The sequence below is a fragment of the Aeromonas tecta genome (genome assembly GCF_000820185.1).
GTDB lineage: Bacteria > Pseudomonadota > Gammaproteobacteria > Enterobacterales > Aeromonadaceae > Aeromonas > Aeromonas tecta.
This window is the reverse complement of sequence record NZ_CDCA01000029.1, coordinates 1-57,407: the sequence shown is the minus strand read 5'-3', so window position 1 is coordinate 57,407 and position 57,407 is coordinate 1. Positions and strand designations below refer to the sequence as shown.

Sequence of the window (57,407 nt, the reverse complement as noted above, 5' to 3'; positions counted from 1 at the left end):
TCATTGGTGCCGGTGATGGAGACGGTGACGCTGTGCTCGGCGGAGCCATCGGCGCTCTTGACCACGAAGGTTTCACTCGGCAGGGTCTCACCCTCTTTGAGGGCCTGCACCAGCGGGTCGTTGTTGTCGAGTTGATAGGTCCAGTTGCCATCGGCATCGATGGTGAAGGTGCCGTGGGCGCCCTTGATGTCGGTCTGGGGCTGGAACACCGCTTCGCCATTGTCGACATCGGTGGCAACCAGCTTGCCGCCGGTGGTGAGGGTCACGTCTTCTTTGACCGCACCCTGGTCAGCGCCCGGAGTGGCAACACCGATGGTGGCGTTGTCATTGGTGCCGGTGATGGTGATGGTGACCGTAGCCGGGGCACTCTGGTTGCCTTTAGGGTCAGTGGCAATATAGGTAAAGGATACTTGTCGAGTTTCTCCCTCTTTCAGAGATTGAAACTCTGCAGGGGAGGTAAATATATAGCTGCCATCGGCATTTAATGTCAGTTGGCCTTGCTCTACATCCGTAATAAGGACATAGCCTTGGGGATTAATACCATCATGATCGGGATCTTGTGCCATGGGCACTTGAGCATAAAGGGTCGGAGTATCTTCTGAAATAATATGCTGCTGGTCAAAAGCGACTGGGTCGTGTTCTCTCTCTCCAGAGATGTACTCGCCCAAGATATCGTCATATCTGATAAATTCTGGCGTCTCATGTTCAGTATCAAACCCGGCATTGGATATAGTCGCGTTATTGGTGCGTTCGGTCACGATAGCGCCCGCATTGCCAGAGGCTATACCCGATACACCGCCACTGGCGGTAGCCTGTGCAATCTCGGTGGGATCCTTGCCGTCCTGGATCGCTTTCTGAATCTCGGCAAGCTCCTGCTGTTCATCGGGCGACAGCGGCTCAATCTCGAGAGCTATGGCGGGTTGGGCCGATGACTCGGATGCATCAGAAATGGGGGCGGGAGGAGTGAGCTCCACGTCTGATTTGGAAACAAGCAATGACCCCTTGGGTATCAAATCCCTTATTTGGACATTCTTTATCGAGCCATCGCTTAACACCAGCCAAGATTTATCTTGAGCCTGGGTAATTTGCATAGGTTGATCGAGCAGGGTTCTGAACATGTGATGTTTTTCCTAATAGACTGAACTATTTATATTTTTGTTATTGATGATTTGATGCTATTAAAGGCGCTCATTATATGAGCTGTCATGTTCGTTCAGATGTAAAATAAAGATTTTTTAAAGATTTAAATGAAAAACGTTTTTCAGGTGACTTGCACTGGATGCCGTGGCTAATACTTTTCTAGTACCAATACTCGATATTGATATTCATTTTCACAAACAGTGGGCCACCTTGCTTTGAATATTGGCTGCCTTGTGGCGGTTATTTTGGAATGGGTTTTGTCAGCGACAAAAAAATTGCTGGGGCGAATCGTTTTACCGCTTTTTATGTGACGTGGATCACTGTACCATCGCCGCCCGACCTGCCAGTCGCCGACTATCCCGCGCGGCTGGCGTCACCGATACTCGCCGTCACCCGGAACGTGAATGACCCCAGGATGGGACCCGCCACTGAACCGTAGGTTTGTGGTTTGTGTGTCGCGTGGTCGGCACGCCCCGCCTGACGTCCTCGCGCCCCCCGTCTGCAGACTTGCCATATGAAACTCCTCTCTTCATAGGTGCAAGATGACACTGTTATTGAGTCTGGTCGGCATGCTGGCCCTGATGTTTATCGCTTGGCTGGCCAGTGAGAACCGCCGCGCCATCCGCTGGCGCACCGTGCTCGGGGCCCTGGCCCTGCAGACCGGTTTCGCCGCCCTGGTGCTCTACTTCCCCCCCGGTCAGCTGCTGCTCGGCGCCATGAGCAACGGCGTCTCCGCCCTGCTCGGTTTTGCCGACAGCGGTATCCGCTTCGTGTTTGGCGATCTGGCAAGCAACGGCTTCATCTTCGCGGTGCGGGTGCTGCCGCTGGTTATCTTCATCAGCGCGTTGATCGCCGTGCTCTACCACTTCGGCATCATGCAGTGGGTGATCCGGGTGCTGGGGGGCGGCATTCACCGCCTGCTCGGCACCAGCCGCGCCGAGTCCCTGGTGGCCACCGGCAACATCTTCCTCTCCCAGGGGGAATCGCCCCTGCTGATCCGCCCCTTCCTGGCGGGCATGACCCGCTCCGAACTCTTTGCGGTGATGACTTGCGGCATGGCCTCGGTGGCGGGCTCGGTGCTCGGCGGTTATGCCGCTCTCGGCGTGGATCTCAAATACCTCATCGCCGCCTCCTTTATGGCGGCGCCCGGTGGCCTCTTGATGGCGAAACTGCTGGTGCCCGAGCAAGAGCGGGTGCGGGAGCAAGACGAGATCACCCTGGACAAGAGCGACTACAGCAACGCCATCGATGCCCTGGCGGGCGGCGCCATGGGGGGCATGAAGATAGCGGTGGCCATCGGCACCATCTTGCTGGCCTTTGTCAGCGTCATCACCATGCTCAACGCTGGTTTTGCCACTGTTGGGGAGTGGTTCGGCTGGCCAGAGCTCTCCTTGCAACTACTGCTGGGCTATTTGTTCGCTCCCGTCGCCTGGCTTATCGGGGTGCCGAGCAGCGAGATGATGGCGGCAGGATCCTTGATTGGCCAGAAGGTCATCATGAACGAGTTCGTCGCCTATCTGGACTTTGCCAGCATCAAGGAGAGCTTGAGCGCCCACACCCAGATCATCATCACCTTCGCCCTGTGCGGCTTCGCGAACCTGGGGTCCATCGCCATCCAGCTCGGCTCCATCGGCACCATGGCGCCGGAGCGCCGCCACGACGTGGCGAACATGGGCCTCAAGGCCGTGCTGGCCGCGACTTTGGCCAACCTGATGAGTGCGACCCTGGCCGGGATCTTCGCCTCGCTGGGCTAGGGCAGAGGACTCTGGTCTAGAGAAGATGTCAGTTCATTAGGCTTGCTAATGTCATTGGAAATTTAATTATAAAAAATGATAAAGCCCCGTCTCGCCGCAAGGCCTGACGGGGCTTTTTATATGGCTGGAGATGGATCCTCGGCCTGATGGCGCAAAGGTCGGATACGGATTGAAGTATCGAATAGGAGCCAAGGCGGCTATCCGTGCACTTTGATGCTGAAAAACAAAACACCGGCGCTGGGCCGGTGTTTGGGATATCGAGCCCTGATCAGGGCGTGGCAACGTATTTAGGCGTAGAAGGCTTCAACGGTGCCCTTGACGGTGATCAGCATGGCATTGCCATAGCGATCCTTGGCCTTGGGGGAGGGGATCTTTACCCAACCTTCGCTGATGCAATACTCCTCGACATTGGTGCGCACCTTGCCGTTGAGGCGAATGCCGATCTCGTGCTCGAAGCACTCCGCCACATGGTGCGGGCTGCGCGGGTTGGCCGCCAGACGGTCGGGCAGTGCAGGTTTGTTGTCGCTCATTTTATAGACCTGAGTTTGATAAAAAGTGGGCCATTGTAGGCAATGCCCGCCGTGGGCTCAAGGTTGGTGGTGAGCCATGCCGCGCGCTTGTTTACTAAATGGCTGGTGATCCAGGTCGTCCCCTTCAAGCTGGAGGCCTACCTGACCGCCCGAGGTGAAGTGGTAATCCTCTCCGAGCGCTATTGGGTCTGGTTACCGGGTGTTGTATTGATGCTGGTTTTGATGGGCTGGCGGGTATGGGGGCGGTAGTGTTGGGATGGGAAAGGGTTGCAGGATATATTGTGGCTGGGCAAAAAATAAAAACTTGGACACCCATCTCTTGTGTTCTGGCTATGCAATGTCTTGCTCAGAAAGATGGGTATCCTGATTTTTTAGTAGCCGCCTGCTCATTCTTTTCTCTAACGTTTGGTTAAGGTGCGGGCTTTAGCCCGTCCCAGTGAGTGAAGCAAACGGTTTGAACCAGTGGTTAGACATTTGTGCTCGTTGCGCGCTATTTTCTGCTAAAGAGGAATCCAGCAACTGCACCAATAACTGCGCCTATGGCGCCGATAGTAAGTTTTTCATACAGACTATTATTCGATTGATTAAGTCTTTCTTGGGTTTCGTTGTTGCTTTTATTCATATTTGAAATATTGTCTGAAACCTTGGAAAGTGTTTCTTCGGAATTTGTTTTTTCAATTATTTTTTCCTGTGCGCTTAATGCATTCTTTGCTGTAGCTTTGTGCGCTTCAAGAACTGAATTCTGGCTTTTGGCGGCGGTTTCTGCTACCGATTTTGTTAGGTCAACGAGATGGGGAGCTAGCGTTGTTATTGCTGCTAATTGGGCCTGCGTGATGGCTCCATCTTGATGAAGATTTATAATTTTTTCTTTATGTTCTAAATATCGCGGATGCTGATCATCTTTTAGTTCTATCTCTGGTATTTCATTATTTTTCAATATCTCGGTAGTGGCATTTTTTTTATTTTCTGTGGTCATGTCGATCTCCTAAGGTATTTGATGAGACAGATGTATAACGCCTCATTCAGCGGCTTGTCCGCTGCAAAGCTTTGCTAGATTCAACCTCTGCCATACAGCACAACATTCATAAGCTCTTTTAATAGAATGGGTATTTCATGTTGAACCCAATGAAGAAAAAGGCCTGACACCATAGCTCCGCCGAACAAGATGAATAGAGTAATGAATATAATGTTGCTCCATGGGGTACAGTATTTTGCGGTTTTTTTAATAATCCATGAGTCAGGGTTTCCAGAAGAAATGCTATTGCCTGCAACTATGATATGCAGCAGTGACATTGTTATTTGCCAAAATGTAAAAATAAGCGCGCACACGCCAAGCAAATGAACAGCAAACCAAAGAAGGTCATCTGTTATAAAATATCGTTTCAGGCCAGACCAACCAGCTTGGTTGATAATTTGCTCAACGTATTGAAAATTGTCTGGAGCATAGAGAGGATTAAAAGCGAGACCTATAGCAATAAAGTACATGATCATGAAGGCTACGACATATAGTAGATAAATAGACCAAGCAATCCCTTTAAATCTACCGATTACCATTGACCGTAGAACAGCCCCGACCCAGATGGAGAGTAAAAAAACCTCTCCATACAATAGCGAAGTTAAAATGGCTGTCCGGAAGAAACCATATAAAGTAAGCCCAACAAAAACAAAAAAGCCACCAAGAAACATAAACACCTCTGTTTCCTGCGGCGTATTCTTTCTTATTTCATAAGAGTAGTGATTTATCGTATTAATACTGACGGTTTTGGTAATACTCGTCCCAACTCCTACATTTTGGGACTCGCTACTAAATACTTTTGATAGCACCAATCCTAAAGCAGCTCCAAAAATTGATGTGGCTATCGCAATATAAATATCTACTTGCTTGCTCATTACGACTTCTAGCAATTTAATCTCCAATCCTTAGGTTACTTGGGAATCTAACGCCGCCAACACGGGCTGAGCGAAGCGAGGTCCAGCCCGCGTTTTTTACGGGCGCTATGCTTGGCTTTTTTAGCACTATTATTACCAGTTAAATTCAGTTGTATTACCACTGGACTTATCTGTGATTTTGAATGACCTATCGGTCAATTCATCAACCTCAAAATATTTTGAGTTCGTGCGACCATAAAGTCCCATATCCCTAAAACCTTTGTAACCGCACTCTTCCCAATACATGCTTATATCAACAGAATCGTACTTTATTGTTAGCTGACATTTAATTATGTCGTCTGATACCTTTGTATTTCCGCCAACTACAGCCGAAATGGTAAAGTCACCTAGGTAGCTACCAGCATTGCGATTATCACTTAGGGTCTTAACTAGCTCGCACAAATAGTGCGTCCCATCTTGAGTATTCATAATACCCCCTGATCAAATTTCCGTGATTTATAAGTGCTAACACCTAAATAAGGTGCGCGGTAGGCGTCACCTGCATTTATTTATTAGTCTCTTGATTGGGTTGCTCTTGAGGAATGAGATACTTCATTTCCTCATCGGACAGGGTTAATGTTATATTTCTATCAGTATCTGCTTTAAATTGACCACGAACCCGCACAAGGCCTAAATCTATACCTTCTAGTATTCCTGAATCACTATTCCCCCAGACTTCTTGAGGAAGTCCTTCAATAGAAATTCGTAGAGCATCCCAGATCAGAGTGACATAAGATGGCCCTCCATCAAAGGATGAAGATACAATACCAACTAAATGACCTGCTTCATTGAAAACAGGGCCTCCACTCATCCCACCTAATGTTTCCATGTCTACTTCAACACATGGAGAAGGCATTCTTTCTCCTCTGCCATGTGGAAAGCAATCTGTCACTAGACCAGATGAGATCAACGGAGATACCAAGGTACTATCTGATTCAAAATCACCATTACGAAACCCCACAGCCCATAATCTGGTTCCAGGCAATGGCAGGCAAAGTTCCATCGGGACAAGAGAAAGAGGGTGCTCTAAATGTGCTTCAGAATTCAAGTCACATGAAACGATCGAAAGATCTGAGACAATCTTTGCCTTCGCATCCCATGGATTGTACCTACTGGGCCCGGAACAAGTTACTGTAGCGGTAGGCAACCATGCACGAGCTTTTTTTTCAGGTAGAAAAGAGAGCAATACTGGTCCTGAACCTGTTCTAGGAAATTCTTCAAAAACATGGGTTGCAGTTAGAACTAGACCGGGTCCTACAATTATTCCACTGCCAATACTTCTCAGTTTTCCATCAATATATCCCGATATAGAGACTATGGCGTCACTTGCTTGATGTAGATTATCAAGTGAACCCAAACCGTCATCAGGAGTAAACTCGGGGCGACCAAATTTTAACTCAATATATTGAAGCTCAATATTTTTTTCTGTGATTAATACGCTATGCACTAGTACCTCATGATATTTACTTCGATGCTAAGTGGGGTGAGACTAACAGTAATTAGATAGAAGGCGGCACTAATCCGATAGCAGAGCCTTCCATATAACTCCGCTCTGCCATGATAGTTGCCATGAAAAAAATCAAACTAAATAAAAATATTACCAGTCTACCTCTGATACTTGAATGTATTCGCTTGACCTCCTTTTTTATGCCTCCATTGCCCCTTTATAAAGAAACAGTTCAGGAGCCGGCTACGGCAAATCCCAGCAAAGCTACCGCCCCTGAGTTTCAGCCCCCAGCATGCTGCTTTTCACCCGCGAGATTGCAATAATCGCTTCCATGACGCTCTCCCCAGAGGTTGATTGTCGTTTGGATATCATAAGGGGCTGGATTGAGACATGGGAAGAGGGTTTTGATAGAAACCGGAGCTGGTTCAACCAATTAGTGATTACCGCCGTTTAAGTGAGCTGCTGGGTGAGAAGAAGATCGGGAATTCCCCTCATCCCAACCTCTCCCAAGGGGAGAGGGGTTTGTTCACTGTTGCACGGTAGCCTCAGGCTGGCACGGTGTTGATCTCCCTCTTATTCGCTGAGGCGAGTCCTCTTGTCCAGGCCGCGAGGCAGGATGCCGAGCGAGCGGCGCTGGGCCATGGACGGCCCATCGGCGCGTGCCGTTGGACAAGAGGGTGAGCCGAAGGAACCCGACGTCAGTCGGGCGAATAAGCGGGGGTGGCCTTTCTTTTGGTGACTTTTCTTTGGCCACGCAAAGAAAAGTCACTCGCCCAGGCCCGAAGGGCGGGCGAAACCCCATCGAGGACGGAGTCCTCGTGTCCCATGCGGCGCAGCCGCATCACAGATCCTGATGTCCCTCACCCCAACCCTCTTCCAGGGGGCGAGGGGGCAAAGAGACAGGGGCAGACAAGGAAAACAAAAAGGAGCCCATTCGGGCTCCCTTGTTGCTTAGGGTCAGGGCTGTGGGGCCAAGCCAGGCCTGGGGATCAGGGGTGACGAGTCGCCGCCTTCATCCCTTCCACAAACTCCTTGAGGCGGGTGAGCATATGTTCCGGGTTCTGGTGGTGGGTTTCGATGATCTTCACCACGGCCGAACCCGAGATGGCACCGGCGGCGCCGGCTTTGATGGCATCGCGTACCTGGGCCGGTTCGCTGATGCCAAAGCCGAGCAGGGCGGGGGGCGCCTTGAACTCGCGCAGGGTATTGATCAGCCCATCCACCGGCATGCCGGCCTTGGTCTCGGCGCCGGTGACGCCGGCGCGGCTCACCAGGTAGGTGTAACCGCTGCCCAGTTCCGCCACGGCTTTGAGGGTCTCGGCATCGCCGTTCGGCGGGGCGATAAAGATGCTGTCGATGCCGTATTTGTCCGCGGCGGCCTTGTAGGGCTCGCACATCTGCACCGGCACGTCCGCCACCAGCACGGAGTCGACGCCCGCCAGCTGGCATTTCTCGTAGAAGCCGTCAATCTTGCGCACATAGACCAGGTTCGCGTAGACCAGCAGACCAATGGGCAGCTCTGGGTACTTGGCGCGGATCTTGGTGAGCAGACCGAAGCAGTCATCCGGGGTGGTGTGGCTCGCAAAAGCGCGCAGGGCTGCGCCCTGGATGGTGGGGCCGTCCGCCACCGGATCCGAGAAGGGAATGCCGAGCTCCAGGGCATCGGCGCCCCCTTCGACCAGGGCATCGACGATGGCAAGTGACAGCTCAGGGGTCGGATCCCCCAGCATCACGAAGGGGACGAAGGCGCCCTGCTTGGCTTGTGCTAACCGGGAGAAGAGTTGTGCGTAGCGATTCATGACAGGGTTCCTTCTTTTTCGAAGATGTCGGCGACGGTGAAGATGTCCTTGTCGCCACGGCCGGAGAGGTTGACGATCAGCACCTGCTCTTTCTCAGGCTCGCTGCGGGCGAGTTTCAGGGCATGGGCCAGGGCGTGGGAGGATTCCAGTGCTGGAATAATCCCCTCCGATTGGGCCAGTTCCTGGAACGCATCCAGCGCTTCTTTATCGGTGATGGAGACATATTCTGCCCGGCCGATAGCGGCCAGATGGGCGTGCTGGGGGCCGACGGAGGGGAAATCCAGCCCCGCCGAGACGGAGTAGGACTCCTGAATTTGACCCTGGCTGTCTTGCATCAGGTAGGAGTGCATGCCAAAGAAGACCCCCTTGCTGCCGTGACCGAGCGGCGCGCCGTGCTCGCCGCTCTCGATGCCGTGACCACCCGGCTCGACGCCGATCAGGCGCACCGACTCATTCTCGATGAAGTCGGCAAAGATGCCGATGGCGTTGGAGCCGCCGCCGACGCAGGCGATCACCGCATCGGGCAGGCGCTCCTCCTTCTCGAAGCATTGGGCCTTGGCCTCTTCCCCGATCATCTTCTGGAATTCCCGCACGATCGTGGGGAAGGGGTGGGGACCGGCGGCGGTGCCGAGCAGGTAGTGGGCGCTGTCATAGTTTGCGGCCCAGTCCCGCAGCGCCTCGTTGCAGGCATCCTTCAGAGTGGATGAGCCGGAGTGCACCGGAATGACAGTGGCGCCCATCAACTTCATGCGAAACACGTTCGGCTTCTGGCGCTCGCAATCCTTGGCACCCATGTAGACCCGGCATTTCAGACCGAGCAGGGCGCAGGCCAGGGCCGTGGCGACCCCGTGCTGACCGGCGCCAGTCTCGGCGATGATCTCGGTCTTGCCCATGCGCTTGGCGAGCAGGGCCTGGCCCAGCACCTGGTTGGTCTTGTGGGCGCCGCCGTGCAGCAAGTCTTCCCGTTTCAGATAGAGCCGGGTCTTGGTGCCCTTGGTCAAATTGCGAGTCAGGGTGAGCGGGGTCGGGCGACCAGCGTACTCGGTCAGCAGTTCCTCAAACTCGGCGATGAAGGCCGGATCTTCCTTGGCATCGACGAAGGCCTTCTCCAGCTGGAGCAGGGCGGGGACGAGGATCTGGGGGACATACATGCCGCCAAATTCCCCGAAGAACGGATTGAGCAGTGTCATGAGACTATTCCTTGTATTTATAGGCGAAAGCGATTCATCAATTTGGTGCATGTTCATAGGGCCGCAGAGCACTCCTACAGTTGGCGCTGGGCACTCTCACAGTTGGCGCAAGGCGCCAAAGGCCGCGGCGAGCTTCTGGGGATCCTTCTGGCCCGGCGCACTCTCTACCCCGGAGTTGAAATCAAGGCCCAAACAGCCGACCTGGGCGGCTTGCAATGCGTTGTCGGCGTTCAGCCCTCCCGCCAGCATCAGGCGGGATTTGTCCAGGCTCGCCAGCAGGGCCCAGTCGAAGGCCTGGCCGGTGCCACCGCTCTGGCTGCCCACTTTTGTGTCCAGCAGCAGGCGATCCGCCGGGAAGTCGAGGCTCGGCAGCGGCTCACCATTTGTCTCACCGAGAGTGATGCCGACCGCTTTCCAGATCTCGCAGCCCGCAGGCAGCAAGGGGCGCAGGCCCTCGATATAGGCGGCGTCTTCATCCCCGTGCAGTTGCACGGCGGCGAGGTTCAGCGCCTCCACCGTCTTGGCGATGGTCGCTGGCTGGGCATTGCGAAACACCCCTATATAGGAAAGCGGCGCGCCCGCCATCACGGCGCGGGCGGCGGGGATGTCCACGTAGCGTGGGCTCTTGGACACGAAGATGAGGCCACCGAACACGGCGCCCGCCTGATGGGCTGCGGCGGCGTCCTCGGCGCGGGTCAGGCCGCACACCTTGTTCTGACCGAGGGTGAGCTTGCGCACCGCGGCGTCCAGATCGTCCTCTTCCATCAGGGATGATCCCACCAGGAAGCCCTTGGCGTGCTGGCGCAGCTCGGCCACCTGGGCGCGGTTGCGGATACCGGACTCGCTGATGACAATGCGATCCGCCGGGATGCGGGAGGCCAGCTGACCGGTGCGAGCGATATCCACGCTGAGATCCCGCAGGTCACGGTTATTGATGCCAATGACCGGTGCCCCAAGGGCGATGGCGCGCTCCAGCTCTTCCTCATTGCTCACCTCGGTCAGCACCCCGAGACCCAACTCCTTGGCCACCGCGAACAGGGCGTTATAGCCCTCGTCGGTGAGCACCGAGAGCATCAGCAGGATAGCGTCCGCCTGATAGTGGCGTGCTAGATAGACCTGATAGGGGTCAATCATGAAGTCCTTGCACAGCACTGGCTGTTGGACGCGGCTTCGCACCCTCGGCAGAAACGCGAAATCCCCCTGGAAGAACTTCTCGTCGGTCAGCACAGAGATGGCGGTGGCGTATTTGCCATAGACATCGGCGATGGCCTCCGGGCTGAAGTCATTGCGGATCAAGCCCTTGGAAGGAGAGGCCTTCTTGCACTCGAGAATGAAGCGGGTGGAGCCTGCCCGCAGCTGCCCCTCGAAGTCCCGATCGCTTGGCACCAGGGCGCCCTGGAAGCTCGCCAGCGGCTGGGCTTTCTTGCGGGCCTCAATCCAGCCCTGCTTGGCGGCAACGATTTTGCCGAGGATGGTCTGGTTGATGGAGTCCATGTTCAAGAACCCATGGGGGGCAATGACGTCTGACATCTCGTTATCCTTGCGAAGCTGGGTACTGCCTTGTGGGCGACTGTGTTGAGCTGTGGCTGACATCATGCCTCCTGATGGCTCAGGGTGGCCAGCGCCGCTGCGAGGGCGCTGCACTCGCCGCTGGCGAGCTTGGCCAGCACCAAGGCGGCGGCCTGCTTGAAGTCCGGCGCCTTGCCCGCCATCACCAGCAGCGGAGCCACGTTGGCGGCGATGGCGGCGTTGTGGGCCGGGCTGCCTTCGCCCGCCAAGATGGCGGCGGTGATGGCGCGGTTCTCTTCCGGCTCGCCGCCCTGAATGGCGCTGACCGGGTAGGTGGCGAGGCCAAAGTCTGCCGGAGTGATCAGGTACTCGCGAATTTCACCGTCCCGGATCTCCGCGACCTGGGTCGGGCCGTGGATGGCTATCTCGTCGAGCCCCGCGCCGTGTACCACCATACCGGTTTTCAGACCCAGCGCCAGCAGGGTTTCGGCGATGGGGCGCACCAGTTCCGGCGCATAGACCCCCATCAGCTGGTAAGTGGGGCGGGCCGGGTTGATAAGAGGCCCGAGCACGTTGAACAGGGTACGGGTCTTAAGGGCCTGGCGCACCGGCATGGCGTGGCGCACCCCTGCATGGTACTGGGGGGCGAACAGGAAGCAGATGCCGAGCTCATCGAGACAACGACGGGCCTGCTCAGGGCTCATGTCGAGCTTGATCCCCATCTTGTCCAGCAAGTCGCTTGAGCCCGATTTGCTCGAAACCGAGCGGTTGCCGTGCTTGGCGACCTTGAGGCCGCAGGCGGCAGCCACCAGGGCCGAGGTGGTGGAGACGTTGATGGTGTTGAGGCCATCGCCGCCGGTGCCAACGATATCGCAAAACGCGTAATCCGGACGCGGGAAGTCGCGGGCCTCGGCCAGGAGTGCATCGGCGGCGCCGGCGATCTCCTCCGGGGTTTCCCCCTTGAGTTTGAGGGCGGTGAGCAGGCTCGAGAGCACGATGGGATCCACTTCGCCGCGCACGACCTGACCGAAGGCATCGCGCGCTTCATCGCGCGACAGTGACAGTCCCTGATAGAGGGTATTGAGATGTTGATGCATGGGGGTCTCCTTACCGCACCGTACTTTCGGGACGCGTCACGTGGGCGAGGGCCTGGGTGAGCAGGCGGGCCCCTTCGCTGGTCATGATGGATTCTGGGTGGAACTGGAAGCCGAGCACCCGCTCGCCGCTCTGCTCTATGGCCATGGGCATGCCCTGATAGTGGGCAATCACCGTCAGCTCTTCCGGCACATAGGTAGCGACCAGGGAGTGATAACGGGCCACCGGCAGCGGGCTTGGCAGACCGGCGAAGGCGCCGTGGCCGTTGTGCTCGATCAAGGATCGCTTGCCGTGGACGATCTCACCCGCCGCCCCGACGGTGCCACCGTAGGCTTCACACAGGGCCTGATGACCGAGGCAGATACCGAGGATGGGCACCCGGCCGCGGGCCAGCTTGATGAGATCAATCAGGCAACCCGCCTCGTGGGGGGCGCCAGGGCCAGGGGAGAGCACCAGCACGGCGTCGCCGCCTGCGGCTTCAATTTCGGCCATGATGCGGCTCGCCGGCAGGCTGTTGCGGTAGATGCGCACCGGGTAGCCGAGAGTGCGGAACTGATCCACCAGGTTGTAAGTGAACGAATCGAAGTTATCGAGCAGGAAGATATTAGTCATGATACTGCTCCTTCGAAGGGCGGAACTGATCGGCAACCTGGCAGTAAGTGAACGAGTCGAAGTTATCGAGCAGGAAGATGTTAGTCATGGCGCGCTTCCTTGTGCTTCTCTGACTGATGTTCCTGCAGGCTCAGGGCCTGCAAGGAGGTGCCATGGCTGGCGGCGATGGCGGCCAGCACGGCGGCGGCCTTGGCGCGGGTCTCGTCGGCTTCGGCTTGGGGCTTGGAGTCATAGACCACGCCGGCACCGGCCTGGACATGAGCGACCCCGTCTTTCACGAAGGCGGAGCGGATGACGATGCAGGTGTCCATCTCGCCCACGCCGTTGAGATAGCCCACGGCGCCGCCGTAGCTGCCGCGGCGCTTGCCTTCCACCATGCGGATGAGCTCGCTGGCGCGCAGCTTGGGGGCGCCGGTGAGGGTGCCCATGTTCATGCAGGCCTGATAGGCGTGCAGGGCATCGAGATCGGCACGAAGGGTACCGACCACTCGGGAGACCAGGTGCATCACGTGGCTGTAGCGATCCACTTTCAGCAGATCCTTTACGTAACGGGTGCCGGGCTCGGAGATGCGGGCGATGTCGTTGCGGCCCAGATCCACCAGCATCAGGTGCTCGGCGACCTCTTTCTCGTCCTGACGCAGCTCCAGCTCGATGCGGCCGTCCAGGTCCAGATTGATGCTGCCATCGGGGTTGAGGCCACGGCGGCGGGTGCCGGCGATGGGGTACATCTCTACCTGGCGGCTGCTTGCCTCGAACTTGACCGCGCTCTCCGGCGAGGCACCAAATAGGGTGAAGCCCTCGTCCTGCACGTAGAACATGTAGGGGCTGGGGTTGGTCTGCTTGAGGCGGCGGTAGGCGGCGACGGGCTCGGGGCAGGGCAGGGAGAAGCTGCGTGACGGCACCACCTGGAAGATGTCGCCGCGACGGATAAAGCCTTTGAGTTTTTCGACTTCGGCGCAGAACTGCTTGTCGTTCTTGTCAACGGCCAGCGCGCCGGTCAGCGGTTGGGTCGCCTGTTGCTTGGGCTGTGGCTGCTGGCAGGCCAGCTTGAAGGTCTCGAGACGAGAGGTCAGGCGGGCATAGCGCTCATCGAGCTGGCTGTCATCCTGCTCGCCGCCGAAGAGACAAGCGACCAGCTGGGTGCTCTGCTTGATGTGATCGATGGTGATCAGGGTCTCGGCTACATAGAAACAGTAGTCGGGGCAGTCGTTGCTGCCTTCCGGTACCTCTGGCAGATCCTCGAAGGAGGCGATGAGGTCGTAGGCGAAGCTGCCCGCCATAAACAGCGCTTCTTTACCGAGTTGGCATTGGAGCTCCCGTTGCAGGGTGCGCAGTACGTCCAGCACGCTGATGCCCTTGAGGCGGCTGTCTTCGTCCAGCTCCCGATCGGAGGCCGGGAAGGCGAGGCAGAGCTCGCCACTCTCTTGAGTGCGGGTGATGAGGGCGGGCAGGCGTTCATCGAGCAGGCGCTGCAAGCGCTCACCGTTGTCGTTGAGGGCGCGCACCCGCACGGTGCGGCCACGGCACTCGATGCGCAGGCAGGCGTCTACCAGCAGCAGGCTCTGGGTGCCGGCCTTGGAGTCTATTTCTACCGATTCCAGCAGCAGGTTGTTGGGGCGGCCCTGGCAGAGCTGGCTATAGAGTGCCAGCGGGTCTGTCACATAGGGGGCGTTGAGCCGGATGGTATCGAATTCACCCAGGGGTAACCGGGTCTTGCTGGCTGTCATAATGCGTTCCCTTGCAGCTGTTCTGTGTAACCGATGTTCATGATGTTGAGTCTCTTGAAAATGGATGGAGTGGGTTGCCTCAGTGGGTCCGCCATCGCCTCGTCGTTGCGCTTATCAGAATTCTCGGTTTCATCAGATGTCCATTTGCCGGATAATAAAAAAGCCCGCTGGGGTCAGCGGGCTTTTTCTCTGGGTTCTTAATTTGCTGTCAGATTACAGGTACAGCAACGACCACACGCCCGCATGTTAGGGAATGTGCCACCACCAGCTATGGTTCAGGGTGATTGTCGTTTGCATGATAGAATCCTGTAACGTTCTGTTTGCAGTTGAAGTGCCTACAGAAAACGATAAAGCCGCGGCCAAGTCAAGTCGCTTTTTTGCTTGTCTTTTGCCAGACAGGCCTGTTGATGAGAGCGAAATAAGCCGATGAGATTCGATCTTCACTGTCATACCACCGCCTCCGATGGTGTGTTGGCCCCCCGGGACCTGGTGCGCCGCGCGGTCGAGAAAGGGGTCGAGGTGTTAGCGGTCACTGACCACGACACCCTCGCCGGCCTTGATGAGATCCGCGCAACGATCGACGCCGAGCAGTTGCCGCTGCGACTGGTGAGCGGGGTCGAGATCTCCACCGGTTGGGAGCACCACGAGATCCATGTCGTGGCGCTGGGGGTGGATGAAAAAAATCCGCAGCTTTGTGCCTTTTTGGCCGCCCAACTGGCCCGCCGTGAGGCGAGGGCCGAGGAGATAGGGCGCCGTCTGGATAAGTGCCAGATCCCGGGTACCTATGAAGAGGCCAAGGCGCTGGCCGGTGACGCTGCCGTGACTCGCGCCCACTTTGCCCGTGTGCTGGTGGCCCGCGGCGTGGCGGACAACATGCAGAAGGTGTTCAAGAAATACCTGAGCCGGGGCAACAAGGGCTATGTGCCCGCCGAGTGGCCCGAGATGGCGCTCGCCATCGAGGCCATTCATGGCGCCGGTGGGCTGGCGGTGCTGGCCCACCCCAGCCGTTATGGCCTCACCGCCAAGTGGATCAAGCGGTTGCTGGTCGCCTTCAAGGCCGCCGGTGGTGATGCCATGGAGGTGTCATTGCCCCAGCAGAGCCCGCAGGAGCGCGCGAATCTCGGTCAGTGGGCCAAGGAGCATGATTTTTACATTTCGGTGGGATCGGATTTTCATTTTCCCTCCAACTGGACCGAGCTTGGCCGTCATCTCTGGCTGCCCAAAGAGGGTATGCCGCTCTGGCTGGGCTATCCCGGCCACTTTGGCCTGACGGGCGAGCAGCATGCCAGCCTGCTGGCGAGCCGCTAACGACGGTCGTGGGTGGTGGCACTGCGCCCGCCGGTTCGACCCTTTGGCGCGCGCGAGTCGGCGTCAAACAGGTTAAGGTAGTGTCATGGGCCAAGGGGCCTGTGGCCATGCTCTTGTTTGGGAACTACAGGCAGGTATCTCCTGCCGCTATTGCGAGAACAGTTTATGAGTCAGCATTTTTACGTACATCCGGATAACCCCCAGGCGCGTCTGATTGGCCAGGCGGTTCAGATCCTGCAAAACGGCGGCGTCATCGTCTATCCCACCGATTCCGGTTATGCACTGGGCTGCCAGATGGGCAACAAGGACGCGCTGGAGCGCATCTACCGCATCCGCCGCATCGATCCCAACCATGACTTCACCCTGGTGTGCCGGGATCTCTCCGAAATCGCCACCTATGCCAAGGTGGACAACACGGCGTTTCGGCTGATCAAGAACAACACCCCTGGTCCCTACACCTTCATCTTCAAGGCGACCAAGGAAGTGCCGCGCCGGTTGATGAACGAGAAGAAGAAGACCATCGGCATTCGGGTGCCGGCCAACAACATCGCCCTCGCATTGTTGGAGGAGCTCGGTGAGCCCCTGCTCTCCACCACCCTGATCCTGCCGGGCTCCGAGATGGCGGAGTTCGATCCGGAAGAGATCGCCGACAAGCTCGGCAGGCAGCTGGATCTGGTGGTCAACGGTGGCTATCTGGGCGAGCAGCCGACCACTGTGGTCGATTTCTCTGACGACGAGCCGGTGCTGCGTCGCCGCGGCGCCGGGGATCCCACGCCGTTTGAATAAGGCGGTAGACACGGCTCCCGCCGAGGCGACAGTGGCGGGTATTGCGGGGGAGGCGAGCCTCCCTCTGCCCATCGCCAAGGTCCTGGGGCAGCCCTATCATGAGCTGCCCCAGGATTTGTTTATTCCGCCCGATGCGCTGGAAGTCTTCCTCGACACCTTCGAGGGGCCGCTCGATCTGCTGCTCTACCTCATCCGGCGCCAGCAGCTGGACATTCTGAACCTGCCGATCCTGCAGATCACCGCCCAGTACATGGAGTACGTGGAGTTGATGCAGGGGCTCAATCTGGAACTGGCGGCCGAATACCTGCTGATGGCGGCCTGGCTGGCGGAGATAAAATCCCGGCTGTTGCTGCCCAAGGCACCTGAGCTGGAAGACGAGGAGGAGGGGGAAGACCCCCGCGTCACCCTCATTCGCCGCTTGCAGGAGTATGAGCGCTTCAAGGTCGGCGCCGAGCGGCTGGATGAGCTGCCAAGGCTGGAGCGGGAGATCTTTATCGCCACGGCCCTGCCACCGGATTTCGGCGATCTCAAGCCGCTCACGCCCGATGTTTCACTGGTTGAGCTCGCCCTTTACATGCAAAGTGTGGTAAAACGCGCGACTCATTTCGAACATCATCAGATCCGCCGTGAGCAGATCCCGACCCGGGTGCGCATGGCGGAAATTCTCGCCCGGCTCTCATTGGGCCAGACTCTGCGCCTGGAACAGGTGCTCAGAGCCGAAGAGGGGCGCATGGGCGTGTTGGTGACGTTTCTGGCCCTGCTGGAGCTGTGCAAGGAGTCCCTTATCTGGATCTTGCAGGCCGAGCCCCTTGGGCCAATTCATTTCGCCCTGGCCAGCCAGAGTGAGGAGGGCAACCTTGGCGTTGCCCACTGAACGATTCAAGATCCTGACGCTGAGGGAGGCGCATCATGGCCTTGCCTGCTGAACGGCTAAAGAGCCTGATCGAGGCTGCCCTCTTTGTGGCAGGTCGCCCCTTGAGCACGAGCGAACTCAAAGCCGGGGTGCTGGCGGATTATCCGGTGACTGGCCGCTACGTTCAGCTGCTGTTGGCCGAGCTCAGGAAAGACTATGAGGCGCGGGGGGTGGAGCTCAAGGAGGTTGCCTCCGGCTGGCGCTTCCAGGCTCGCCAGGAGTATGCGGAGGAGCTCTCTCGCCTCTGGAGCGAGCGGGCGCCGCGTTACTCGCGCGCCGTGATGGAGACGCTGACCCTGATCGCCTATCGCCAGCCCATTACCCGGGCCGAGATCGAAGCCATCCGTGGGGTGGCGGTATCGAGCCAGATAGTGAATACCCTGAAGGAGCGAGGCTGGGTTCGCAGCGTCGGTCACAAGGAGGTGGTGGGTCGGCCCGAGCTGCTGGCCACCACCCGGGAATTTCTGGACTATTTCAACCTGCAGAGTCTGGAGCAGCTCCCCGAGCTGGATCCTGAACTGCAACAACCCTTGTCCGGCTTGCTGGGTGAGGGCCGCGAGGCCTAGTCTGCGGCGCAACTTTCTCAATGAATGTTGGCAAAGCGCACGACTGGGTGAAATGATAAATGCGATGGCGGATTGCCCAGACGGGATCCGGCATGGTGATAACCGTTGCCCGTTATGTTAGCGGGCAGCGATCAACAATCAGGTAACCCCGATGAGTGAAAAACTGCAAAAAGTGTTGGCCCGCGCGGGTCACGGCTCCCGTCGTGAGATGGAGGCCCTGATCACCGCAGGTCGGGTCAGTGTGGATGGCAAGGCTGCCACACTGGGAGATCGCGTCGAAGTGAACGCCGTGATCCGGGTAGACGGTCATCAGATCAAGACCCGTGCTGCCGAAGAACAGATCTGCCGCGTGCTGGCGTACCACAAGCCCGAAGGGGAGATGTGTACCCGCCACGATCCGGAAGGTCGTCCCACCGTATTTGATCGTCTGCCCAAGATGGAAGGAGCGCGCTGGATTGCGGTCGGCCGCCTCGACGTCAACACCTCCGGTCTGCTGCTGTTCACCACCGACGGTGAGCTGGCCAACCGGCTGATGCACCCGAGCCACCAGGTGGAGCGGGAATACGCGGTACGGGTATTTGGCGAGATCACCGAAGCCATGCTGCAGCGCCTGCGCAAAGGCGTGCAGCTGGAAGACGGCGTCGCCAAGTTCAACAAGATCAAGCCGGCCGGCGGTGAAGGCCTGAACCAGTGGTTCAACGTCACCCTGACCGAGGGTCGCAACCGTGAAGTGCGCCGCCTGTGGGAATCCCAGGAAGTGCAGGTAAGCCGCCTGATGCGCATTCGTTACGGCGACGTGACTCTGGATCGCGGCATCCCCCGTGGCGGCTGGAAAGAGCTGAAGCTGCAGGAGGTGAACTACCTGCGCGGTCTGGTCCACATGAACTACGAGACCGAATCCAAGGTCGATCTGCAGCAAGAGGGCAAGAGCACTCGCCACAAGCAGGCCGCCCAGATCCGTCGCGCCGTCAAGCGTCACAAGGACATGCAGGGCATGGAGCCGCGTGCGCGCAGCACCACTGCCCGTCGCAAGCCGACCTCCTCGACCCGCAACTCGGGCACCGGCAGCAAGTAAGCCGCCACCTCCGGCCTGATGTCCTAGGCCTGAGCCTGCAAAAGCCCACACCCTCAGGTGCGGGCTTTTCGTTATGGGGGCTGAGGCGCTCATGCCAGTCGGCTTTGCTGCCTGATAGTGTGCTCAGTTCATTAATCGTACTAATGCATTTTTATATCGATAAAATTTCCTGCTGAACCTGGCCTGGGTGAGGGAGTGGTTGCTCTGCTCTGGCTGGCTTGTTAGCCTTTCTCGTACTGATACAGGAGAGACGAATGAGCAAGGTACTAGATGAGCTGCTGGCGTTGCTGGCGCTGGAAAAAATCGAGGAGGGCCTGTTTCGGGGTCAGAGCCAGGATCTCGGTCTGCGGGCCGTGTTTGGCGGACAGGTAATGGGGCAGGCCTTGTCAGCCGCCAAGCAGACGGTGGCCAGCGACCGCCAGGTGCACAGTTTCCACTCCTACTTCCTGCGCCCCGGTGATGCCAACAGACCCATCATCTACGACGTGGAGAATATCCGCGACGGTCAGACCGTCTCCACCCGCCGGGTCAAGGCGATCCAGAACGGCAAGCCCATCTTCTACCTCAACGCCTCCTTCCAGGTCGAAGCCCCGGGTTTCGAACATCAGGCCGCCATGCCTGAGGGCATCACCCCGCCCGAGCTGCTCAAGAGCGAGCTGGAGCTGGTGCGGCCCTATGAGCATCAGATCCCGCCGGCCCTGCGCGACAAGATCATGTGCGAGAAGCCGCTCGAGATTCGCCCCGTGACCCTGGTCGATCCGATCCGGCCGGATGTGCACGAACCGGTGCGCCACGTCTGGTTCAAGGCCAATGGCCAGATGCCGGACGATCAGCGGGTGCACAAGTACCTGCTGGCCTATGCCTCCGATTTCCACTTCCTGTTCGCCGCCCTGCAGCCCCACGGCGTCTCTTACTGGGAGCCGGATATGCAGGTGGCGACCATCGATCATTCCATGTGGTTCCACCGGGACTTCCGGCTGGATGACTGGCTGCTCTACGTGGTGGACAGCCCGAGCGCCAGCGGTGGCCGTGGCCTGGTACGCGGCCAGTTCTTCACCCGTGATGGGGTGTTGGTGGCCAGCACCGCGCAGGAAGGGGTGATCCGTCGGCGGGGCAGCAACCCATGAGCAGGCCAAATGGCCAAGGGGTGATCCTGTGATAGTGCCTATTTTACGCAGTTTTGATGAGGCCAAACTCAGAGGCTTCTACCTCGATTACCTGGGGTTTGTCATCGACTGGGAGCACAGGTTCGGCCCGAACATGCCGCTCTACCTGCAGATCTCGCGGGGGGACTGGATTATCCACCTCTCCGAGCACCATGGGGATGCCTGCCCCGGGGCGGCCCTGCGCCTATCCACCGACAAGCTCGATGCCCTGTTTGCGGAGTGGCGGGCCAAGGGGTATCCGAATGCCAGGCCTGCCATCGAGACCATGCCCTGGAGCTGCCGCGAGCTAACGGTGCGGGATCCCTTCGGTAACCGGCTGGTCTTTACCGAGCCGTTGCCACCGGAAGAAAACCCCTCATAAAAAACGGGAGCCACTGGCTCCCGTTTTTTTATTGGCTGGCAATCAAACCATCAGGCGGCTTCTTGCTCGGCGGCTGGCAGGCTCTCCTCGCCCTTGGCGAAGCGATCGGCCCAGAGCGCGATGACGCCATCGCCGGTGACGTTGCAGGCGGTGCCGAAGCTGTCTTGCGCCAGGTAGAGGGCGATCATCAGGGCGATGGAGGCCTCACCGAAACCGAGCATGGAGGTGAGCAGCCCCAACGCCGACATGACGCCGCCACCGGGGGCGCCCGGCGCCGCTATCATGATGACGCCCAGCATCATGATGAAGGGCAGCATGGTGGAGAGGCCAGGTATGGCCAGGTGCTCGGACAGGAACATGACAGCGGTGGCGCAGGTCACCAGGGTGATGGTGGAGCCGCACAGGTGGATGGTGGCGCACAGCGGCACGGTGAAGTTGGCGATACCCTCGCTCACCCCGTTGTTCTTGCTGGCCTTGAGGGCGACCGGGATGGTGGCGGCGCTGGACATGGTGCCAAGGGCGGTGAAGTAGGCCGGCAGCATGTTCTTGATGAGCATGGTGGGTGAGCGACCCAGCGCCAGCCCGGTACCGACGAACAGCACGCTGAGCCAGAGCCAGTGCATGGCGATGGCCATCACCAGCACCACCCCGAAGGTCTTCAGGGTGGCGAAGACGGTGCCTTCCACCGTCATCTCGACGAAGACCCCGGCGATGTAGAACGGCAGCAGCGGGATGATCACCTTGGCCAGCAGGCGGTCGATGATGTCACGGCCCTGATCGGCGACCCGGCGCAGGTCGGTGGCCTGGGTGGCGCTGATGCCGATGCCAAACACGAAGGCGGCGGCCAGGGCCGACATCACCCCGAACAGCGGCGGAATCTCCAGGTTGACGTAGGAGCTGAGCTTGATGGCCGCCTCGGCGCTGGGTTCGGCGGCTGTGGTCAGCATCGGGATCAGATTGCTGGCCACGGTGAAGGCGAACAGGCCCGCCAGTATGGTGGAGCAGTAGGAGAGCGCCACCGTCTTGCCCAGCAGCTTGCCGGAGTTCTTCGGCAGGCTGGCGATGCCGCTCATGATGAAGAACAGGATGATGAGCGGGATGGTGAAGGTGATCAGCTGACCGATGACTGTCTTGGCCGTAAACAGCACGCGTGCGACCCATTCAGGGGCGTAGAGACCGAGCAGGAGACCGGCGAGGATGCCGGCAATCAGTTTAAGGACAAGTTTCATAAGAAAATCCAGGTGTTGGTGTCTGTTTTGTTATTTAATCTTTATTTTGCTGCCGCTTTTTAACACAAACACCGCATCTTGTCTGCCAATGGCTGGTTAACTCAGAGTTAAATATTGTTATCTGGATGCTGAATCGCGCCGGGCGCCCTGCCTGGAGCGACGGCCGCGATATTGATTAATTGTGGCGGGATTGGCGTCGCGGATCAGCAGGGCATGCAGCCAGCGACCCTGCACGCCGTCATCGCTGTGCCAGCACTGCTGCAACGCCAGGGGCAGTGGCGCGATGAGCGCGGCCAGGTGCGCCTCGTCGAGCCGGGTGCGCAGGGGATACTCGTCGCGCGCAGGCACGTCGTCTTGTAGCGGCTGGTCATGACATTGCTGCCCACCCAGAAGAGGAAAGGAGCAGTAGAGCGGCCCCTGTGGCCTGAGCAGGCCGGCGAGGTGCGCCAGCACGGGGGCCAGCTCAGCCTCGGCGAGGCAGGGCAGGGAGGCGCTGGCCCAGATGCCGTCGAAGGGCAGCACGTTGTGCATCTGCTCAAAGCGGCACACCCGCACCGGCTGGCTGCACAGGCGCGAGGCCGCCCTGGCCTGGCTCAGACTGGCATCAAACGCGGTGACCACGAATCCTAGCTCCCGAAAATGATGCAGATCCTCCCCCCCACCACAACCGGCCTCCAGCAGATGCGCACCCGCCTTCAAGCGAGTAAGGAAGGGGGCATGCGCCTGGCCGCTGAGGGCAGGGCGCGGCGCCGAATGGGCTGCAATGTTGATATCGGGGGCAGGGGATGGTGAATGTGGCATAGGGGTCATCTCGGATCGGGGGCGGCTACTCTAGCAGATTTGGCGCCTGAACTTCATGCCCGCGATCAGTTGCCAGAACCCGGAGTGGCACCGGGTGAGGCGAGTGTCCGGCGGTGATCAGGGGCGAAGCAGGAGAGAGGGTTGCGGCTGGGCGAGCAGGCCGAGCAGGGTATCGAGCAGGAAGTCGGCCTCCTGGACCAGATCGATACGATCCGGAAAGTGCAGCCAGTTGATGATGTAGCCATCCAGGGTGCAGTGCAGCAGGGTGGCGGCGCGGCGCAAGTTGAGCCCCTCTGGCAACTGGCCGCGACGCACCGCATTGGCCAGGGTAGTTTCCAAGTCCTGGAAGAAGTTGACCGATTGGCGGCGCATGTGATCGCGCAGGGAGACGGCCTCTCCTTCCAAGGACTCCAGGTTGAACATGATGGTGAACATCTGTTGATGAGCGGGGTGGGCGCTGATCTTCATCATGACTTCCCGCAAGAAGGCGCGCAGTTTGCCAAGAGGATCCGGCTCTTGCTCATCGACGCAGGCGTCGAGCTGGTGGGAGAGCGGCTCGCACAGCTCTTCCCACAGGGAGGTAAAGAGCTCTTCTTTATTCTTGAAGTGCCAATAAATGGCGCCGCGCGTCAGTTCGGCGGCATTGGCAATGTCGGTCAGGCTGGTCTTGGCCAAGCCGTGTTTGCAGAACAGATTCAGGGCCGTGCTCATGATGTGGCAGCGGGTCTGCTGCGCTTCTTCTTTGGTTCTTCTGGCCATCGGATCTGTACCTGTTAAAAGGGGGAAAAAGTTACTTACATACATTTATGAATGTATGTATATTGCCTCATCTTCGCAGTTTTACCAACAGGGGCCCTATAAACCCTGTGGTTTTGTCGTTTTTTTTTGTTTGAAACAGAGGCTCAGAAACTCCATGCATAAACATATTCTCGCACGTTCAGTTGGCCTTGCCTTATTGGCAAGCGGCCTGCTGGCTGGCTGTGGTGAAAAAGGAGAGGCCCAACAGGGCGCGGGCGAGATGCCGCCTGCCGCCGTGGACGTGGTCACACTGCACGCAGGCCCGCTGCAACTCATGTCCGAGCTCACCGGCCGTACCGCCCCTCGCCGGGTCGCCGAAGTGCGTCCTCAGGTGAACGGCATCATCCTCAAGCGCCTGTTCACTGAAGGCAGTGACGTCAAAGCCGGCCAGCTGCTGTACCAGATCGATCCCGCCGTCTATCAGGCTGCCGTCGCCAGTGCCAAGGCCAACCTCGCCAAGGCCGAAGCCAACGAGCGCAGCGCCCGCCTCAAGGCCCAGCGTTATGCCGAGCTGGTGAAGGTCAAGGCCATCAGTCGTCAGGAATATGATGACGCCGACGCCGCCTGGAAGCAGCAAGTCGCCGAGATCGGGGCCGCCAAAGCCGCACTGCAGAGCGCCAACATCAACCTGGCTTACACCCGCATCACCGCCCCCATCAGCGGTCGCATCGGCAAGTCTGCCGTGACCGAGGGTGCCCTGGTCACCGCCCAGCAGGCCGCCAGCCTCACCTCCATTCAGCAGCTCGATCCCATGTACGTGGATGTGCGCCAGTCTACTGCCGATCTGCTGCGCCTCAAGCGTGAAGTGGCCGCCGGTCAGCTGACCCAGGGCCAGCAGGATGGCGCCAAGGTCAGCTTCCAGCTCGAAGATGGCAGCACCTATGGCGAACAGGGCTCCCTGCAGTTCTCCGACGTGACCGTGGATGAGACCACCGGCATGGTGACCCTGCGGGTCCTGGTGCCGAACCCTCATGATCTGTTGCTGCCGGGCATGTTCATGCGCGCCACCCTGCAAGAGGGCGAACGCCCCGAAGGGCTGCTGGTGCCGCAAACCGCCGTGACCCGCACCCCCAAAGGCGGCGCCACCGTCATGGTGGTGACCGCGGACAATAAGGTCGAGCTGCGGGAAGTGCAACTCGGCCGCGTCGTCGGCGACAGCTGGGTGGTGGAGTCCGGTCTCAATTCCGGCGAGAAGGTGATCGTGGCCGGTCTGCAGAAAGTGAAACCCGGGGCTGTGGTTGCGCCCGCTGAACGCGCCAGCAACACCGCCACCACCCAAGCTGAGCAGACCCCGGTCAACAAGTAGTATGGAGTAGTCGCCTCATGGCACGTTTTTTCATAGACAGACCCATTTTTGCCTGGGTGATTGCCCTGGTGATCATGCTGGCCGGGACCATGGCGATCATCGGCTTGCCGGTGGCCCAGTACCCGACCATAGCCCCGCCCGCCGTTGGCATCTCCGCCAGCTATCCGGGCGCCTCCGCCAAGACGGTGGAAGACTCGGTGACCCAGATCATCGAACAGAACATGACAGGGCTGGATCACCTGCTCTACATGTCCGCTCAGTCGGATTCGTCCGGTAATGTCAGTGTGACCCTCACCTTCAAGCCGGGTACCGATCCCGATATTGCCCAGGTGCAGGTGCAAAACAAGCTGCAGCAAGCGATGTCGCTCTTGCCGCAAGAGGTACAGCAGCAGGGTGTCCGGGTTCAGAAGACCTCTAGCAGCTTCCTGATGGTGGCCGCCTTCATCTCCAGTGATGGCACCATGACCAACGATGACCTCGCCGACTACGTAGTGAGCAACATCAAGGAGCCCCTCAGCCGTCTGGACGGGGTGGGTGATATCACCCTGTTCGGCAGCCAGTACTCCATGCGCGTCTGGCTGGATCCGCACAAACTCAACCGGGTACAGATGACCCCTGGTGATATCCAGGCCGCCATCAAGGCCCAGAACGCCCAGGTGGCGTTCGGCAAGCTGGGTGGCACTCCTGCGGTGAGCGATCAGCAATTCACCGCCACCATCATGGGGCAGACCCGCCTCTCCACCCCGGAGCAGTTCAACAACATCCTGCTGCGGGTGAACCAGGATGGCTCCAAGGTGCTGCTCAAAGACGTGGCACGGGTCGAGCTCGCCGGCGAGAACTACGACGCCTCGGCGCTCTACAACGGTCAGGCGACCGCGGCGCTGGCGATCAAGCTCGCCACCGGGGCCAACGCCCTCGACACCGCGCACGAAGTTCGCGGCAAGCTGGATGAGCTGTCGAACTACTTCCCGGCCAACATGAAGATCGTCTATCCCTACGACACCACGCCGTTTGTGAAGATCTCCATCGAGGAAGTGGTGCAGACCCTGGTGGAGGCCATCTTCCTGGTGTTCTGCGTCATGTATCTGTTCTTGCAGAACTTCCGGGCGACCCTTATCCCGACTATCGCGGTGCCCGTGGTGCTGCTCGGGACCTTCGGTGTCATGGCGGCGTTCGGTTTCTCCATCAATACCCTGACCATGTTTGGTCTGGTACTGGCCATCGGCTTACTGGTGGATGATGCCATCGTGGTGGTGGAGAACGTGGAGCGGTTGATGAGCGAGGAGGGACTCTCCCCGCTGGAAGCGACCCGCAAGTCGATGACCCAGATCACCGGCGCCCTGGTGGGTATCGCGCTGGTGCTGTCCGCCGTATTCGTACCCATGGCCTTCTTCGGCGGCTCGACCGGTGCCATCTATCGCCAGTTCTCCCTCACCATCGTCTCGGCCATGGTGCTCTCGGTACTGGTGGCGCTGATCCTGACCCCGGCCCTGTGCGCTACCTTGCTCAAACCCATCAAGCAGGGCGATCACGGTATCCAGCGCGGCTTCTTTGGCTGGTTCAACCGCTTCTTCGACACCAACGCCAACCGTTACCAGAACGGCGTGCGCAAGGTGATCAAGCAGGGTACCCGTTACAGCCTCATCTACGTCGCCATGTTGGCGGTACTGGCCATCCTGTTCATGCGACTGCCCACCTCCTTCCTGCCGGAAGAGGATCAGGGGGTCATCATGTCCATGGTGCAGCTGCCGGTTGGCGCGACCAAGGAGCGTACCGAGGTGGTGCTGGCCGAGATGCGGGACTACTTCCTCGAGACCGAGAAGGACAACGTCGACTCCGTGCTGACCGTGGCGGGCTTCAGCTTCGCCGGTAGCGGCCAGAACAGCGGCATGGCCTTCATCAAGTTGAAGGACTGGAGCGAGCGTAAGGGCGAGGAGCGCAGTGCCAACGCCATCATAGGCCGCGCCATGGGTTACCTGTTCAGCATCAAGGAAGCCCAGGTGTTTGCCTTCAACCTGCCTCCCATCCCGGAATTGGGTACGGCCACCGGTTTTGACTTCTTCCTGCAAGACCGCGGTGGTCTGGGGCACGAGAAGTTGATGCAGGCCCGTAACCAGCTGCTCGGCATGGCGGCGCAGGATCCCAACCTGGTACGGGTGCGCCCGAACGGGATGGAAGACACGCCTCAGCTCGACATCAAGATCGACTACGAGAAGGCGCTGGCGCAAGGGCTCTCCATCGCCGACATCAACAACACCTTGTCGGCGGCCTGGGGCTCGTCCTATGTGAACGACTTCGTCGATCGCAGTCGGGTCAAGAAGGTGTACTTGCAGGCGGATGCCCAATTCCGGATGAACCCGGAAGATCTCAAGCTGTGGTACGTGCGCAACAGTGCGGGCCAGATGGTGCCGTTCTCCGCCTTCGCGACCACGGAATGGAGCTTCGGTTCGCCTCGCCTCGAGCGCTACAACGGGGTCTCCGCCATGGAGATCGTCGGTGAAGCGGCGCCCGGCAAGAGTACCGGTGATGCCATGGCCGCTATCGAACAGATGGTGAAGCAGCTGCCGGATGGCATCGGCATCGAGTGGACCGGTCTCTCCTTCCAGGAGCGTCAGGCCGGCTCTCAGGCGCCTGCCCTGTATGCCATCTCCTTGCTGGTGGTGTTCCTCTGTCTGGCCGCCTTGTACGAGAGCTGGAGCATTCCGTTCTCGGTCATGCTGGTCGTGCCGCTCGGGGTATTGGGCGCCATCCTGGCGGCCACCATGCGCGGGCTCGAGAATGACGTCTACTTCCAGGTGGGCTTGCTCACCACCATCGGGCTCTCGGCCAAGAACGCGATCCTCATCGTGGAATTTGCCAAGGAGTTGCACGACAAGGGGATGAAGCTGAGTGAAGCCGTGGTGGAGGCCTCCCGTCAGCGCCTGCGCCCGATCCTGATGACCTCGCTGGCCTTCATCCTCGGCGTCTTGCCGCTGGTGATCAGTACCGGCGCTGGCGCCAGTAGCCGAAACGCCATCGGGACCGGCGTGATGGGGGGGATGATCACCGCTACCGTGCTGGCCATCTTCTTCGTGCCGCTGTTCTTCGTGCTGGTGATGCGTTACTTCACCGAGCACCAGAGTGCCGAAGAGCGCGTGGCCCATGCCAAGGAGATCAAACATGACTAAGACCCTGGTCGCCTTGAGTGTGGCGTTGCTGCTGGGGGCCTGCTCTATGGCCCCCGATTACCAACGCCCCGAGCTGCCGCAAGGCGCCTCCTGGCAGGATAACCTCGCCGCCAAGGGGGAAACCGCCCCCTGGCAGCAACAGTTCCTCGATCCTGCGCTGCAAAAGCTGATCGGTACGGCGCTGGACAACAACCGGGATCTGCGGCTTGCGGCGCTCAATGTCGAGGCCTATGAGGCCAGATACCGGATCCAGCGGGCAGCGCAATTGCCGACCCTGGCCGCCAGTGGCAACGGCACCCGTCAGCAGGGATCCGACGATCTCAGCGCCACCGGGCAGGGCCGTATCAGCAGCCAGTACGGCGCCGATATCGGTATCACCGCCTATGAGCTGGACCTGTTTGGCCGGATCCAGAGCCTGAAAGATCAGGCGCTGGAGAACTATCTGGCGCAAATCGAGACCCAGCGCAGCACCCAGATCGCGCTGATTGCTTCGGTGGCGAATGCCTACTTCACCCTGCTGGCGGATCAGGAGCTGCTGGCGCTGAGCCAGGCGACGCTCGCCACCGAGCAGGAGAGCTACGCCCTGACCCAGCACAAATACCGGCTGGGGGCTGCCTCCGAGATGGAGCTGGCGCAGGGGCGCACCGCGCTTGAGAACGCTCGTGTCAGCCAGGCGCAATACCAGCGCCAGGTGAAACAGGATAGAAATGGCCTGGCCCTGCTGCTCGGCACCGAGGTGCCGGTGCTGGAAGGGCAACCCAAGACCCTGGATGAGGTACAACTGGCGGCCATTCCGGTGGGCGCTCCCTCCAGTCTGCTGCAACAGCGGCCGGATATTCTGGCGGCGGAGCACAGCCTGAAGGCGGCCAATGCCAATATCGGTGCGGCCCGCGCCGCCTTCTTCCCGACCATCTCGCTGACCGCGACGGCGGGCACCGCCAGCAACCAGCTGAGTGGTTTGTTTGACGGCGGCACCGGCACCTGGACCTTCATGCCCCAGATCAATCTGCCCATCTTCGACGGTGGCAAGCGCGTTGCCGATCTGGACGTGGCGGAAGTGGGTACCAAGCAGGCGGTGGCGAGTTACGAGAAGAGTATCCAGACCGCCTTCAAGGAGGTTGCCGATACTCTGGGCGCTCAGGCCGATTATCAGCAGCAGTTGCAGGCCCAGCAGGATCTGGTGGATGCGAACCAGACCTACTTCAAGCTGGCGGAGTTCCGCTACGAGCAGGGGGTGGACAGCTATCTGACCCGCCTCGATGCCCAGCGCTCCCTGTTCAGCGCCAGACAAGGGCTCATCAGCACTCGTCTGGCTCAGCTCAGCAACCAGGTCGCGCTCTACAAGGCGGTCGGCGGTGGCTGGCAGGCAGAAGCGCCAGCTACCCCGGAGGGGTAGGGCTAACGCTCTCGCAAGCACTCTGCAATGACTGTAATAGGGCGAACCACTGGGTTCGCCCTGTTTTTATATGTGATGGCACCAACCCGTATTGTAACGATAGAGGTTTGCTCGACAAACATAAGGGCAAGCCAGCATAAGTGCTATCTATGATATGCGTCAGCCCTCCAGTCCTCATATATCTGTGAAAACCGGTAGCCGGATCCTAGCCGCCATCCATCTCGTCCACTGAACCCAGCCAGATGCATGTCACAAATCGCATAAGCTGCGAACTAATTATTCTTTCAAAGAATAAATGGAGGGCTCTTATAGTTGGTCACTCGACTCTCATTCCAAGGACGTGCAATGAAACGACTACTGCCCGCCACCCTGCTCGCCGCAGGCCTGGCTCTCGCCCCACTGGCCCAGGCTGCCACCCTGCTCAACGCCTCCTACGACGTGATGCGTGACTTCTACAAGGACTACAATGCGGCCTTCCAGAAACACTGGCAGGCAGAAGGCGGTCAGCCGCTGCAGATCCACATGTCCCACGGCGGTTCGAGCAAGCAGGCACGCGCCGTCATCGAGGGCCTGCCCGCCGACGTTATCACCATGAACATGGCCACCGACATCAACGCCCTCGCCGAACATGGCGGCCTGGTACCGAAAGATTGGGCGACCCTCCTGCCGGACAACAGTGCGCCCTTCACCTCGGCCACCGTGTTCATCGTGCGCAAGGGCAACCCCAAGGGCTTGAAGGACTGGCCTGACTTGCTCAAAGAGGGGGTGCAGGTAATAGTGCCGAACCCCAAGACCTCGGGTAATGGCCGCTACACCTATTTGTCGGCCTGGGGCTATGTACTGGAGAAGGGGGGCGATGAGAAAGCGGCCAAGGAGTTCGTCGGCAAGCTGTTCAAGCAAGTCCCTGTGCTCGACACCGGTGGCCGCGCGGCTACCACCACCTTCATCCAGAACCGGATAGGCGACGTGCTGATCACCTTCGAAAACGAAGCCGAGATGATCGCCCGCGAGTTCGGCCGTGGCAACTTCGAGGTAATCTACCCCAGCGTTACCGCCGTGGCCGAGCTCCCGGTGGCAGTGGTCGACAAAGTCGTCGACAAGCAGGGTTCCCGCAAGGAGGCCGAGGCCTATCTGAAGTACCTGTGGTCTGACGAAGGCCAGCGCATTGCCGCCAACAACTACCTGCGCCCGCGCAACCCGGCGGTCCTCGCCGAATTCTCCGACCGCTTCCCGAAAATCACCTCCCTCAATGTGGTGAAGACCTTCGGTGAGTGGCCGCTGATCCAGAGCACTCACTTCAAGGAAGGCGGGGTGTTCGACCAGATCTATGCGGTGCAGTAAGACGTGTCTTGGCTGAAAATATCCCGGCCATACGCCGTTATGCAGGGTCGATCCACCTGTGGGGGCTTCGCACCTTGACCGTCGTACGTTCCGGTTGGCCAGTCAGGGCTTGGATGGAAGAGCAGGTCATGGCGGGCATGTGAAGGGGTGGATTGGGCGCTAGCGTTGTTAATCCTGGGTCCCCGACGGGGCCCGAATTACAAAAAGCACAAAAGGTTAGCCTCATAATGAGGCTAACCTTTTGTTTTGACTGGTGCCGGTAAGAGGAGTCGAACCCCCGACCAACGCATTACGAATGAGAAAGTGTGTGAATGTACTCACATTTACCAACCTATTTCATGCTATACAAAATAGGGCTTTAGGCCTAGCGTTGCTTTACTGAGTTAACACGAATATTGACCTGATTTGTTAGCCGGTGTTAGCCCGGTGTTAGCCTGAAGGAGTTAGGCTGGATAATGGTTAAGTTCAAATTCACAAAAACAGCACTACTGTCGCTAGCTCCGCCGGAGTCTGGAAAGCGTTCTACTGTATACGATAGCGAAGTACAGAAGCTGGCAGTACGGATCACCGCAGCGGGCTCTCGCACCTTCTACGTTGTAAAGCGTGCCGGTGCTTCGATTGCTTGGATCAAGCTCGGTTCTTTCCCCGAAATGACAGTCGAGCAGGCCCGTAACGAGGCGCAGAAGATTCTTGGCGAGTTTGCCGCTGGCGCGAACCCAGCCGAAGCTCGTCGGGCGATTCGGGAGGAGCCCACCTTTACCGAGATGTTTGAGCAATTCCTGGTCGAGAAACGTAAGCGCGACGGCACCCCAATCGGCGAGCGTACCAAGCGTGACTACCGTGACACCCTGCGCATGTACATGGAGCCGATTAAGGCGCACAAACTGTCACAGATCACCCGTGCCGATATTAAGGCGATCCACACCAAAACCACGAAAAAAAGCGAAGCCCAGGCCGACAGGGCTCTCGCCATCATTTCCTCAGTGTTCAACTTCGCCGCCGATCTGGAGATATTCAGCGGCATCAACCCAGCGAGCCGCATTCAAAAAAATCCGGCTCCATCACGGGATCGTTTTGCCCAGTCGTCCGAACTACCATACCTGTTTGCTGCCATCGACGAATCGAGTCTCGTCGACTTCTTTCTGTTGTCACTGCTGACGGGGGCCCGACGCGCCAATGTACAAGAGATGGCCTGGCGCGACCTTGACCTCGAAGCATTCATCTGGCGGATTAACATGACCAAGAATGGCACTCCGCAGAACGTCCCCTTAACCCCAGAGGCGGTGGCTATCCTTGTCGCTCGCAAGCAAATGGCTGGCCACTCATATTTTGTATTCCCCGGAAAGGGCAAGACCGGACACCTGGTTGAACCGAAAAAGGCATGGGCAACAATCCTGCGTCGTGCCAGCTTGTATCACTTGCTCGACCATCTTGAGGAGTTGGGCAAGCTCACCAGTGAGGAGCGTCAGCAGGCCGAACTACAAATCGCTCAAGCGCCCGTTGCCGCCGAAAGACGTTATCGCGCGGTGGCCAATGGGGTTGGAATAGACCCAGCGACCTATGACATGACTGACCTGCGTATCCACGATCTGCGCCGCACTCTGGGGAGTTGGCAGGCCAAGACAGGCGCTTCGCTGGCGATCATCGGTAAGTCACTAAACCACAAAACACATCAGGCTACGGCAATCTACGCCCGCCTGGATCTCGACCCTGTGCGCCAATCCGTTGAGACAGCAACAAACGCCATGATGGAAGCGGCCGGGATCAAATCGCCCGTAGAGGGAGTGACGAGTAAACGCTGAACGTAATTGGCTCAGCTGCAATTCGCGTGAGACCGGGGGGACCGGAATCCAGACAAACTTCGGCCTTCCTAGTCCGTTGAGGCGAATAGCATTGATTCCACATGCCTTGTTTCGTTGAACGCCGAGGAGGGCGATAGATGGTAGAACAATGTTGGGAGAATGGTATGGATATTGAGTCTGAAGATGAATATGTCAAAGCATGTAGTTCATTGGCTGAGACTCTTATGAGTAGTAACAATCAAGTCCAATTGGCAGAGAAACTTGCACAGCACATTTTCTATGTGGTTGAGCTCAAAAGAACCGCGGCAGTACAAGTAGCCACCATCGAAAAACTAAGTAGAAAATTAGATCTGTTAGATGAGGCTTACCAGCAAGAAGTACTGAAAAATAAGATTCTGCGACAAGATGCTGTGACAATTGCCAAAGAAACCGCAATGATCGCGATAAATGCAAAACAGTGCCATAGCACTAAACAGCGTATGGAAGGAGGGCTAGACCCGATTAACGAGAGGAAAGGTGTCGTGCAAGAACTTGCCCGATCCATCGCAACCGAACTGTGGCAATCCGATTTTGAGAAGAAAATCCGTATTATGGAAATGGCCGACTTAGTATACCGGGCCCTCAATGACAGGAGCTTCTCTGATGTGTTGCCCGACACGGTGGAGCGAGTGAAAGATTGGATTAAGCCAGTTGCGCCGGAGTATGCCCGGATGGGTGGACGACGCAGCAAAAAAAAAGGACACAATCGGAAAACCGTGTAACCGTAACGGATAACCCCATATCCGTAACGGATAACCCCATATCCGTAACGGTGGGGTAATATAGCGAGCGCCAGTCTGTTTGGACAATGACTTCATCAAATCAACCAAGATGGAGTCATACCAATGTTTACCACCCCCTCCGATGATTTTGCCGAACTCAAGGCTGAGATTTTCGCGCAGGTTGTCACGCAACTCTGCTTTGACCCTAAGAATCCTCCGGTTTACGTTGGCGATAAACAGGCTGCTGAGGTCCTCGACCTGAAGGTGTCGACGCTGGCTGTCTGGCGTTCTACCGGCCGCTATAACCTGCCCTATTTCAAGGTCGGGCGCCTGGTGAAGTACCGCGTCAGCGATCTGGCTGAGTTCTTGGCGCGCCGCACGGCTCACCACACCGGTGAGGGCATCTAACATGCAGGTCACCCGTACCGAATCAGTGAACCACGACTCTCACTGTATTATTTGTTTCCTCCCCATTATTCACCTCGTGCTCCAACTGGCATCGCTGCTGTTTGGCATTTATCTGATCCAGATCATCCTGTATCTGGTTGCGCTTGCCACTGTGAACCGCAAAAGCACTTGCCTTACCCCCTTTACCGGCTGGTTCTGCGGGGGGGACGGGCTCCCTGAAGTTCTGTTCCCCCTGACCAACATCGCAGGTGCTTACCACTTGTTGACTGGTTACCCCAATTACTGTGGCGAGACGGAACCCTGCCTGAGCAGCAGTAGGCGGCGGATGACCAACCCGATGGGCAAGCCCGCCATTAAAGGGCTGGGCAACACCGAAGTGCAAAACGGTGTGCAAAACACCAAAAAAGGCTGCGAAATAAACAATGTAAATGATGTGCACGAGGTGATGATCGAGGCCAATAAAAAAAGCCGCCATTGCGGGGCGGCTCTGTCTAACTTGTCTCGTAACGCTCAGCCTGTGAAAGCCGACCCCGAGATCGTAGCACCTCACTACGCCATGGCAAGCAAAAGCCGTCAGGCGCCAGTCAGCAAGGCGTCCATCAAAGGCCAATTCATGCTCTACGGCCAGACCGAGGAAGATCGTCAGGAAGCCATGCAACGCATTGAGCAGGCCCGCGTCAACGATGATGGACTCAAAGATGCGGACGACCAGCCAGCGGATCCCTATAGCTCGATGACTCCGATGCAGAGCCTGTTGGCAAAGCGTGACCTGCTGCGCAATCGCAAGGGGGTGAAGTCATGACCGACACTTCCGACGCTCTCACCCTTGATGTGTTTGACGAGGCTCCCTGTAAGGGGGGCCGTACCTCCCTGCAACAGAAGGCCTACAACATCGAGGCCGCAGGCTATGCGCTGATCCCGCTGGGCAACAACGGCAACCCGCAACCCTACGCCAAGGGGCAGAAGTACCCCGCCAGCATGGTGAGCCGTGACGCTGAGCGCTTTGGCGTTCGTCTGGACGGCGCGATCCTGCTGGACTATGACGGCAACAAGGGCAAGGGCAAGGACAAGCCCAAGCCGATGCCCGTAGCTGATCTATTTGGGTTGCTGATGGGCGAGCCAGTGACGGAGCAGGACGCATTGAGCGAGGTGGCACAATGCCGCATCAAGGACGGCAACGATGATCGCTCCTATCACTGGCTGTTCAGCTTGCCAGAGGGGGTTGACGCTTCCGAGCTGCGCCAGTGCGTAAACGGGGCATGGCCGGGAGTGGACATTAAGACGGGAAACCAATTGATCTATATCAAGGCCGACAAGACCCTGCCGGATGACACGATCCCGAAGCTGGCCGATCTGATGGAAGCACCGCCCGCCCTGCTGGATCGCATGAAGCGCACCGCGCCAGTCCGTACTGAGTTCGCCGCCGTCGCATTGACTGGCGAGACAACGAAGTACGGGGCCGTCGCGCTGGCTGGCGCTTTGGAATCCGTCGCCAACGCGCCCCAGGGCCAGCGCAATGAGACCTTGAACCGGGAGACCATGAAGATTGCGCAACTGGTAGCAGGCGGGGAGATTGCCGCCAACGACGCCGCCGTGCTTGAACGTGCCGCGCTTGCAGCTGGCATGGGTCGTGCTGAGGTGGTTGACACTATCCGGAGCGCCACCGCCAAAGGCATGAGCGAGCCGCGCAAGGCACCTGAGCGCAAGATTGAGGCCCGCCAGAATGTGCCTCATCACCCCCTGGCTGGCAAGGTGGTACCCCTGCGCCCTGCGCCTGCTGATGCATCAACGCAGGATCTGGACCCTGACACCCTGTCGAAGATGCCTGCGAACAAGCTGGGGCGCATCATTGCAGAACTGCTCGGGACGTCTGCCGTCTGCCGCGAGTCGGGGATCGTCTATCGGTATGGCGATGGCGTGTGGTTGCCTGTGTCAGACGCTCGCCTTGCCCCGATGTTGGCCGAGGTGTTTGATCATGTAGGCGCTACCTATACCGCCAAGAAGCTGAACGGCGCTGTGGAGACAATGAAGTTGGGTTTGCCCGAAATGGAGGCGCCGACAGCTAGCCTGATTGGATTCGCTAATGGCGTGTATGACTTGAAGGCGTTTCAGTTCCGCGCTCACTCGCCCAGCGACCACCTGCCGAGCCATAACGGGATCGAGTACGGGGAGCCATTGGCCGGTGAGACGCTGGAGCGGCACGCTCCCAACTTCATCAAATGGCTGAGCCATGCTGCTGGGGGCGACCCCGACAAGTTGGATCGTATCCTCGCCGCGCTCTATATGGTGCTGGCTAACCGCTACGACTGGCAGATGTTCCTTGAAGTGACCGGGGAGGGTGGCAGTGGCAAGTCAGTTATGGCGAACCTGTGTGAGTTGTTGGTGGGGAAGGAGAACGTGGGTTCTACTTCCATGGAGGCAATGCGTGGCCAATTTGGCCTCGAGAACGTCTGGGACAAGCGCTTGATCCTGCTGCCAGACCAATCCCAATACATCGGTGATGGCGCTCTTCTCAAGGCGATCACTGGCGGGGATGAGGTATCAATCAACCGCAAGAACAAGGCGCAGTTCAACGCCAAGGTGCGGGCTGTGGTGATTGCCACCAACAACGAGCCCATGAAGATGACCGAGCGTAACGGGGGTATATCACGCCGCCGGGTGATCTTCGCTTTCAACAATGTGGTGTCCGAGGCCAACAAAGACCCCGCTATCGGGGACAAGATCGCCGCAGAGCTGCCGGTGATCATTCGTCACCTGCTGGCCCAGTTCGCAGACCCTGAGCAGGCACGTCAGTTGCTGCTGGAGCAGCGCGACGGCGCTGAGGCGCTGGCCGTCAAGCAGGAGGCCGACCCGGTGATCGCCATGTGCGCACTGCTGGAGTTTCTGAGTGAGACGACGGGGCTTCGTGTTGGTGGTGGCAACTGTGTCCATGACCCTGTCCGCTTCTTGTATCACTTCTATTTGGAGTATCTGAAGGCCGAGGGGCTGGATCGCCCGCTGCACCGCACTGCGTTCGGTAAGGCGATGAAGGCAGCCGCCAAGGCTTACGGCGAGGAGTATCAGACCCGCAAGAGCAACGGGGATCGTGTCACCAACGTGAAGTTGAAGGACGAAGCCCGCAGCGTACTGCCGCAAGCGCGATTGTTGGATGACTAAGCCAGCCAGAAGATAACAAGGGCTTCCAGACCGGGAGCCTTTTTTTGGCTAACGCTAACGTGGTTGCTAAATATTGGGGATTTACTGGCACTGTTAGTACTTTTGCTCTGAAAGCCGCATCATTAATGACTTAGAGAGCAGTGCTAGTATTTTTATTACTGGTACTTACTAGCACTGAGGCACTGCCGACCGAAAAATGAAGATCTATAAACAGTGCCAGTGAGTGCCAATAGAAAAACCTACGGCACTGCCCTACACGCCGCGCCATTACTGGGTTTTTTCGAAAAAGTGTCCACAGTGCCAGTAAATGGCTAAGTCACCTCGCAACCTTGGCGCACACTATTCCGACCCATCCACGAACCGGCAGCCGCCTCATTCTCTGGTTGGAGATTTTTTGCCCTCCGATCACCCGTTTTCATGGCGCTTTGCACGCTAACCAGCGCTCCCGCCGGATGCGTAATCCACTGGCCCTGCCAGGGAAGGTGCAACGCGGGCCACAGACCATCGGATGGACGACCATGCCATCAAGAAGTGGCATTGCCAGATGTGCGTGGCTTCCACTACAGCGATAGAACCATAGAGCCAGCACATATGCTCAAGGGGGGGAGAAGCTGATAGGGGAAGGTGGATTGGTTTATCGCCACACATCCGGGCGACGATTATCGGCCTCCCCCTGTGGGGCTGGATACCAACTTGCCCCCTAGCAAATACTGGTCGCCTATGACCAACTCCCCTATATCAACAACAGACTCCCCAGACTGGCACAGTATCGAACTGGCGTACTGTGCTGGCCGCCAGAGTGTGCGTCAGATAGCGATAGGTCACGGCGTCTCACATACCGCCATCAACAAGCGTGCCAAGACGCGCAAATGGTTAAGAGTCGCAACACTAGGTAACGTTACTTCATCTTCAGGGATGCCAACGGCCCCTATACCTAGCGCCGAACATGTGACTTCCACAACTCAGGTTTTGATCCCAGTTTTCACTTCTCAGGTTTCCAATATGGAAACCAATACGTCGGACTCCAAGCCGCTACCTAGAGGCCGTCGGAGCGCATTCACGAACGAGTTGGGTGAGGCTATATGCAGCGCCATTGCTGATGGGATGAGTTTACGTGCAGTGCTTGCACGTCCGGGCATGCCGTCCAAATCCATGGTGATGCGCTGGCTGGCTGATGAGCGCTACATAGAATTTAGGGACCAGTACGCGTGCGCGCGCGAGGATCAGGCCGATAAATTGGCCGACGAGATCCTCCAGATTGCCGATGACGGTAGCAATGACACCTACCTCGACGCCAAGGGCAACGTCAAAGTTAACCATGATGCGATTGCACGCTCCCGCCTGCAGATCGATGCCCGTAAATGGCTGGCATCGAAGCTGGCCCCCAAGAAATACGGTGACGGGGTGCGGCAAGAAAACTCTGGCGCCAACAGCGGGAGCAAAAATGTGAAATCGACCATCACGTTCGTGTATCCACCCAACAGGGACGAAGACGGCAATGTGATAAAGGATGACTGAACGTGCAAGAGTGAATTAAAGCTCAAGATCCAGCGCTGCAATCTCGTTCGGGACGAAGGGGTCGGGGGTTCGAATCCTCTCACACCAACCAAATTCAACAAGGGCTTCGCTTCGGCTAGGCCCTTGTGCTTTTCCGGTCCCCCTATTCTGTGGGGCATTTTGATTTGCTGCCCTGTTTACCACATCTGCAATCGCTAGCTCTTGGCTCCTTATCCGTTGTTTCCCCCTTCAGGGAAACGTGTTAACTATTTCCTTCCATACAGCTCCATACAGATTGCCCGACTCGTGGTGGGTATCATATGGGCAGCTCATTTCAATGTCTTTGAATCTCAAGGTTCAACGGCTGGAAAAGGATCAACAGATATGCAGGGCCAGGAGCGGCAATGCCAGGAATTTTACCAAACTCTCTTTGCTGAATATGCGCAGCAGCTTGCCCCATTCGTAGCACTCGATGAGTGTCTACACGCCTTTTTGGATCAACGTCCGAGTGGCAAATATACCGCGCGCAATCGTGCTGCCGGACTAGCTGCCGCGACCTTCTGGTGGGAGCCAGCGAACTTGGAAGGTGCTCAGCTGGCAAGCTTGGCATTAGGGCGTATTTTGCATTGCGAGGATGCGATCAGTACTGCGTTGCTAGATCATCTGGCCGTTTGTCATCCTGGAATTCTTCGCTGGGCAATTCGCTATTCGAAGCTTTTTACGCGCACCGATTCAGCGCTCTGGCGGCATCTCCGAGACAATCTCGTCAGCGGGGATTGGTGCGAATTTTTCGGCGTCTGTGATCGCTTACTTGAGCAACTCGAACCATTCGACGAAGCAATTGCACTGGCAGAGACCCACCTGAAGTCGCTTTCGTTGCTAGAGCTGCTTTCATATTTGAGTGTGATCGCATATGGGCAACTTGGTGTCGCTAAGGATAGAGACAGTTCTGCGGAAGATTGGGATGTCTATGATCGGCTAATAGCGCGCAAGCTGTCGAATTGCTCTGAGCGTGATTTTCAGCTGACAGAGGAAGCTCTCGGCCGCTCTCTTAAGCGTCATTTGTCGCCAATCCTTTTTCCACAGTCAGGTGTGGGGCGAGAGAATGTTGCCAACCTCGAATCGGTCGCCTTGCTTATTGCCGCCATGCGCGAGCGAATAGACTACGAGAATTCCATCAATTGGTTTTGTTTTGACAGTGATTGCGGTTACCAGCTCAAGCCGGGGCAACCGGTCATCTTCAACAAAACCGATCTGGGCTCACAGCGCTGGCAGCGTACCGGGCGCAAAAGCAAGTTGCTTTGGCACTACTGGATGTACCGCGCGATTGACCAATTCGCAGCTTCGGATATGGCTGGCAAAATCATCGGGAGACCGGAAAACCACGAAGCGAATCAGCTTGCTTACATAAAAGCCATCCGCAGTCAGCTTTACCTGCAGACGATTTTCGGTCTGGGTGAGCGGGTCAGACTGAACGACGGAGCTGAGGTAGCACTGCACCACGCGATATTAGCCAGTGAGCTGACGACAGTGTTTTTTGAGCAGGCGTTTCTTCAGCCTTTTCTTCGCTATATGGCCGACTCTGGTGTAGCAGCGAAAGCACTGGGGCAATTAGCTCTGGAAGGGCTTGTACAAGGCGAGAATCGCTTTCCCATCACCTGGTCGGAACCGAAAGATAAGATCCGTCGTATTTGTGGTTGGACCGTCAGCCCTGAGCATCCCAAGGGCGACACCGAAGCGGCCAGTGCCATCCTGAAGTTCTGGACCAGTGATCTGCAGGCTCTATCCGCGCAGATGAGGCAAATACCAAACATGCCGTCACCACGACTGTACGAGCGACCGTTCTACAAGATTGGCCGCTACAGCTTTCAGTTCCCCTGGGTTGCCGGTCAACAGAACAATCTGACCGCTGCGGTGAATAACCTGCGTCGTGTTCAACGCAGACCAGATTTGCGCAGCGAAACGGAGCGTATTGAACATACCCTTGCCGAAGCGCTAAGGCAGAGGGGGTTCCGCGTCGTCGTGGGCTACCAACCGCCATTGAGTGATGAGCGCGATGCTGGTGAAGTGGACCTGATCTGTCACTTGGATGGGGTAGTGTTGCTGCTTGAGGTCAAGTCTGGCTTCATTCGTTCAACTCGCCATGAAGTCTGGCTGCATCGAACCAATACCCTGCGCAAGGCGGCAAGACAGTTAAAGCGCAAGAAACCGGTTGTGCTTCAAGCCCTGCAAAATGACCAAGGGTTGCGTTCAGATCTATTGCTGAGTGATTTCAATCCTCTGCCAGCTCTGCATGCTTGGGTTGTGGATACTGCGATTGAATTTGATGGTGAGGTCATCGATGGTTTTCACGTCGTCTCCCGCGAGATCATGGAGATCGCTTTGCGCGATGAACCGCATTATCTGCGCGCGTTTGAACAGATGGACGAGGCTGAGGTTGGGAATGAGGAAGAGACACTGTATGCCGACGGATTCAGTGCGCAAGCTCTTGTTAGGTTGATCGAGTCCGATGGGATCTGGCGTGACTTGCTTTAGGCTCCAACCATTTGGCATGAACCAGAAATGGATAGCGAGCAACTTAACGGGTTAGGCTAGAACTGCCTTGGTCCTCTTTGCCGCTTTGTAGTGGCTCGCAACGTGTACCTTTTGGCCCACTCAGCCACCCCTCCCAAACCATAGGCTCAAAGCTGTTGTCTTTCATATGAGCCACATCTACATTTAGAGCCATAGATAATGAGCCAACCAAAGGGGCAAATCATGGCGGTGATCGGATATCTCAGGGTCAGCACCGGCGAGCAGAGCATTGGGGCGCAGCGTCACAGCATTGAGCAGACTCACAAGGTGGAGACCTGGTTTGCTGACGAGGGCGTATCGGGGGCAGTGAAGGCGCTACAGCGTCCTGGGTTCGCCGAACTGTTCAAGTTCATACGCAAGGGCGACACGCTGATCGTACCCGCAGTCGATCGCCTGGGGCGCAATACCATCGACGTGCTGAACACGGTTGAGGCATTGCAAGGCAAGGGCGTTTCCATCATCAGTCTGCGGGAGGGATTTGACCTGTCCACGCCCATCGGCAAAGCCATGCTCACCATGTTGGCGGCTGTTGCAGAGCTGGAGCGCTCGAACATCAAAACCCGTCAGATGGCCGGGATCGCCAAGGCGAAGGCAGAGGGCAAGACGCTCGGACGTGAAAAGATAATTGACGATGCCGCTGTTGCTATCTGGCGTAAAGAGCACTCGGCGAGCATTAAATCGACAGCTGAACACTTCGGGATCTCGCTCGCCAGCGTAAAACGCGCTTGTCGGGTAGCGGCTCTTAATGGTGGGTCATAACGCCATGCGTTCTCCCCCACAGCCAGAGTTATGTACGATGCCGTACAGAACTTAGCGCAGCCTCGTGTTAAACCTTCGTCACGGTGAACGGATTGGATTGGTGCTGCCTGGCGCACGCTTTTCAACCTTCAGGGAAGGACCCATCATGAACCACACACTCAGAGCCCCTTTGCTCCTGGCTGGCCTGTTGCTGCTACCGGTCGCCGGCCATGCCGCCGGGACCGCCTATGATGCCGATGCGTCGACGACAACGGGATCGACGGCAATGGAATATGTCGAGGATTCGGTCATTACCACCAAGATCAAGGCCGAGTTGGCCGCCGAGCAGATCTCCAGCCTGGTCAATATTCATGTCGATACCGACCAGGCCGGGGCGGTTGTCCTGAGCGGTGGCACGGCGGATCAGGCGGCGGTGGACAAGGCCGTCTCGATTGCCGAGGGCGTCGAGGGGGTGACCTCTGTCAAACATGACATCAGGGTCGAGGTCGACCAATAGGCAAGGGCTGCTACCCACAGCTATCTCGTGCAGTAGGTCCGCTGACCGTGGCGCGTCGGCGGGTTCTTTGCTCAGGCGAGTCAATCCATCTATGGTGGCGCGTTGGCGCGTCGCCTGTTCGGGTCACTCAAGCTATCAACAGGCAGGCGGACCATGATCCTGACTACGACCGAACCGGCTGCCATCACCCAAACGACACCGCAGGCACTGGTGCTATCGGGTGCGTGGACGGCGCGCGGTATAGGCCGGCTCACCGGTGATCTCGATGCGCTGTCGGCCCCGGCGGGGTCGGCCTGGATCATAGACGCCTCGGGCATTGAGGCCTTCGATACGGTCGGCGCTTGGGTCGTACAAAAACTGCTGCGCCGTCTGCGTGATGATTCGGCCGGCGTCGAACTGCGTCAGCTACGCCCCGAGTTCGCCAGATTGCTCGAGGTCCTCGACCAGGATCTGGACGTCAGCCAGCCACCCACCCCGGCTCCCCCCCTTGTGCTTTCCAATCTCGCCAGCCTCGGTCGCGGCACGGCCAGCGCCCTGGAACAAGGCTGCGCCCTGCTCGCCTTCATCGGCGAATACACGTTCGCCTTTGGCGGCTGGTTGGCCCACCCGACGCGCATTCGCTGGCGTCCCATCCTCTACAACATCCGCAGCGCCGGTTTCGATGCGCTGCCCATCGTCGGCCTGCTCTCCTTCCTGCTCGGCATCGTCGTCGCCTATCAGGGGGCCGATCAGCTGCGCCAATATGGCGCCAACATCTTTGTCGCCGATCTGATCGGCCTCTCTATGTTGCGCGAGTTCGCACCGCTGATCACCGCCATCATCGTCGCCGGTCGCTCGGGGTCGGCCTATGCGGCGCAGATCGGGACCATGGCGGTGACCGAGGAGATCGATGCCATGCGCACCATCGGCATCCCGCCGCTCGACATGCTGGTACTGCCCAAGGTACTCGCCCTGCTGATCGCGCTGCCCCTGCTCACGATCTTCGCCGATCTGCTCGGTGTCCTGGGTGGCATGCTGATGGCACGGGTCCAGTTGGCCGTCGGCGTGGTCGAATTCCTCGATCGCTTCGTCAAGACGGTCAGCGTCACGGACCTGTTGATCGGCATCGGCAAGGCGCCGGTATTTGCCGCCATCATAGTGACCGTCGGCTGTTTCCAGGGATTTCGCACCCATGGCGGAGCCGACAGCGTCGGGCGGCAGACGACGCGCAGCGTCGTCCACTCCATCTTTCTGGTGATCATGGCCGACGCCCTGTTCTCGGTCGCCTTCAGTGCCCTGGATCTCTGAGATGAACGGCCAGACCCGCAGCGCCATCCCGGCCATCGCCATCAGCCAGTTGACGACGCGCTTCGGTGAGCATGTGGTGCATGACGGTATCGATCTGGTCATCGGCCACGGCGAGATCTTCGCGCTGATCGGCGGCTCGGGCTCGGGCAAATCGACCCTGCTGCGGGAGATCATCCTGCTCCAGCAACCCGAATCGGGCTCGATCCAGGTGCTAGGTGTCGATCTGGCCAATATCGATGACACCGCAGCGCTCGCCCTGCGCCAGCGCTGGGGCGTCATGTTCCAGAGCGGCGGTTTGTTCGGCTCGCTGACCGCCAGGGAAAACGTCGGCCTGCCGCTGCGCGAGCACACCGTGCTGGCCGACGCTCTGATCGACGAGATCGCCGACTGGAAACTGGCGATGAGCGGCCTGGAGCCCGCCGCTGGCGCTCAGTATCCGGCCGAGCTGAGCGGCGGCATGATGAAACGCGTCGCACTCGCTCGCGCCCTGGCCCTGGATCCGGAACTGCTCTTTCTCGACGAGCCGACTGCCGGCCTCGATCCCGAGAGCGCCGGCGAGATTGACCAGCTGATCCACAAACTGCGCGACCTGTTTGGCCTGACCATCGTCCTCATCACCCATGACCTCGATCTGCTGTGGCAGGTGGCCGACCGCGTCGCCGTGCTCGGCGACGGCAAGGTGCTGGGGGTCGGCTCTATGGTTGAGCTGGCGGACATCGATCTGCCGGCAATCCGGAAATTCTTCGACGGTCCGCGCGGGCGGGCCGCCCAGCAACAGAGCGGGGCCACATGATGGAAACGAAAGTCAATTACACCCTGGTCGGCAGCTTCGTTGTCATCCTCGGCGCCGCGCTGGTCGCCGTCATTCTCTGGCTCGCCTCGGGCGGCGCCTTCCAGAAGACATACGATCTCTATCTCGCGATCTCGGAGGAGTCGGTCGCCGGCCTCAATATCGATGCGCCGGTCAAATACAACGGCGTCGATGTCGGCAAGGTGCGGCAGATCCAGCTCGACCCGGTCAACCCCGAGCGGGTCAATCTGCTCTTCGCCCTCGATCACGGCACGCCGATCAAGCAGGACACCGTGGCCGTCCTCAAGACGCAGGGTCTGACCGGCATCGCCTACGTCGAGCTGAGCGGCGGTGCCAACGACCAGCCCCTGCTGCAGGCCAGGGCCGGTGACGACTATCCGCAGATCCTCACCAAGCCCTCGCTCTCCGCACGCCTAGAGAACGTCCTGACCAGCGTGCTGGCCAAGCTGGACAGTACCTCGAACAACTTGAACGCCCTGCTCGGTCCGGAAAATCAGGCAGCCTTCAAGAGCACCCTGGCCGACCTCGCCCAGGTGGCGCATACCCTGGCCGCCCGCAACGAGAGCATCGATGCTGGCCTTATCGATGCCGCTCGGACGATGAACAATAGTGCGCGAGCGAGCACCGAACTCGATCCGTTGATCGAGCGCATTGGCCAGGCGGCCGACGCCGTCGAGAAGATGGGCAATGAACTCGCCGGCACCAGCGCCAGCGCTGGCAAGACCATCAACTCAGTCGGTAGCGGCCTCAATCGCTTCACGGCGGAAACCCTGCCCCAACTGGAGCGCCTGATCGGTGAGCTCAGCGTGCTGAGCAGCTCGCTGCGTCGTCTCAGCGAACAGACCGAGCGCAATCCCTCCGGGCTGCTGTTCGGCCGCAAACCGGTGCCGGATGGCCCTGGAGAAGCATCCGAGAGAGGCCGAAAGCCATGATCAGCCACACACGATTACCCTGGTTCAGGCTCGTCGTCGCCACACTGTTGCTGGCCCTGCTCGGCGCCTGCAGCATGTTTGGTGCGACCGAGGAGCCACCACCGGCTTTCTATTCGCTTTCCGGTGCCGGGCCTGTCCCACCGGTGACCGCCTTGCCGGCGGTCAGATCGAACAGGGCGCCGACGCTGATCGTCAATCCGCCGCGTGCCGCGCCCGGCTTTGACAGCCAGCACATCATCTACGTCCGCGAGCCCTATCAGCTGGAGTATTTCGCGCACAGTGAATGGATCGATACGCCGGCCAGGATGCTCGCCCCGCGCATCGTCGCCGCGCTCGAGGGCACCGGCGCCTTCCGCGCCGTTGTCCTGGCCCCCATCGCGGCGGCCGGCGAGCTGCGCCTCGATGTCGACATCATCCGTTTGCAGCATGAGTTCGACCATTCGCCCAGCCGTACCCGCTTCACGCTGAGCGCTTACTTGGTCGATAACGACAGTCGTCAGGTGCTGGCTTGGCGCGAATTTGATGAAGCGGTGGTGGCGGCCGAGGCCAATCCTTATGGCGGTGTGATGGCGGCTAATAGCGCCGTGCAGCACGTCTTGCAGCGCCTGGCCAACTTTTGCGCCGAAGAGGCTGGCCACTGGCAATCGGCGCCAGGAACCCACCGCTGAACCGCAGAGGCACCAAAGCGCGGCAAGAGAAGAGGCTGGTATAGAGCAGAGGGGGTGCCACTGGGATAGATGGGCTCAATGACGGCCGGTGTCCTGAGCCAAGGGAGCAATTGCTTCATTCGAGATAGGAAAATTTCTTTGCGGGTCTGGCGGCGTTTACCGTTGAACTCGCCGTCAGCAAAGGTCAGTTGATGACTCACGTTGGTTCTTATTCATGGTACCAAGAGGATCTTGTGAACTCACATTGAGGATTCTTTTGAGATTATTTTGGCTCGGCAGCAAAACGTATGCCCGGTCTGTGTGGTGGCGAACAGACCCGGTCGGTGGATTCGTCGCACTATCGCCATGAAATGGATCGTTTATATCACCCCATATGAAACGCTTAGGCGAAGGAAGTGATCATGGGAACCATTCTACTGATCGTGCTTGTCCTGCTATTGATCGGTGCTATTCCAAGCTGGCCGCACAGCCGGAGCTGGGGTTACACCCCTAGCGGCCTGATCGGACTGGTCCTGCTCATCATGCTTATCCTGGTTTTGCTCGGCAAAATCTAGGCAACCTTGCACCGGAGAAATCAACACATGAAACCAAGCAACACTATCCTTGCCATCTCGCTGCTGCTCGCCTTCGGGATGAGCGGATGTGACAAACCGGGGTCGGCCGAACAGGCTGGCAAGAAAATTGACGAAGTGGTCAGCGACACCGGCAAAAAAGTCGACGAAACCGTCGATGAGTATGAGGGCAAGATATCGGAACAAAGTGACAAAAACGCCCAATCCTGGGATGACACCGAAGTGACTGCCAAGGTCAAAGGCGCGCTCCTCGGTGAGCCCGGTTTGAAGTCGATGCAGATCAGTGTCGACACCGTCGGAGGTGTGGTCACGTTGACCGGGACGGTTGACTCACAGGCCAACAGCGACAAAGCCGGCGCGCGAGCGATGACAATAGCTGGCGTCGAGAATGTTGTTAATAAGCTGGTGGTGAGCTCGACCCAATAATGCCCCACCCGCAGCCAAGGAGAACATCATGGAAATGTATAATGCATACAAGGAAAAGATGAACGCGCAGCTCAGGGAGTGGAGCAGTCAGCTCAATCTGCTGGAAGCCAAAATGGAAAACATGACCGCCGACATGAGAGTCCGGCGGGCGGAGGAGATCCAGTCCTTGCGCGTCAAGCAGTACGCTGCCACCGACAATATGGAAGAACTCGGCAGGGCGAGCGGTGAATCCTGGAAGCAGATCAAGGCCACCGCCGACAAGATGTGGAGCGATCTGAAGGCCGGTTTGGCCGAGGCCCAGTCGAAATTCAAGTAAGCACACAACCTTGTACCTTTGGGTGTTGGATTCAGCAAGATGTAACGTTTCAAGGCTCAGGTTCCCGCTAACACGGGAATCTGAGCCTTGTTACTTGGCTACAGCCCATCGTGTTGGGCGAGCCACTCATAGAAGGTCTGCAGCGCAAAATTCAGTTCCCGACTGGTGGCAAGGTTGCGGTAACCACAAAAAGCGTTATTAAAGCAGGCCAGCGTTGGCAAACACCGAAACACTGGGCCACTACACAGGAGTAAGTAATAAAACGATGAGAGGGATACTCTTTTATGGTTCGGGTGATCCCGTGTCTTTGTTACCCAGCGTCAGTTCCGATCGGGCGGCTGCAGCCAGTGCCTGGTACTTAACCTTGAACGCGTGCAGGTTTTCTTCTTCCAGTTCCTCGAGATCGAGGAGCGCGTTGTGCGCACCTTGAGTTGCTCGAATGAGTTCGTCCAACTTGATCTGAATGGCTTCGGTGTCCCGGTTTTGGGTGTTCTGGATGAGGAAGACCATTAGAAAGGTGATGATCGTCGTGCCGGTGTTGATCACGAGTTGCCAGGTGTCACTGAACCCGAACAACGGGCCGGTGACCACCCAAAGCAGAATAACCCCCACCGCGAGCGAGAACACTCGAGGTCTGCCGCAAAAGTGTGCGGCGGCTTTCGCAAAACGGGAGTACCAGACAGCATTACGCATGAGGGCTTCCTTCTCGGCGGCTAAGGTTTGACATCAAGGGTGGCATCGGGCTTGGTGACCATCCTCTCGATGGAGGGGGTCAACCCCTGTCGATGCAAGCGTTTGTGCTATGTGCTGGTGCTCATAGGACGTTATCTCGAAAGGATTTCCGTCGGGGTCGTTGAAATAGAGTGACCAGGCAAGATGGTGATCGACGGCCTTAACGTCATGGCCGAGGACGGCAGACAGATGGGCACGCCAGGCAAGGAATTCCACGGCCGTGGTGCGAAAGGCGACGACGGAATGGCACTTTTCGACAGGACGCTCGAACAGCGCGAGGTGGACAGTAGCTGCAGCATTGCTTACGGTCAGTGGGTCGTGCTCTGACAGCCAGGGTTCAAATTCTGGCTGGCGGTGCAATCCCAGCACCCGTGCGTACCAGGCTTCCGACAGTGCACGGTTGGCGACATGAATATGGACATGGTCAAGACTGTCGAGGCTGGGCATCATCACCGGCTCCCAAGTTGGGAATGTAATCTAAGGCTATCGCGATTGGGCTCCATGCCTGTGTTCATCCGTACGCGTTGGGGAATAGGTGATCACCAAGTTTGACGCAAGCAGCGAGCCAGTACGTCATTCAGAACCTCACCCCTACACATTGTTCCGATATACATTGCTCGATGCGCCTAGGCACGCTTGATGATGCGCACTATCAGGAGGAGCACGATGGCCCCTATCGTCGCCACCAGGATGCTGCCGAGCAGGCCACCGCCCATGGAAACACCCAAGGTGGTGAACAGCCAACCGCCAACAAATGCACCGAGCACACCCACGACGAGATCGCCAATCAATCCGAAGCCTCCTCCTTTGACCAATATTCCTGCCAGCCAACCGGCCACCAACCCTACGATGAGAAACCACAGCATGTTCTCACTCATATCATTCTCCTTGTGCTTCGGTGATCTCATTACGGCGAGCTGTTTTACCAGCGCATCCTGTTGTTGGTGGAGACGAGCAAACGATTGGGCCGTTGCTCGCAGGAATGGCTGCGAGCCGTGGTACGGATCTGTATCGAGAAGACGGACTATCCCATTCTTGCGAAACTGATGCCGTCAGTCCCGTCCCGGTGAACAATTACCTACTTTGTTCGGCAGCGTACAGACGGGAGAGGCAAGCAAGGCTAGTTTAGGCGTGTTACCAGTATAGATAGGGTCGGGAGTCAATAGTTGACCCAACGTTCCTCATATATCAATCACGGCCTATTTGGAGTGCCACTGCATGGGCAGAATTTTGTCCTCGTGATCTTGTTGATTGGCACACTACCGTCAAGTTGGAGTCATGCTTATCATGAAAAACATCAACAGTATTGCCAGAAACTTTGCCGCAATAGCATTGCTATCAGCCGCGGTGGTTGGTTGTGCGTCAACAGCCAATAAGGAAGGAACCGGGGAGTATATTGATGACTCTGTGGTAACCACCAAGGTTATGTCTGCCATTTTTTCCGATCCAGACCTCAAGTCAGCTGAAATCAGTGTAGAAACCTTCAAAGGTGTAGTGCAGCTCAGTGGCTTCGTCAGTAAAGAGGCCAGTATTTCAAAAGCCGGTGCCGTAGCAAGTGGTGTCGAAGGTGTGACGTCAGTGAAGAACAATCTGCATCTTAAATAATAGAGACTGTTTATGTTATCTACAGCAGTAAAATACACCATCCAGTCGGTGTGTTTTACTGCTGTATTTTATCTGTGATGCCATGAGTGATTGCCAATGGCCGAAGATGAAGTTTTATATCTATGGATATAATTTAACTTTACTCTATGACCCCCTTGGGTCATGCCAAAGTAGGTGCCTGGGATGCTGTAGGATTAAAAAAATATCAAGGCCACCAGAAATCCGAGTACCACGGCCAGCATCATATAGCTCATGGGGTTGCTTTTGACTTGAGCTCGCACTCTTTTGAAATATGAGTCCTTTGCTTCTTGTAAGTCCTTATTCTTGTCATTGAAGGTAGTCGTTGCCGAGTTGACTGCATCGGCGAGCTTGTTGACGACCTTATGGGTACTCTGGGTCATCTGATCCACCGCCGGATGTGTTGCGCTAGCAGGGGTGATGACGTCTGATTTAGGAGCGGCTTTCGTGCCGGTGGTGTTTGTACTCTTGTCGGATGTGATCATGATCGTTCTCCATATTCAATAAGATATATCTGCGGTATCAGGCTTCGTATATTCTACGTTGGCCAATACCACACGGATACTGGTGGTTTGGCAGATAAAGGGTAGAACTACTACCCACAATATTATTTAGTGGTATAAGAAAAGCTGGTCCGGTCCCGCGATGATATTACTAATTGATGGCAAGATATTATCTTAACCCGTGAGACCAAGGCTTTACTTGTCACGTCATGTAATCCACGCCTATGCCATTGCATCTGCAGTGAATATCCCTCAAGTCTGACGTATCGACGTTGTGATGTCGGTTCGCTGTAGCACATAGGCACGAGATTTTTTTCCCTACGAACAGGGAGTCAACGCAGATAACTGATGTCAAAGAGACTTTATTGGCACTCTTGTAGTCTGTTTTTATCCATCCCGTAGGTTTTTGTATATTCTTGTTGGGTGAAAAAACAGCATGGTAAGAGATATGCCCGCACATCATCCACTGCAGAACCACTTACTGGCGGCCTTGCCTGCAGAGGCCTATCAGCGTTTGTTGCCGCATCTTGAATATATCGAGTTACCACTGGGTAAGGTGTTGTACGAATCTGGTGATACCCTGCGTTATGTCTACTTTCCCATTGATTGCATCGTCTCATTACTGTACGTGATGCAAGATGGCGCCTCGGCGGAGATCTCCGTGGTCGGCAATGAAGGGCTCATCGGGGTGGCGTTGTTTATGGGGGGGGAGAGCACGACGAGCCGGGCCCTAGTGCAGAGCGCAGGCCATGCCTACCGACTTAAGGGAAACTTACTTAAAACCGAGTTCAACCTGCATGGGGACATGTTGCATCTGGTCTTGCGTTACACCCAGGCGCTGCTCACTCAAATGGCCCAGACGGCGGTATGTAATCGTCACCATACCATCGATCAGCAGCTCTGCCGCTGGTTGCTGCTGTCACTGGACAGGCTGTCCGGTGATCAGCTCTCAATGACCCAAGAGCTGATTTCCAACATGTTAGGGGTTCGCCGGGAAGGGGTGACGGATGCGGCAGGCAAGCTGCAGAAGCTGGGTGTCATCGAGTACAGCCGTGGTCATATTACCGTGCTGGACAGAGCCAAACTTGAGCAGCTCTGCTGCGAATGTTATGCCGTGGTGAAGGCGGAAACAGACCGCTTGTTACCCTATCTACCCAAAAAAACCAGGCCCTGACGCCATCCCGATTGCGGCAAGCCGATACGGGACGCGCATATGGCATGCTCCCGCATGTTATGCGAATTACAGCTGTGGTTCAGTGCTCACATCCTCGCACGCAGGGGTATGGCATCCCATCGTGATGTTGAGCTGATGGTGGCCACCATCCAGTGGTACTCGTAAAGGGACGTCACTATGGGGGAGAGCGACTCCATCCAGTAGAATGGTGCTGGTTTGTCGCTCCGACGGTTCCCCTATGTCCACCTCTATCCTGTAGTGGGTGGCATCCATCGTTATCTCGGCGCTAAATCCCGGCCAATGTCTGGGCAAGTGAGGGTCGATTCGTAAAAAATGCCCCTCACGATGTATCCCCAATATGCCCTCAATGCCGGCCTGATACATCCAGCCTGCCGCCCCCGTATACCAGGTCCAGCCACCGCGACCAATGTGGGGCGGGGTAGAGTAGATATCTGCCGCCATGACATAGGGTTCGACCTTGTAACGTTCAACGTCAGCGGCATTCTGGGCATGATTGATGGGGTTAAGCAGTGCGAACAGGTTGTGAGCCTTGGTGCACTCCCCGAGCCTTGAAAAGGCAAGGATGGCCCAGGTCGCGGCATGGGTGTATTGGCCACCATTTTCGCGCAATCCAGGGGGATAGCCGCGAATATAACCCGGGTTTTGCGTCAGTTTATCGAAGGGAGGGCTAAAGAGTAGCGCCAGCGCCTCATCGTAGCGGATCAGGTATTTTTCCAGGGATTGCATCGCCGTCATGGCACGGGTGGGATCGGCGACACCGGACAGGATGGCCCAGGACTGGGCAATAGAGTCTATCTGGCACTCAGGGCTATCTTTTGAGCCCAGCCAGGTGCCGTCATCGAAGGTCGCACGACGATACCAGGCGCCATCCCAGGCTTTGCGTTCCAACGCGACCCCCACCCGCTGGGCGTGGGCCTCCCAGCGCTCGGCGCGCGGGTCGTGACGGGTGCGGGCCAAGGGGGCGAACAGCATGATGGTGCGCAGCAGCAACCAGCCCAGCCAGACACTCTCTCCCTTGCCTTCGCTGCCGACCAGATTCATGCCATCGTTCCAATCCCCTGAGCCAATGGGGGGCAGGCCATTGTTTCCAGTCAGCTCTATGGCTTGATCCAGTCCGCGAGCACAATGTTCAAACAGGGAGGCCGATTCGTCGGAGATGGCTGGCAGGAAGAAGGCATCCTGTTCGTCCAGGCCCAGTGGCGGGCCTTCCAAGAACGGAATGAGCTCATCGAGAATGGCTTCATCGGCCGTGTCGAGAATGTAGGTGGCCGTCGCGAAGGCCAACCAAATTCGGTCATCAGAGATCCGGGTGCGCACCCCTTGTCCGGAATGGGGCAGCCACCAGTGCTGGACATCTCCTTCAATAAACTGGCGCGCCGCGGCGCGCAGCAAATGTTGTCTGGTGGCCTGGGGCTGGGCGAAGCTGAGTGCCATTCCATCTTGCAGTTGATCGCGAAAACCATAGGCCCCACCGGCCTGATAAAACGCCGAGCGCGCCCAGATCCGGCAAGCGAGTGTCTGATACAACAGCCAGCCATTGAGCATGATATCCATGGCCCTGTCAGGGGTCTTGACCTGGATGGATCCCAGCAGTGCCTGCCATTGACTGTCTACCTCGTCTTGCACCACATCGAGACCCTGACGATAGCGGCTGACCAGGGCACTGGCCTGTTCGGCCGAGCGCCCTTCACCAAGCAGGATGACCAGCTCCAGGCGTTGACCTGGCGCAAGCACGACCTGAGTCTGCAGGGCGGCGCAGGGATCCATTCCCGCACCCGTTCGGCAGGATAGCATGTGGCGCCTTGTCAGCGCGGCGGGGGAGGATAACTGCCCGTGGTTACCGAGAAACTCTCTGCGATCGGCGGTCCAGCTGGTTTGCTGGCCACCGAGATCGAAGAATGCGACCTGGTTGGGGAAAACCGTGCTCCAAGGATTCTGTGCCAGCATGGCACCGGTTTGGGCATCCATCCGGGTGGTGATATAAGGGGCCGTCAGGGTGCGGGATGCGCCCAAAATCCATTCCACATAACCGGTGACCGTGAGCCGGCGCGGGGTCCGAGTGAGGTTGTGCAGCCTCAGGCGAGAAATCTTGACGGGATCCGCGACGGGGACATATTGCAGCAGTTCACTGTGGATCCCATGGGCCTGATGTTCGAAGCGGCAATAACCAAACCCATGGCGGGCGATATAGGTGCCACCATCGCGAATGGGTTGGGCGGTGGCGCTCCATAACGCAAGCGTATCCTCATCACGCAGGTAAATGACTTCCCCGCAGGGATCCATCACGGGATCATTGGACCAGGGCGTCAGCTGATTCTCTTTGCTGTTGTCGCTCCAGGTGTAACCACTTCCTTCGGCGGAGACCTGGAAACCAAAGTGGGGATTGGCCACCACATTGATCCAGGGCGCCGGAGTCATGTGCTCATCGGTGAGCAGGGTGACATACTCGCGACCTTCTTTGGCAAAGCCACCCAACCCATTGAAGAACTCCAGCTCTGGATGATGTGGATGCTTGAATGGCACGGTGTGCCGTGGTTTGACGATCGGCCCGGGAGGTGGGAACGGCGGGGAGTCGGGCAGGCGGGCCAGCTGCTGTTGCAGCGATCCCCGGCGTGCCGTCAGCACGACACGCGCCGCCGCGAACAACAAATCGCGCACCTCGGGACTCATCAGATCGGTTCGAACCGTGTACACAGATCCTTGCGCCAGTTCCGCATTGAAGCGTGGTCGGGATTGGCTGCTGCGCACGGCCGTCTCGATGCTGTTTTGCAGATCCTGCACATAGGTGGTGGCGTGCTCATTGATGATCACCAGATCGACGGCAAGCCGCTTCATGCGCAGATATTCATGGGCGAGCAGCAGCTCGCGTACCTGAGCCAAGTCCTCGATATCGTCGATACGCAGCAGCAGTATGGGTAAATCCCCCGAGATGGACTGTTGCCAGAGCACGGACTGGGGCGCTAGACCCTGCAGGATGGCGCTGGAGGCAGCACGGAAACGGGGATCGGCGTAGAGCAAAGGGGCGGCCAGCCGCTGGAAGTTGGCCGCATCGGACGCCTGAATGTTCAGGTGGTTCAGCTGGACCTGTGCCTGGGTCCAAGCCAGCGTCTTGGCGCGTTCAAAGGCATGGCGATTGTGGTGCTGATCGATGAGGTCGAGCAGCGCCGATCGCGATGAGGCGACCAGGGTCCAGAAGGCCACATGGGTACTGCCGCCCGGCAGGACCTGCACCAGCTGGCGCAGCGAGAAGATGGGGTCAAGCACCGTGCCCGTGGTATCTGACAGCTGGGCCCCTCGCTGCAAGGCCTGCGCCGAGGCGACGGTCCGGCCGCGGCCGATGAAGCGAACGCGATCGGATTCGTATTGGAGAGCCCCCACGGATTGGCCCTCGACGATGATGAAATGTGCCGCCCACACCTCGGTCTCCTCGGGCGACCTAGGCCGCCGGGTGGCAATCAGCGCCCCTGTCTCCGGCAGGTATTCGGTGACCACAAAGAGCTTGGCAAAGGCGGGATGGGCCCGATCGGTCTCCGCGGTGGTCAGCACTATCTCGGCGTAGGAGGTGAGCTCGATCTCGCGGCGATGGCGGCCACGGTTGGTCAGCGAGACACGCCGTACCTCGCCATCCCCCTCACCCGACACCAGCACCTCCATGCTGGTGGTCAGACGGCCATTCTGATGAAGGAAATGGGCGCGATCCTCGGCAAATACGACCTCCTCCTCGTTGGTGGTGCGGCCCAGGGGCTGCGAGCAAGGAGACCAAGTCTCGCCACTTTGGACATCGTGCAAGAACAGGAAGTAGCCCAGGTGGTCACGGGTGCTGTCCGCCTGCCAGCGGGTGATGGCGATGTCGCGCCAACGGCTGTAGCCTGCACCCGCACTGGTGAGCATGACGGAGTAACGGCCATTGGAGAGCAGATGAGTCACTGGCGTGCCGTGGACAGAGGACAATAACCGCCGAACCGCGCTGACGTCCTGGCGGCTCTGGGTCTGGGATGCCTTTATCTCGGCGCCACGCGTCCGGATGATGGTCATGTCCTGCGGTATCCGCTCCTGTAAAAGCAGCTCACAGGCTTGAATGATGGGCTCTTCATGCAAGCGGGTGCGCATTCGCCCCCCTTGCAGCGCGTTGGCAATGGCCACCACCGTCATCCCCTGGTGATGGGCCATAAAGTTCTGCACGATGGCGACCTGCTGGTCGTCGGGCAACCGCGCCCGGGTGAAATCCAGCGCCTCGTAAAAGCCGTAACGTCCAGCCCCTCCCAGCATGGCCAGTTGCTCGAAATTCTTCAGTGCCGCGCCGGGGTTGACCATGGCTGCCAGCGCGGTGGCGTAAGGAGCTATCACGCGATCTTCCGCCAGCCCACGCTTGAGGGCCAAGCGAGGAATGCCAAAGTTGGAGTATTGATAGGTAAACTCCAAGTCCCTGGCGTTGTACGCCGACTCGGATATTCCCCATGGAATGCCAAGCGCACGGCCATAGCGGATCTGCAGCGCGACGATCAGGCGGTTGGTTTGCTCCAGCTGTGAACCGATGGGGGCCCGCATGACCAGCGAGGGCATCAGGTATTCGAACATGGAGCCAGACCAGGAGATCAGCACGGTGGCCTGCCCCACCGGGGTGACAGCTCGGCCCAGACGAAACCAGTGACGGGTGACGATATCGCCCTTGGCGATGGCAAACAGACTGGCGAGCCTGGCCTCGGAGGCGAGCAGGTCGTAGCAGCTGGCATCGAGCCGGTTGTCGGTCAGGGAGTAACCGATGGAGAGCAGCTTGCGCTGTGAATTGAGCAAGAACGTGAAGTCCATCCCCATGGCCAGCGCGCGTGCCGCGTCGGCGACCGCCTGCAACCTCAGTCGCAATGATGGCGGCAGTGGGGGGAACGACCGCTGATCCTCCGCATGCTCAGTCACCGCCAGCTTCAGCGCATCCAGCCAGAAGGTAAGTTCAGCGCCAGCGTGTTGATCTCCGCTGCGGCAAAAATGGTGTGCCATGCTGGCGGTTTGTGCCGTCAGCTTGGCGAGTATGGGCAGCAGCTGTGCCATCGGTTGCTGGCCGAATAGCTGGTGGTGGATCTCGCCCAGATAGGCGGTGATCGCTTGCTGTGGCATGTTGGACTGTATGGTGTAGGGCTGGGCGAGATAGGCGTACAGAGCCTGCTCGGCCAGCAGACAGGTATCCTGTAAGCCGCTTCGGACGGCGCCACAGCCGGATTGCTGTTGCCAGTGTTCGCAGGCATTTGCGACGACCAGCAGATGGCCTGCCAGGTTGCCACTGTCAACCGAAGAGACATAGGCGGGTTCCAGGGTCAGCAGGCTTTGGGTGTCATACCAGTTGAAAAAATGGCCCTTGAAGCGAGGCAAGCGTTGCATCACTGCCAGGGTGGCTTCCAGTCGCTTGAGGGTAGCTCCGAGCCCGGCCCAGCCGAAGTCGTTGGCCGCCAGGGTGGCGAGCAAATAGAGCCCCATGTTGGTGGGAGAGGTGCGATGGGCAATGACCTGTTCGGGGCTTTCCTGCACGTTGTCCGGTGGCAACTGGTTGTCAAGGTCGGTGACGAAGGTCTCGAAATAGCGCCAAGTCTGGCGTGCTATCAGCCGCAGTGCCACGGCCTCTTTCACACTGCAAGTGAGCGTCTTGGCCTGACAGGAGGGCCGACTCGTCCAGTACGCGGCCAGTGGCGCCAGTAGCCAGAGCACGCCAAAGGGCAGCACCAGGGGCCAGGCGGTGGGGGTACTGAGCAGCGTCATGGCGCTCGCCCCCATCCCCAGCACCCCCCCGCCACCATCAGCCGATAAAACCCTGCGCAGGCCAGGCGGGGCGCCCCGGCAGTTTGCGCCGCCGTGGTCCACTCCAACAGGTGACGATGGGAGAAAGACAAGCGAAACAGGGTGCGCACTATGGCATCTGTCATGCGCCAGGCCTGATCGACCAGAAAGGCCAGGC

Annotated in this window: 51 protein-coding genes and 3 pseudogenes; 32 read left to right on the top strand and 22 right to left on the bottom strand. The window is 58.2% G+C overall.

Annotation, left to right across the window (positions count from 1 at the left end; all coding sequences use genetic code 11):
* Positions 1 to 1,118: retention module-containing protein (locus BN1137_RS22475; RefSeq protein WP_157433764.1), on the bottom strand; the 1,118-nt coding region annotated here is incomplete at its 3' end.
* Positions 1,119 to 1,682: 564 nt separating this feature from the next.
* On the opposite strand from BN1137_RS22475, the gene BN1137_RS13780 reads away from it, so the two are divergent.
* The gene (locus tag BN1137_RS13780; protein WP_050719165.1) at positions 1,683 to 2,894 is read left to right on the top strand and encodes a NupC/NupG family nucleoside CNT transporter; all 1,212 of its coding nucleotides are present in this window, start codon (positions 1,683 to 1,685) and stop codon (positions 2,892 to 2,894) included.
* Positions 2,895 to 3,181: 287 nt separating this feature from the next.
* Here the strand turns inward: BN1137_RS13780 and BN1137_RS13775 are convergent, their stop codons facing one another.
* Complete coding sequence (locus tag BN1137_RS13775) at positions 3,182 to 3,424, bottom strand: DUF3297 family protein (protein WP_050719164.1); 243 nt, start codon at positions 3,422 to 3,424, stop codon at positions 3,182 to 3,184.
* Between the two features lie 84 nt (positions 3,425 to 3,508).
* Here BN1137_RS13775 and BN1137_RS13770 point away from each other — a divergent pair.
* Positions 3,509 to 3,673 (top strand): annotated as a pseudogene (locus tag BN1137_RS13770) (metal-dependent hydrolase); the annotation flags it as partial.
* Between the two features lie 241 nt (positions 3,674 to 3,914).
* On the opposite strand, the gene BN1137_RS22470 reads toward BN1137_RS13770, so the two are convergent.
* The 10 genes from BN1137_RS22470 to BN1137_RS13735 all read right to left on the bottom strand — a co-directional run bounded on the left by BN1137_RS22470 (position 3,915) and on the right by BN1137_RS13735 (position 14,732).
* Positions 3,915 to 4,400 carry a hypothetical protein gene (locus BN1137_RS22470; protein WP_157433762.1) on the bottom strand — a complete coding sequence of 162 codons (486 nt, stop codon included), beginning with the start codon at positions 4,398 to 4,400 and terminating at the stop codon, positions 3,915 to 3,917.
* Between the two features lie 80 nt (positions 4,401 to 4,480).
* Positions 4,481 to 5,314 carry a hypothetical protein gene (locus BN1137_RS13765; RefSeq protein WP_050719162.1) on the bottom strand — a complete coding sequence of 278 codons (834 nt, stop codon included), beginning with the start codon at positions 5,312 to 5,314 and terminating at the stop codon, positions 4,481 to 4,483.
* Between the two features lie 132 nt (positions 5,315 to 5,446).
* Positions 5,447 to 5,782, bottom strand: coding sequence for a hypothetical protein (locus tag BN1137_RS22465; RefSeq protein WP_157433761.1), 336 nt, complete (start codon positions 5,780 to 5,782; stop codon positions 5,447 to 5,449).
* A 76-nt stretch (positions 5,783 to 5,858) separates the two neighbouring features.
* Complete coding sequence (locus BN1137_RS22040; protein ID WP_083443462.1) at positions 5,859 to 6,800, bottom strand: S1 family peptidase; 942 nt, start codon at positions 6,798 to 6,800, stop codon at positions 5,859 to 5,861.
* Between the two features lie 989 nt (positions 6,801 to 7,789).
* The gene (trpA, locus tag BN1137_RS13760) at positions 7,790 to 8,599 is read right to left on the bottom strand and encodes a tryptophan synthase subunit alpha (RefSeq protein ID WP_050719161.1); all 810 of its coding nucleotides are present in this window, start codon (positions 8,597 to 8,599) and stop codon (positions 7,790 to 7,792) included.
* A complete protein-coding gene (gene trpB / locus BN1137_RS13755; RefSeq protein ID WP_050719160.1) occupies positions 8,596 to 9,789 on the bottom strand; it encodes a tryptophan synthase subunit beta in 1,194 nt (397 codons plus the stop codon). Before trpB ends, trpA begins: the two co-directional genes overlap by 4 nt.
* A 96-nt stretch (positions 9,790 to 9,885) precedes the next feature.
* Positions 9,886 to 11,382, bottom strand: coding sequence for a bifunctional indole-3-glycerol-phosphate synthase TrpC/phosphoribosylanthranilate isomerase TrpF (gene trpCF / locus BN1137_RS13750; RefSeq protein WP_050719159.1), 1,497 nt, complete (start codon positions 11,380 to 11,382; stop codon positions 9,886 to 9,888).
* Entirely contained in the window at positions 11,382 to 12,395 is a 1,014-nt protein-coding gene (gene trpD, locus BN1137_RS13745) for an anthranilate phosphoribosyltransferase (RefSeq protein ID WP_050719158.1), read from the bottom strand. Before trpD ends, trpCF begins: the two co-directional genes overlap by 1 nt.
* A 10-nt stretch (positions 12,396 to 12,405) precedes the next feature.
* Positions 12,406 to 13,005, bottom strand: coding sequence for an aminodeoxychorismate/anthranilate synthase component II (locus BN1137_RS13740; RefSeq protein ID WP_042640053.1), 600 nt, complete (start codon positions 13,003 to 13,005; stop codon positions 12,406 to 12,408).
* Positions 13,006 to 13,085: 80 nt separating this feature from the next.
* Positions 13,086 to 14,732 carry an anthranilate synthase component 1 gene (locus BN1137_RS13735; protein ID WP_050719157.1) on the bottom strand — a complete coding sequence of 549 codons (1,647 nt, stop codon included), beginning with the start codon at positions 14,730 to 14,732 and terminating at the stop codon, positions 13,086 to 13,088.
* 426 nt (positions 14,733 to 15,158) lie between these two features.
* Between BN1137_RS13735 and rnm the strand changes: the two genes are divergently transcribed.
* The 7 genes from rnm (at position 15,159) to BN1137_RS13700 (ending at position 20,907) form a co-directional block, all read left to right on the top strand.
* Positions 15,159 to 16,040, top strand: a complete 882-nt coding sequence (gene rnm / locus BN1137_RS13730) for an RNase RNM (protein WP_050719156.1) — start codon at positions 15,159 to 15,161, stop codon at positions 16,038 to 16,040.
* 165 nt (positions 16,041 to 16,205) lie between these two features.
* The gene (locus BN1137_RS13725) at positions 16,206 to 16,826 is read left to right on the top strand and encodes an L-threonylcarbamoyladenylate synthase (RefSeq protein ID WP_050719155.1); all 621 of its coding nucleotides are present in this window, start codon (positions 16,206 to 16,208) and stop codon (positions 16,824 to 16,826) included.
* Positions 16,819 to 17,700 carry a segregation and condensation protein A gene (locus tag BN1137_RS13720; protein ID WP_050719154.1) on the top strand — a complete coding sequence of 294 codons (882 nt, stop codon included), beginning with the start codon at positions 16,819 to 16,821 and terminating at the stop codon, positions 17,698 to 17,700. Before BN1137_RS13725 ends, BN1137_RS13720 begins: the two co-directional genes overlap by 8 nt.
* A 35-nt stretch (positions 17,701 to 17,735) precedes the next feature.
* Positions 17,736 to 18,305, top strand: a complete 570-nt coding sequence (gene scpB / locus BN1137_RS13715) for an SMC-Scp complex subunit ScpB (RefSeq protein WP_050719153.1) — start codon at positions 17,736 to 17,738, stop codon at positions 18,303 to 18,305.
* A 151-nt stretch (positions 18,306 to 18,456) separates the two neighbouring features.
* Positions 18,457 to 19,380, top strand: a complete 924-nt coding sequence (gene rluB, locus BN1137_RS13710) for a 23S rRNA pseudouridine(2605) synthase RluB (protein ID WP_042654993.1) — start codon at positions 18,457 to 18,459, stop codon at positions 19,378 to 19,380.
* 254 nt (positions 19,381 to 19,634) lie between these two features.
* Positions 19,635 to 20,507, top strand: coding sequence for an acyl-CoA thioesterase II (tesB, locus tag BN1137_RS13705; protein ID WP_050719152.1), 873 nt, complete (start codon positions 19,635 to 19,637; stop codon positions 20,505 to 20,507).
* Positions 20,508 to 20,535: 28 nt separating this feature from the next.
* Positions 20,536 to 20,907, top strand: a complete 372-nt coding sequence (locus BN1137_RS13700; protein WP_050719151.1) for a glyoxalase superfamily protein — start codon at positions 20,536 to 20,538, stop codon at positions 20,905 to 20,907.
* 50 nt (positions 20,908 to 20,957) lie between these two features.
* Here the strand turns inward: BN1137_RS13700 and BN1137_RS13695 are convergent, their stop codons facing one another.
* The 3 genes from BN1137_RS13695 to BN1137_RS13685 all read right to left on the bottom strand — a co-directional run bounded on the left by BN1137_RS13695 (position 20,958) and on the right by BN1137_RS13685 (position 23,696).
* Positions 20,958 to 22,136 carry a dicarboxylate/amino acid:cation symporter gene (locus BN1137_RS13695; RefSeq protein ID WP_050719150.1) on the bottom strand — a complete coding sequence of 393 codons (1,179 nt, stop codon included), beginning with the start codon at positions 22,134 to 22,136 and terminating at the stop codon, positions 20,958 to 20,960.
* A gap of 117 nt (positions 22,137 to 22,253) precedes the next feature.
* Positions 22,254 to 22,937 (bottom strand): class I SAM-dependent methyltransferase, encoded by a 684-nt coding sequence (locus BN1137_RS13690; protein WP_050719149.1) that lies wholly within the window; start codon positions 22,935 to 22,937, stop codon positions 22,254 to 22,256.
* 117 nt (positions 22,938 to 23,054) lie between these two features.
* On the bottom strand, positions 23,055 to 23,696 hold the full coding sequence (locus BN1137_RS13685; RefSeq protein WP_050719148.1) for a TetR family transcriptional regulator: 642 nt from the start codon (positions 23,694 to 23,696) through the stop codon (positions 23,055 to 23,057).
* Between the two features lie 154 nt (positions 23,697 to 23,850).
* On the opposite strand from BN1137_RS13685, the gene BN1137_RS13680 reads away from it, so the two are divergent.
* From BN1137_RS13680 to BN1137_RS13600, 17 genes are all read left to right on the top strand, one after another.
* Complete coding sequence (locus tag BN1137_RS13680) at positions 23,851 to 25,041, top strand: efflux RND transporter periplasmic adaptor subunit (protein ID WP_050719147.1); 1,191 nt, start codon at positions 23,851 to 23,853, stop codon at positions 25,039 to 25,041.
* A gap of 17 nt (positions 25,042 to 25,058) precedes the next feature.
* Complete coding sequence (locus BN1137_RS13675; protein WP_050719146.1) at positions 25,059 to 28,208, top strand: efflux RND transporter permease subunit; 3,150 nt, start codon at positions 25,059 to 25,061, stop codon at positions 28,206 to 28,208.
* Positions 28,201 to 29,604: an efflux transporter outer membrane subunit gene (locus BN1137_RS13670; RefSeq protein WP_050719145.1), complete on the top strand. Its 1,404-nt coding sequence runs from the start codon at positions 28,201 to 28,203 to the stop codon at positions 29,602 to 29,604. The genes BN1137_RS13675 and BN1137_RS13670 overlap by 8 nt, the downstream gene beginning before the upstream one ends.
* 345 nt (positions 29,605 to 29,949) lie before the next feature.
* Complete coding sequence (locus BN1137_RS13665; RefSeq protein WP_050719144.1) at positions 29,950 to 30,945, top strand: sulfate ABC transporter substrate-binding protein; 996 nt, start codon at positions 29,950 to 29,952, stop codon at positions 30,943 to 30,945.
* Positions 30,946 to 31,400: 455 nt separating this feature from the next.
* Positions 31,401 to 32,747 carry a tyrosine-type recombinase/integrase gene (locus tag BN1137_RS13660; protein WP_050719143.1) on the top strand — a complete coding sequence of 449 codons (1,347 nt, stop codon included), beginning with the start codon at positions 31,401 to 31,403 and terminating at the stop codon, positions 32,745 to 32,747.
* Between the two features lie 164 nt (positions 32,748 to 32,911).
* The gene (locus tag BN1137_RS13655; protein ID WP_232306945.1) at positions 32,912 to 33,508 is read left to right on the top strand and encodes a hypothetical protein; all 597 of its coding nucleotides are present in this window, start codon (positions 32,912 to 32,914) and stop codon (positions 33,506 to 33,508) included.
* Between the two features lie 123 nt (positions 33,509 to 33,631).
* Positions 33,632 to 33,916, top strand: a complete 285-nt coding sequence (locus BN1137_RS13650; RefSeq protein WP_050719141.1) for a helix-turn-helix domain-containing protein — start codon at positions 33,632 to 33,634, stop codon at positions 33,914 to 33,916.
* Position 33,917: 1 nt separating this feature from the next.
* Positions 33,918 to 34,718, top strand: coding sequence for a hypothetical protein (locus BN1137_RS13645; protein WP_050719140.1), 801 nt, complete (start codon positions 33,918 to 33,920; stop codon positions 34,716 to 34,718).
* On the top strand, positions 34,715 to 37,072 hold the full coding sequence (locus BN1137_RS13640) for a DNA primase family protein (RefSeq protein ID WP_050719139.1): 2,358 nt from the start codon (positions 34,715 to 34,717) through the stop codon (positions 37,070 to 37,072). The genes BN1137_RS13645 and BN1137_RS13640 overlap by 4 nt, the downstream gene beginning before the upstream one ends.
* A 1,002-nt stretch (positions 37,073 to 38,074) precedes the next feature.
* Positions 38,075 to 38,590: a terminase small subunit-like protein gene (locus tag BN1137_RS13635; RefSeq protein WP_232306944.1), complete on the top strand. Its 516-nt coding sequence runs from the start codon at positions 38,075 to 38,077 to the stop codon at positions 38,588 to 38,590.
* A gap of 363 nt (positions 38,591 to 38,953) precedes the next feature.
* A complete protein-coding gene (locus BN1137_RS13630) occupies positions 38,954 to 41,104 on the top strand; it encodes a nuclease-related domain-containing protein (RefSeq protein WP_050719138.1) in 2,151 nt (716 codons plus the stop codon).
* 222 nt (positions 41,105 to 41,326) lie between these two features.
* Positions 41,327 to 41,902: a recombinase family protein gene (locus BN1137_RS13625; RefSeq protein WP_198150647.1), complete on the top strand. Its 576-nt coding sequence runs from the start codon at positions 41,327 to 41,329 to the stop codon at positions 41,900 to 41,902.
* A gap of 145 nt (positions 41,903 to 42,047) precedes the next feature.
* Positions 42,048 to 42,398, top strand: a complete 351-nt coding sequence (locus BN1137_RS13620) for a BON domain-containing protein (protein WP_050719137.1) — start codon at positions 42,048 to 42,050, stop codon at positions 42,396 to 42,398.
* A gap of 153 nt (positions 42,399 to 42,551) precedes the next feature.
* Positions 42,552 to 43,685 carry an ABC transporter permease gene (locus BN1137_RS13615; RefSeq protein WP_050719136.1) on the top strand — a complete coding sequence of 378 codons (1,134 nt, stop codon included), beginning with the start codon at positions 42,552 to 42,554 and terminating at the stop codon, positions 43,683 to 43,685.
* The gene (locus BN1137_RS13610) at positions 43,669 to 44,478 is read left to right on the top strand and encodes an ABC transporter ATP-binding protein (RefSeq protein ID WP_269745126.1); all 810 of its coding nucleotides are present in this window, start codon (positions 43,669 to 43,671) and stop codon (positions 44,476 to 44,478) included. The genes BN1137_RS13615 and BN1137_RS13610 overlap by 17 nt, the downstream gene beginning before the upstream one ends.
* Positions 44,475 to 45,428 (top strand): MlaD family protein, encoded by a 954-nt coding sequence (locus tag BN1137_RS13605; RefSeq protein WP_198150646.1) that lies wholly within the window; start codon positions 44,475 to 44,477, stop codon positions 45,426 to 45,428. Before BN1137_RS13610 ends, BN1137_RS13605 begins: the two co-directional genes overlap by 4 nt.
* Positions 45,425 to 46,096: an ABC-type transport auxiliary lipoprotein family protein gene (locus tag BN1137_RS13600; protein WP_050719134.1), complete on the top strand. Its 672-nt coding sequence runs from the start codon at positions 45,425 to 45,427 to the stop codon at positions 46,094 to 46,096. The genes BN1137_RS13605 and BN1137_RS13600 overlap by 4 nt, the downstream gene beginning before the upstream one ends.
* Positions 46,097 to 46,158: 62 nt before the next feature.
* On the opposite strand, the pseudogene BN1137_RS22460 reads toward BN1137_RS13600, so the two are convergent.
* Positions 46,159 to 46,296 (bottom strand): annotated as a pseudogene (locus BN1137_RS22460) (IS5/IS1182 family transposase); the annotation flags it as partial.
* Positions 46,297 to 46,497: 201 nt separating this feature from the next.
* Here BN1137_RS22460 and BN1137_RS22035 point away from each other — a divergent pair.
* From BN1137_RS22035 to BN1137_RS13590, 3 genes are read left to right on the top strand one after another with little or no spacing between them, the layout of a single operon-like run.
* Complete coding sequence (locus tag BN1137_RS22035; RefSeq protein ID WP_198150645.1) at positions 46,498 to 46,650, top strand: DUF3309 family protein; 153 nt, start codon at positions 46,498 to 46,500, stop codon at positions 46,648 to 46,650.
* A 27-nt stretch (positions 46,651 to 46,677) separates the two neighbouring features.
* Positions 46,678 to 47,094: a BON domain-containing protein gene (locus BN1137_RS13595; RefSeq protein WP_050719133.1), complete on the top strand. Its 417-nt coding sequence runs from the start codon at positions 46,678 to 46,680 to the stop codon at positions 47,092 to 47,094.
* A 28-nt stretch (positions 47,095 to 47,122) separates the two neighbouring features.
* Positions 47,123 to 47,410 (top strand): sll1863 family stress response protein, encoded by a 288-nt coding sequence (locus tag BN1137_RS13590; protein ID WP_050719132.1) that lies wholly within the window; start codon positions 47,123 to 47,125, stop codon positions 47,408 to 47,410.
* Between the two features lie 282 nt (positions 47,411 to 47,692).
* On the opposite strand, the gene BN1137_RS13585 is transcribed toward BN1137_RS13590, so the two are convergent.
* From BN1137_RS13585 to BN1137_RS13575, 3 genes are all read right to left on the bottom strand, one after another.
* Positions 47,693 to 48,103 carry a low affinity iron permease family protein gene (locus BN1137_RS13585; RefSeq protein ID WP_050719131.1) on the bottom strand — a complete coding sequence of 137 codons (411 nt, stop codon included), beginning with the start codon at positions 48,101 to 48,103 and terminating at the stop codon, positions 47,693 to 47,695.
* Positions 48,104 to 48,136: 33 nt separating this feature from the next.
* Positions 48,137 to 48,592, bottom strand: coding sequence for a VOC family protein (locus tag BN1137_RS22030; RefSeq protein WP_083443459.1), 456 nt, complete (start codon positions 48,590 to 48,592; stop codon positions 48,137 to 48,139).
* A 176-nt stretch (positions 48,593 to 48,768) separates the two neighbouring features.
* Positions 48,769 to 49,020: a GlsB/YeaQ/YmgE family stress response membrane protein gene (locus BN1137_RS13575; protein WP_050719129.1), complete on the bottom strand. Its 252-nt coding sequence runs from the start codon at positions 49,018 to 49,020 to the stop codon at positions 48,769 to 48,771.
* 24 nt (positions 49,021 to 49,044) lie between these two features.
* Here BN1137_RS13575 and BN1137_RS22455 point away from each other — a divergent pair.
* A pseudogene (locus tag BN1137_RS22455) lies at positions 49,045 to 49,212 on the top strand (IS66 family transposase); the annotation flags it as partial.
* A 217-nt stretch (positions 49,213 to 49,429) separates the two neighbouring features.
* Complete coding sequence (locus tag BN1137_RS13570) at positions 49,430 to 49,747, top strand: BON domain-containing protein (RefSeq protein WP_050719167.1); 318 nt, start codon at positions 49,430 to 49,432, stop codon at positions 49,745 to 49,747.
* A gap of 194 nt (positions 49,748 to 49,941) precedes the next feature.
* On the opposite strand, the gene BN1137_RS13565 is transcribed toward BN1137_RS13570, so the two are convergent.
* Positions 49,942 to 50,250 (bottom strand): hypothetical protein, encoded by a 309-nt coding sequence (locus tag BN1137_RS13565; RefSeq protein WP_050719128.1) that lies wholly within the window; start codon positions 50,248 to 50,250, stop codon positions 49,942 to 49,944.
* 466 nt (positions 50,251 to 50,716) lie between these two features.
* On the opposite strand from BN1137_RS13565, the gene BN1137_RS13560 reads away from it, so the two are divergent.
* A complete protein-coding gene (locus BN1137_RS13560) occupies positions 50,717 to 51,442 on the top strand; it encodes a Crp/Fnr family transcriptional regulator (protein WP_050719127.1) in 726 nt (241 codons plus the stop codon).
* Positions 51,443 to 51,508: 66 nt separating this feature from the next.
* Here the strand turns inward: BN1137_RS13560 and BN1137_RS13555 are convergent, their stop codons facing one another.
* Together BN1137_RS13555 and BN1137_RS22730 are read right to left on the bottom strand one after the other, a co-directional pair.
* The gene (locus BN1137_RS13555) at positions 51,509 to 57,211 is read right to left on the bottom strand and encodes a glycoside hydrolase family 94 protein (protein WP_198150644.1); all 5,703 of its coding nucleotides are present in this window, start codon (positions 57,209 to 57,211) and stop codon (positions 51,509 to 51,511) included.
* The coding region (locus tag BN1137_RS22730; RefSeq protein ID WP_198150643.1) for a hypothetical protein at positions 57,208 to 57,407 on the bottom strand (200 nt) is incomplete at its 5' end. The genes BN1137_RS22730 and BN1137_RS13555, both read right to left, overlap by 4 nt.

Coding starts and splice junctions, on each gene's coding strand:
- BN1137_RS13780 (WP_050719165.1), top strand. CDS start 1,683: ATGACACTGTTATTGAGTCTGGTCGGCATGCTGGCCCTGATGTTTATC.
- BN1137_RS13775 (WP_050719164.1), bottom strand. CDS start 3,424: ATGAGCGACAACAAACCTGCACTGCCCGACCGTCTGGCGGCCAACCCG.
- BN1137_RS22470 (WP_157433762.1), bottom strand. CDS start 4,400: ATGACCACAGAAAATAAAAAAAATGCCACTACCGAGATATTGAAAAAT.
- BN1137_RS13765 (WP_050719162.1), bottom strand. CDS start 5,314: ATGAGCAAGCAAGTAGATATTTATATTGCGATAGCCACATCAATTTTT.
- BN1137_RS22465 (WP_157433761.1), bottom strand. CDS start 5,782: ATGAATACTCAAGATGGGACGCACTATTTGTGCGAGCTAGTTAAGACC.
- trpA (WP_050719161.1), bottom strand. CDS start 8,599: ATGAATCGCTACGCACAACTCTTCTCCCGGTTAGCACAAGCCAAGCAG.
- trpB (WP_050719160.1), bottom strand. CDS start 9,789: ATGACACTGCTCAATCCGTTCTTCGGGGAATTTGGCGGCATGTATGTC.
- trpCF (WP_050719159.1), bottom strand. CDS start 11,382: ATGTCAGCCACAGCTCAACACAGTCGCCCACAAGGCAGTACCCAGCTT.
- trpD (WP_050719158.1), bottom strand. CDS start 12,395: ATGCATCAACATCTCAATACCCTCTATCAGGGACTGTCACTGTCGCGC.
- BN1137_RS13740 (WP_042640053.1), bottom strand. CDS start 13,005: ATGACTAATATCTTCCTGCTCGATAACTTCGATTCGTTCACTTACAAC.
- BN1137_RS13735 (WP_050719157.1), bottom strand. CDS start 14,732: ATGACAGCCAGCAAGACCCGGTTACCCCTGGGTGAATTCGATACCATC.
- rnm (WP_050719156.1), top strand. CDS start 15,159: ATGAGATTCGATCTTCACTGTCATACCACCGCCTCCGATGGTGTGTTG.
- BN1137_RS13725 (WP_050719155.1), top strand. CDS start 16,206: ATGAGTCAGCATTTTTACGTACATCCGGATAACCCCCAGGCGCGTCTG.
- scpB (WP_050719153.1), top strand. CDS start 17,736: ATGGCCTTGCCTGCTGAACGGCTAAAGAGCCTGATCGAGGCTGCCCTC.
- rluB (WP_042654993.1), top strand. CDS start 18,457: ATGAGTGAAAAACTGCAAAAAGTGTTGGCCCGCGCGGGTCACGGCTCC.
- tesB (WP_050719152.1), top strand. CDS start 19,635: ATGAGCAAGGTACTAGATGAGCTGCTGGCGTTGCTGGCGCTGGAAAAA.
- BN1137_RS13695 (WP_050719150.1), bottom strand. CDS start 22,136: ATGAAACTTGTCCTTAAACTGATTGCCGGCATCCTCGCCGGTCTCCTG.
- BN1137_RS13690 (WP_050719149.1), bottom strand. CDS start 22,937: ATGCCACATTCACCATCCCCTGCCCCCGATATCAACATTGCAGCCCAT.
- BN1137_RS13685 (WP_050719148.1), bottom strand. CDS start 23,696: ATGGCCAGAAGAACCAAAGAAGAAGCGCAGCAGACCCGCTGCCACATC.
- BN1137_RS13680 (WP_050719147.1), top strand. CDS start 23,851: ATGCATAAACATATTCTCGCACGTTCAGTTGGCCTTGCCTTATTGGCA.
- BN1137_RS13675 (WP_050719146.1), top strand. CDS start 25,059: ATGGCACGTTTTTTCATAGACAGACCCATTTTTGCCTGGGTGATTGCC.
- BN1137_RS13670 (WP_050719145.1), top strand. CDS start 28,201: ATGACTAAGACCCTGGTCGCCTTGAGTGTGGCGTTGCTGCTGGGGGCC.
- BN1137_RS13665 (WP_050719144.1), top strand. CDS start 29,950: ATGAAACGACTACTGCCCGCCACCCTGCTCGCCGCAGGCCTGGCTCTC.
- BN1137_RS13660 (WP_050719143.1), top strand. CDS start 31,401: ATGGTTAAGTTCAAATTCACAAAAACAGCACTACTGTCGCTAGCTCCG.
- BN1137_RS13655 (WP_232306945.1), top strand. CDS start 32,912: ATGGATATTGAGTCTGAAGATGAATATGTCAAAGCATGTAGTTCATTG.
- BN1137_RS13650 (WP_050719141.1), top strand. CDS start 33,632: ATGTTTACCACCCCCTCCGATGATTTTGCCGAACTCAAGGCTGAGATT.
- BN1137_RS13645 (WP_050719140.1), top strand. CDS start 33,918: ATGCAGGTCACCCGTACCGAATCAGTGAACCACGACTCTCACTGTATT.
- BN1137_RS13640 (WP_050719139.1), top strand. CDS start 34,715: ATGACCGACACTTCCGACGCTCTCACCCTTGATGTGTTTGACGAGGCT.
- BN1137_RS13635 (WP_232306944.1), top strand. CDS start 38,075: ATGGAAACCAATACGTCGGACTCCAAGCCGCTACCTAGAGGCCGTCGG.
- BN1137_RS13630 (WP_050719138.1), top strand. CDS start 38,954: ATGCAGGGCCAGGAGCGGCAATGCCAGGAATTTTACCAAACTCTCTTT.
- BN1137_RS13625 (WP_198150647.1), top strand. CDS start 41,327: ATGGCGGTGATCGGATATCTCAGGGTCAGCACCGGCGAGCAGAGCATT.
- BN1137_RS13620 (WP_050719137.1), top strand. CDS start 42,048: ATGAACCACACACTCAGAGCCCCTTTGCTCCTGGCTGGCCTGTTGCTG.
- BN1137_RS13615 (WP_050719136.1), top strand. CDS start 42,552: ATGATCCTGACTACGACCGAACCGGCTGCCATCACCCAAACGACACCG.
- BN1137_RS13605 (WP_198150646.1), top strand. CDS start 44,475: ATGATGGAAACGAAAGTCAATTACACCCTGGTCGGCAGCTTCGTTGTC.
- BN1137_RS13600 (WP_050719134.1), top strand. CDS start 45,425: ATGATCAGCCACACACGATTACCCTGGTTCAGGCTCGTCGTCGCCACA.
- BN1137_RS22035 (WP_198150645.1), top strand. CDS start 46,498: ATGGGAACCATTCTACTGATCGTGCTTGTCCTGCTATTGATCGGTGCT.
- BN1137_RS13595 (WP_050719133.1), top strand. CDS start 46,678: ATGAAACCAAGCAACACTATCCTTGCCATCTCGCTGCTGCTCGCCTTC.
- BN1137_RS13590 (WP_050719132.1), top strand. CDS start 47,123: ATGGAAATGTATAATGCATACAAGGAAAAGATGAACGCGCAGCTCAGG.
- BN1137_RS13585 (WP_050719131.1), bottom strand. CDS start 48,103: ATGCGTAATGCTGTCTGGTACTCCCGTTTTGCGAAAGCCGCCGCACAC.
- BN1137_RS22030 (WP_083443459.1), bottom strand. CDS start 48,592: ATGATGCCCAGCCTCGACAGTCTTGACCATGTCCATATTCATGTCGCC.
- BN1137_RS13575 (WP_050719129.1), bottom strand. CDS start 49,020: ATGAGTGAGAACATGCTGTGGTTTCTCATCGTAGGGTTGGTGGCCGGT.
- BN1137_RS13570 (WP_050719167.1), top strand. CDS start 49,430: ATGAAAAACATCAACAGTATTGCCAGAAACTTTGCCGCAATAGCATTG.
- BN1137_RS13565 (WP_050719128.1), bottom strand. CDS start 50,250: ATGATCACATCCGACAAGAGTACAAACACCACCGGCACGAAAGCCGCT.
- BN1137_RS13560 (WP_050719127.1), top strand. CDS start 50,717: ATGCCCGCACATCATCCACTGCAGAACCACTTACTGGCGGCCTTGCCT.
- BN1137_RS13555 (WP_198150644.1), bottom strand. CDS start 57,211: ATGACGCTGCTCAGTACCCCCACCGCCTGGCCCCTGGTGCTGCCCTTT.